This window comes from Acinetobacter sp. SW-226, from assembly GCF_055632855.1.
In genome coordinates, this window is the sequence record NZ_CM145752.1 from 3,163,381 (window position 1) to 3,221,051 (window position 57,671).

Consider the following 57,671-nt stretch of genomic DNA (forward strand, 5'->3'; position numbering starts at 1 on the left):
TGCATAGGTTTGCGCACCATTATCATCGTCTTCAAAAACGCTGACATTGCCATTACCATCTCGAATTTGCACTACAGGGCCTGACTTAATCACCTGTCCAAGCATACGAGCCACTTCTTCCAGTGACCCTCCAGGGTTATTACGCAAATCAATAATAATTCCCGATACATTTTTAGCTGCTAGGGATTTTAAAGCATTATTGGTATCTTCAGACACTGAACGATATTCTGTACCCGCACGGCGTGCACGATAGTTCAAGTAGAATGATGGAATTTCAATTACACCAAAGGTGTACTGCTGTCCATCACGAGTTATATTCACGGTACGTGAACGTACACCTGCATCTTCTTCTTGAATCACATCTCGAGTAATGGTCACACTACGTGCTTGGCTCATAGCAGCACCAGCACCCAATAAACGGATCGTGACTTTAGTACCACGTTTACCACGAATAAGCCCAACAATCTCATTACTTGGCCAGCCGATGACATCCACCATTTTTTCGCCGTCTTGCGCCACACCAATGATACGGTCACCAGACTTCACTTGTCCTGACTTACTTGCAGGACCACCTTCTACAATGGTTTCGATCTTGGTGTAGTCTTCATTGCCCCGTTCAGGTCGAATCGACACCCCAATCCCTTCAAGTTGTAACGTGGTTTGACGGTTTAACTCCATCGCATCGACAGGCGGGAAATAGTTACTGTGCGGGTCATAGGTTAAAGTCATTGCATTGAGTGTTTTATCTAACACATCATCACTTTTCACCCGCGAAATACGTTCTAACTGTCGGGTATAACGCTTAGTTAAGGTTTGTACTGGGGTTAAATCTTCAGGACTCGTTAGGTCTTGACCATTGGCCAATTCTGGATTGGCTTTCAGTGCTTTTTGCTTCGCTAACTCTTCTTCTTTACTAATCGTCAAGTTGATCAACTGTGAAACCAACATTTTGTTCCAATGCTGACGCTGCGCTGCTTCATTGGCAAAATACGGTGCTTTTTCACGATCCGTTTCAATATAAACATCAGCTTGTTTCAAGTTCTGCGGTTTTTTCAGCTCATCCAGCATATAGGTATAAAACTGGGTTAAACGTTCCCGGTATTGTGCATGAATCGCATAGGGGCCGCTTAAATCACCTGCCTTTAAAGCCACACCAAAGGTTGAGCCATATTGACGTTTATAATTTTCTATTTCAGGGGCAAGAAAGAGCGAATGATCTGGATCTAGACTGTCTAAGTAAAAATCAAGAATCCGTGCCGATGTCTTCGCATCTAAACGCTGATTAAGATAATGTTGACGGTCAACCAAGGTCGCCAGTTGACGAGACACCAAAGCCTGTTCCTGCGACGGAACAATAGCTTGTTTGGTTACAGCACTTGGTTCAGTCGCTGCAATGGCTTCATTAATGGCATGAGTGAAAAAGAATCCACCCGTTGCAATTGCAACCGCACAAGCAATGGTTTGAAGTTTCATAAATAATTCTTAGTTCCTTGGTTTTTGACCAAAATTACAATGTCATTTTTCGACATGAATTGAGAATATTCAAAATCTTAAACAACTTAATCTGTTTATGTCGTGTAGTTTTATCATAATCTGTGCTGACAAAATGTAGCAAATCATTGCAAAATTCGGGTATTGTTTTCGACGACCTGTTTCTCTCTCCTTTCAGAGCCAAAACAGTCACTGACCAAAAATCAAATACGGACACCCAATATGATTGGCGCATTGATGCTTGACATCGCAGGCACAGAACTTACTCAAGAAGATATTGCACTATTACAAGCACCGCAAGTCGGTGGCATGATTTTATTTGGACGAAATATTGAATCTCCTGCCCAAGTTCGCGCTCTGACCGACCATATGCGTCGAATCCGCCCTGATATTTTGATTGCAGTCGATCAAGAAGGTGGACGTGTGCAACGCTTAAAACAGGGTTTTAGCCTACTCCCTGCTATGGGCAAGTTTGGCGAGCTATTCTTAAGCGAACCTGAAAAAGCTTTAAACTTGGCAGAACAATCTGGCTGGCTGATGGCGACAGAAGTACTCGCAGTTGGCATCGACTTTAGCTTTGCCCCTGTGCTGGATTTAAATGACATCAGTGATGTGATTGGTGACCGTGGCTTTGCCAAAAATATTCAAGATATCGTGCCACTGGCCAGTGCTTTTCTCAAAGGGATGAAAGCCGCAGGCATGGCGTCGACAGGCAAACATTTCCCTGGTCATGGTTCAGTCAAAGCAGACTCGCATGTCGCAGCAGCCATCGACTCACGCACGTATGATGAAATTTATGCAAAAGATATGCAGACCTTTATCCAACTCATGCCACAGTTGGATGCACTCATGCCTGCACATGTAATTTATGACCAAGTTGATTCCAACCCTGCGGGTTTTTCACCGTATTGGATTCAAACTGTTTTACGTCAACAACTAGGCTTTGATGGTGTCTTATTCTCAGATGATTTAAGCATGCAGGCCGCATGTGTCGCAGGTGGAGCCGATGCACGCATTCAAGCCGCACTCCATGCAGGCTGTGACATGGGATTAGTGTGTAATGACCGAGCTGCAGCATGTGTGGCTTTGGAAGGGATCAGTCAACTTGCCCTACCAAACCAAGCTCGCTTAGAGCGCATGCGTGGTCAGATTCCAAACATCAACGTTCAATCGATGCTGCATCTAGGTGAGAGTTGGGCCAAAGTCCGTGACCAAGTCGAGCTGTTCCGCTTAGGTTAAACACTTATATCCTAGGCCATGTCTAACACGATATTTCGGACAAAGGGACATCACAAGATGTCCTTTTTTCATTATGATAAACACTAAATAAATAAAATGGCTTGTACTGCATTGCCCACACAACAGTACGAAAACAATAAAATCTCAGGTACGGATACCATGACAGACGCCCTATCGGTTCACCGCCACATCTCTTTTACTGCACATTATACGGGTTATATTTGGTATAGCATGGGCATCTCACATCCTGTATTTGCCACCAGCAAAGGGAAGTTTCTGGCCAAACTGGTACATCCACTTGAAAGTTGGGCGGAGAAACATGTCGGTGGCAGTATGCGCACCACCTTGAAACAGCGTCACCAAATGATAGATGAGCAACTTGGGGCACTGATAAAACAACACCCGAACTTACAAATTTTAGAAATTGCCAGTGGCCTATCGCCTCGGGGTTGGAGTTTCCGCCAACAGTATCCCGACATTGACTATCGAGAACTTGATTTACCCGATATGGCACAAATCAAAACCCAAGCCTTAAAACAGATTGATCAGACCAGTCCAGCCGTGCTTTCTGCCGACTTGTTTAGCGCGGATTTTGCTCGTGCTTTTGAAGTATTTGATCCAAACCGTCCATTGGTGGTGGTGAGCGAAGGTTTAATCAACTATTTTAATAAAGACATGCTGACTCAATTACTACAAGGCATCGTAGAATATGGGCAACAGTTCGATCAGTTATATTATCTAACTGACCTCTACCCAGAACCTGTAAAAAATAAGCTCGCTAACTTTATCTGGAGCAGTAGCAAACTGTTAAAATGGATGTCACGTAGCGCCTTTGGCTTTCACTTTGTCAGTCCACCTGAAGCTACTCAGTTTTTCAAACAAGCTGGCTTCCATACCGTTGCCGTTCACCAACCAACCTTAACACTTCATATCGCTCAGAAGACATATCAACATTTGGATGCACAAGAACACTTAGGCGATTTGGTCTGGATCATTCATAGCAAATGGCAAAAACCGAATTCAGTCTAAGACAGAGGCTAAAATCATCCATAAAAAAACAGCGCTCTAACGCTGTTTTTTTATTTTAAACAAGAACTAACTTACAGCTTCAAGCAATGCCAGTTCTTGTTTTTGGCGCGCAACGAAACGAAGTAAACGCTCAGCAAGTTCAAAACTACCATGTTTAAATAAGGCTCTGAGATACGGACCATCTTCAGCAAAAATTAAACATTCGATCTGAAACTCACCTTCTTCATCACTTAAGTGTAAAGCCAAATCACGTGGATATTCAGCCGCTACAGCAGCCAAATCTGACCCAAAGCGTAAAAGCACCCCAAAATAGTTTAAGTCCACCACTTCCGTTGAAATGACCAAATCTGAATGGCGATAGCTTAAAAAGGTTTCAGGTTGTTGAATCTGAATTCGCACTTCGCCCCGACGTTCCATCGTCAGCAGTTGTGCTCGACTAAATGGAATAATGCCCTCTAAATTTTGAATCGACTCATCCTTTAGGAAGGTCGCAAACAAGTGCATGGTTTCTTTACGCCGTTGCAACTGTGGCACATGGTCTGCATTGGCAATCTGTGCATATTCCATATTAGGGCATTGCAAAGCAAAATTGGCATTTTCATGCGGTAAGGTAAAGCTGTCATATTGACCGCAGGCCACCAATACTTTGCACTGCGGAATTGGCACATCCGTTAAACGGAGCAAACGATTACAGTTGATTTCATAGCGCTCTTGCTCAGTTCCAGTAAAGTCAGCCATCTGCCTAAAGAACAAACGTTTGGCGGTAGGTGACATTCGGGTTTTATCCATTTGAGCATGGTTGACCAAATACAAGATCACGGCTTGACCAAACTCATCCATGCGTTGTTCACGCATCAGGTGTAAGGATTCTTCTAGCAACATCCGCCAGCTTTTACGGGTCTTTTGCATCACACCCATCAAAATCATGCGATCTATCAACTCAGGGCGTTGATCCGCTAGGCAGGATGCCACCACCGACCCCAGCGACATGCCCATCACTGACACTTTATCTAAGCCCTCAATATCTAACCAAAGTCCGAGCATTTGTGCGAGATCACGCAGTTCTAAGGTACCCGCAGACAGACTGGTATCAATATTACGAATTTGTTGATTTGCCCCCATCGACGGCAAATCAATCAGAATAATTGGACCTGCATCTAAAAGCTGTTCCACACAATACTTATAAGAGTTAAAATTTTGAAATGCCCCACCAATGATTACAATAGGTGTGCGATGGAATGACTCTGGTCGAGCAATCGCCATATATTCAATTTTCCAGCCCTCAATCCATGTGGTTCGCGCAGGATCTTTAAAACTATTCCGATGGTAAATATCAAAAAAACCTAAACGTAAATTAGATTCATCTAGCTCGGCATCCATTTGAATAATAGAATTCATGTTCCTTCCCTCTTACTCTTGCCTATACTTTTTGTTTTGCAAGAAATTCACTGGCACCTTGACCATGATCAGTAAGGTTTCAATGTTGTAATAATTATACGAGGACTTCATGTCCTAAAATTCATTCTATACAGAGCACTCTTTTACGCGCAACAGGTTGTGCAACCGCTCATCATGTTTTAGATAAAAAACAATTTCAAAATATGTATAGGTTCCCTTATCTGCTGGATTTTTCATGTAGAGACTATGCGGTCGGGTATTAGACTGTTACTATCTTTAGTGAAATTTCTAAGTGATCAAACCGCTATGCAAGAGTCGATTGAACAATACATGCACACGGTAGGACAGCAAGCACGTCAAGCTTCTCGTATTTTGGCGCGCGCCTCTACCGAAACTAAAAACAATGCTTTGTCAGCTATTTATACTGCTTTAGTCAACAGTGAGCCCGCAATTTTAACGGCAAACCAAGCAGACATGAATAAAGCCCACAGCAACAACTTAGACAGTGCCTTACTTGATCGCTTAGAACTTACCCCCGCACGCTTCAAAGGCATGTTACAAGGTCTCAAAGATGTCATTAGCCTGAAAGACCCAGTCGGTGAAATCACTGATATGGCCTATCGCCCTTCTGGAATTCAGCTCGGTAAAATGCGCGTTCCTTTAGGCGTGGTCGGCATGATTTATGAATCTCGCCCTAACGTGACTCTAGAAGCAGCTTCATTGGCACTGAAGTCTGGCAATGCCATTATTTTACGTGGTGGCTCTGAAGCACTTGAGTCCAACAAAGCAATAGCTGAAGCTGTTCAACGCGGTTTAAAACTGGCAGGTTTACCTGAACATGCGGTTCAAGTCATTAACACCGCAGACCGCGCAGCTGTGGGTCAACTGATTACACTCACTGAATTTGTTGATGTGATTGTTCCACGTGGAGGCAAAAGCCTGATTGAACGTATCAGCAATGAAGCCCGTGTCCCTGTGATTAAGCACTTGGATGGGAACTGTCACGTTTATGTTGAAGCGCAAGCTGACCTACAAAAAGCCCTCCCGATTGCACTCAATGCAAAAACTCACCGTTACGGTGTATGTAATGCAATGGAAACTTTGTTGGTCGATGAAAAAGTCGCGGATGAGTTTTTACCCCGTGTCGCTGAGCTCTATACAGAAAAACAAGTGGAATTACGTGGCTGTGCTGAAACTCAACGAATTTTAGGTTCAGACGTCAAAACAGCGACAGAAGAAGATTGGTACACCGAATATCTTGGTCCAATCTTGGCCGTGAAAGTGGTATCGGGTATGGAAGAAGCGATTGAGCATATCAATAAATATGGCTCACATCATACCGATTCAATCATTACCGAAAACTACTCTCTAGCTCGTGAGTTCTTGGCCGCTGTTGATTCAAGCTCTGTCATGATCAATGCCTCGACCCGTTTTGCCGATGGTTTTGAATATGGCTTAGGTGCTGAAATTGGCATTTCAACTGATAAAATCCATGCACGTGGACCTGTTGGATTAGAAGGCCTGACTTCACAAAAATGGATTGTATTTGGTGATGGTCAAATTCGCCAATAGTCACTCCGACTGATATTTAGGCAAAAAGTTCAGCCCTCCTCGAAGGGCTGAACTTTTTTTATATCTGAATAATTCCCTAAAATATAGAACTCAAAAGCACCATCTATATCAGAAGTGCCTCTCGTTCTTTGTCGTTGACTAGAGCTTTGGAACTGAGGAGAACCATGGTTGAGATATGACATGGTCTAACTAAAGTGATGTCATGACTTTTTATGATTGCACTCATTGTATTGAAGTTGTGCTGATCTTCGATGCAATATCAAAAACAAACAGGAATGCCACAAACTATTTAACTGCTTTGGGTATACAGCATGCTATTTTTGAAAGGCTGAACGTGAATAATATTTCGGCATCATTTCATGAATAAATGAAAATTATGAACCGATAAATTTTAATTATTATTCATCAGACGGTCGATAGTGCTTAAGTCTAATCACCTAAAGTCTATCTAGGACTAAAAATATACACATGATACAACATAAAAAATGATCAAGATTGCATAAGAACGTACTGCATGAAGATCAGTTCTAGGACGGATAATTCAATTAGAATCGGGTATTAAAACGTGTCTACATCAGTATTAGTAATTAACTGCGGATCTTCATCAATCAAATATGCACTCGTTTCTGAACGTCGTGAAGATCGTATTTTTGGTTTAGCTGAGAACTTAGGTTCTGCTGAAGCTCGTATCAAAGGCATTACAGCGGGTGGTCAACCCCTTGAATTGTCGATTCCACACGCCGATCATGAAAAAGCATTGGAAACGATCTTAGAACGTCTTTCACACTATAACCCTCAAGCCATTGGTCACCGCGTCGTACATGGTGGTACATTGACCAAAGCTGAGCTTTTAACAGAAGAAATTGTAGAACGCATTCGTGCAGCGACACCACTTGCACCACTCCACAACCCAGCTCACTTGGTTGGGATTGACGCAACTATGCGTTTATTTCCAGAGCTACCTCAAGTGGCTGTGTTTGACACGGCTTTCCATCAAACCATGCCTGCTCATGCATACCGCTATGCTGTACCGAAGTTCTTATATACTGAGCACAATGTACGTCGCTATGGTTTCCACGGTACGAGCCATGCTTATGTGTCTGAACGCGGTTCAGAACTGGCAGGTAGCTTTAAACAAGGGGGCTGGTTAACAGCACACTTGGGTAATGGTAGTTCTACTTGTGCAATTTGGAATGGGCAAAGTGTTGATACCTCAATGGGCTTAACGCCACTTGAAGGTGTCGTGATGGGCACCCGCAGCGGTGATGTCGATCCAAGCTTACATAGTTTCCTTGCCAACAACTTAGGTTGGGATATTTATAAAATTGATAAAATGCTGAATAGCCAATCAGGCTTACTCGGTTTGTCTGATCTTTCAAATGACATGCGTACGTTGATTGAAGCCTCTGAACAAGGTGATGAAGATGCAACTTTAGCCATTGAAGTGTTCTGCTATCGCCTTGCAAAATCTTTAGCTGCACTGAGCTGTGGCCTACCACGACTGGATGGCCTATTCTTCACTGGCGGTATTGGTGAAAACTCTGCATATATTCGCGAAAAAACGATTGCTTACCTCCCACACTTTGGTTTCAACTTTAGCAAAGAAGCCAATGACAATCTAAAGCGTGGTACTGAAGGTCGTATTGATGCAGGCACAGGTCCACAGATCTGGGTTGTACCAACCGATGAAGAAGGACGTATTGCGAAAGAGACTGAGCATGTTGTAGCCAATGAGGTGATTCAAACTGCTGCAAAAAAGTCTGAAGACAATGTAGCGATCGCTTAAGCGGTCGTTACATTCGTTCAAGTCTGTTTTAATTTCTTGTATGACGAATAAATATATGAAAACAATTTTACTTGTGCCGACTGGGGAAGGTGTAGGCTTAACATCAGCCTGCCTAGGTTTGGTTTATGCACTAGAATGCCAAGGTGTTAAAGCTGGCTTTTTAAAACCATTTTCTCAAGAACTGACCACAGGTGCAGACCGTACAACGGCGCTCTACCACCATGTGTCTAAAAACGAAACTGTTGAACCCATTAATTATCACACTATTTTGCAGCAACTTAGCGCAGGTGAAAATGATGAGTTACTTGAAGATGCAGTTCGCCTACACCGCACCATTGCACGTAAGCATGACCTGATTATCGTTGAAGGTTTAGTCCCAAACAACCGTGATTCTTTTGCGTCTGAACTAAACGCGCAACTTGCCCAAGCGCTCGATGCTAAAGTGATCATCGTCAGCAATGCAGACATTAATAAACCAAGTGCGACGGCTGAGAAAGTTGATAGTCAACTCCGTTATTTTGGTGGTGCAAGTTCAGAGCGAACCGCAGGTGTGTTATTAATGCGTACCAAGGGTTTACCTGATGACTCGGCACATATTCCTGTGACGATTGACCCAAGTCTCCGTTTAGTTAGCGATACCAATAAGTTCATTATTGAACTCCAAAAGACCCATCCAAAACTCGGTTCAGACAAACTGCCAGTAATTGGTCTAGTTCCGTTTAGTAATACGCTTAGCGTACCGCGTATGTCGGACTTAGCTACGCATATTCAGGCAGAATGGATCAATCAAGGCGATGCAACACAACGTCGTGTATTACATAGCAGTTTAATTGCATCGAATATTGAGCACGAACTTCATAAGTTTGTCGCAGGTGAGCTCATCATTAGTGCATCAGATCGTATTGATGTGCTATTAGCTTCAAGCTTAGCCAGCAGTAACGGTATACCATTGGCAGGGCTCGTACTGACCGAGCACCATACGCCAAACGAGCAAGTGCTCGCGTTCTGCCAAACAGCGATTAAACAAGGCTTGCCGATTTTACATACATCACTCAGCACGTTTGACACCGCGCAAAGTTTAGCCAATCTCAGCAACGAAATTCCGGTCGATGATACTGAGCGTGCAGAACAAGTTACCCGTTTTGTATCAAGCCATATCAATGAGGCATGGCTCACTGAGATGTTGAACGGATCGTACCAACCACGCCTTTCCCCTTCAGCTTTCCGCCATGAATTGGTTCAAAAATCAATTGCCGCGAAGAAACGTATTGTTCTACCCGAAGGTGATGAACCACGTACAGTTCAAGCTGCTGCCATTTGCCAATCTCGTGGTATTGCCCACTGTATCTTATTGGCGAAACCTGAAGCCGTGGTTGAAGTGGCGAAAGCACGTGGTATTGAACTTCCACATGACTTAGAAATTATTGACCCAGATTTGATTCGTGAAAACTATGTTGAAAAAATGGTGGACCTACGAAACGGCAAACTGAATGAGCTGCAAGCACGCGAACAACTGCAAGACACGGTCGTTCTCGGCACCATGATGCTAGCACTCAATCAAGTTGACGGCTTAGTTTCAGGTGCAATACACACCACTGCAAATACCGTACGTCCAGCATTTCAGCTCATTAAAACCGCGCCTGAGTATTCATTGGTCTCTTCCGTGTTCTTTATGCTGTTACCTGATGAAGTCTATGTCTATGGTGACTGTGCCATTAACCCAGATCCAAACGCAGAACAACTCGCTGAAATTGCGATTCAATCGGCTGACTCAGCAAAAGCTTTCGGTTTAGACCCACGTATTGCAATGATCTCATACTCAACGGGTACCTCTGGTGCTGGTGCTGAAGTAGAGAAAGTCGCTGAGGCAACACGTATAGCGAAAGAACGTCGTCCTGATCTGTTGATTGATGGGCCGCTTCAGTACGATGCAGCATCGGTTGAAAGTGTCGGACGCTCGAAAGCACCTGATTCTAAAGTTGCAGGTCGTGCAAATGTATTTATTTTCCCTGACTTAAACACAGGAAATACAACCTATAAAGCTGTACAACGCTCTGCAAATGTTGTGAGTGTGGGCCCAATGTTGCAAGGTTTGAATAAACCAGTAAATGATTTGTCTCGTGGCGCTTTGGTGGATGACATCGTGTTTACGATTGCACTCACTGCAATTCAAGCGGAACAGCAAGCAACCGCTTAAATCGAGTTGATGTGATCCAAACCATCCAGCTAAACAGTTGGGTGGTTTTTTTATTTTATAGCGCATAACAATATGAAGCCAAAGCTTAACTGCTTTATATTTATGGGCATAATCAAAACACAGAAAAATAGTAAGGCTTTACTTTTCAGATACTTAAACAATATACTCAAGCCATATAATTAAATTCTAAATCATTGGTCTCATAATGAATAAAAAATGGCTTCCAATTCTACTGACAGCAACACTTTCTCTGACAGCATGCAGTGAGTCTAATCAACAGCAACAAATATCATCAGACTCAACACCAACACATAAAAACTTAAGTACAGCCAATCCAACGGATATTAAAACTGATCTTGATGCCTTGGATCAGATTGCGAATAAAAACTCTCAAGCTATTTTGAGTGCACAAGACGCACTTAAAGCAGCTCGTCAAAATAAACAAGTCGATGCCCTGCCTGCTCTACTTGAGCAACTGAAAACCCATTCTCTTGCATTTAATACGGCACTAGATGCAACACACTTCAAAAGCCATGAGGTTGCTGCGCTCAGTGAAAAATTTAAGCAAGTCCATCTTCTGGGAGTTGAGCTCGCACAAGAAAATACTAAAAATCCACCACAGATGGATCGCATCACTGGATTAGAAGCGCAAATCAGCGTGATACAACAAAGTTCTGTCAGTGAAATGAGAGCCTTACAACACATGATTTACCCTCAACTGAATTCAGGGGCATTAAACAACACGCGACAACAGGTAAAATCAGACCCTGAGTTCAATGTTACGGCTCATACTCCCCCACATAGCACCTCACATCTGAGTCAAGATAATGCCGCAGACATCAAACATGACCTCATTGCACTTAGAGCCGTATCTCATACAGCCAAACAAAAGGCGCAAGATTCTTTTACGGACATGAAACATGCGATAGACAGCGGTAATAGGAATACGCTTATGAAGGCTGTTAAACAAACCACTACACGAATTCATGAACTGAATCAAAAATACGATACTGTGACACTCAAAAGCGCTGAAGTCACAGCCGCTCGTGAAAAGTTGAAAGAAGAAAATAATCTTCAAATTGAAATGGGTAATATCATCCTATCGGACTCACCAGATCGACAGAGGTTTGCTGAGTTGAGTAATAAACATGACAATTCTCAAAAAATGGTTGAGATTGAGATGGAAGCACTTCGGCTTAAAGCCAATACAGCGTCATGATGCATTCATGTATATTTGGTGAATGCTATTTTTAGTCGAAAAACGCCCTAATGGCTTTTGATAACTAGATGCTCCAATATAGCCCGCGACCATATCCATGACCCTATCTACCTTTTAAGTAGTGTACCGACTTGCATCTTGGATAAAATTCAAAAATGATATTAATCGAAAAAGTCGTCCCAGTTATATTTCGAAATATCAATCAAAAAACAGAAATATTAGTGTTTAAACATCCAATTGCGGGTATTCAAATCGTAAAAGGTACAGTTGAGGTGAATGAAGAGTTGGAAACAGCGGCTCTGCGGGAGCTTTATGAAGAGTCTGGTATTTTATCTGCACATATTCACTCATATTTAGGTTTACATCATCCATCTGAGCAAGGTCCGAACTGGCATGTATTTATCTGCCATAGCACAGAAGCTTTAAAAGAGCATTGGACACATTTTTGCAATGATGACGGTGGATTAGAATTTAATTTCTTTTGGCACCCTCTGTTTGAGTCACCAAGCGCTGAATGGCATCCATTATTCCAAGAATTACTAACGTTTATTAAATCAAAAATTGAACCCTAATTTGGAAAAGATTTTATATTCGTTAGAACTAAAATAATGTTTATTAACAAAGACTTTATGTCTATTTTTTAACGGTGATAACTATTCTGTTTAATTTACTGACGGTCTTCGATCAACATATACACCATATCAATCTCTGGACATAGATAGCCCATTGAAGTTAAAGCTGCTGTGACTTGCCCCCGATGATGCGTTGCATGGTTAAACACATGCAATAATGTAGCAGCATAGGGTAGGCTCATTTCTAGTCCAGCCGATGTTTTGTAGTGTAAATCATGTCCAAATTTTTCCACATCAACATGTTTTAAAAAGTCTATCCAATGGTGAGCTCTGCTTTCTAACTCAAACATGAGTTTATCTTTATCCCTCTCTACGATGGTATTTAACTTCAGTAGAGGCGATGGTTTCGATGAAAACCGAGGAAACCATAGATAATGCTCCCCCACAAGCAAATGATTCAACGTTCCAGAAATAGTTTTGAAGAACAGTCCGCATTCAGCATTAAAATCTTCATCAGAGACATTTTTTAAAGCTTGGTTTAATTTTTGAGTAGACCATACGTTGTAACGAGCGAATAATTCAAACGTTTTTAAATCCATTTATAAAGCCATACATGAAGTTCTCTAAAATGAGCATAATACACAGGATGAAAAACACCTAAGCCTTTCATTTATAGTGCAGAATATCTTTTAATTTTCTCATACACTCTCAGCTTCACTTCAACATTTGACTCAGCCTCAACTTAGGTGCCTTGATAAAGAAAATTGCATTACCACATAAAATCAAAATCACCCCAATCACCGCATTCATATGCCATTGATACCCTTCCCAAAGAGTCGAAATCACCAAAGCCACCAACGGAAATAACAAGGTACTATAAGCTGCCTTGCCTGCCCCAATCCTTCCGACCAAATAGAAATAAGCAGTAAAGCCAATCACTGAACCAAAAACAGCCAAATACAATAAAGCACTCACTGCACTAAATTCCATAGCGGGGAAAAACTCGTCGTGTTTAAATCCAGCAATCAACGCCATCAGAAGTGAACCATATAGCATGCCATAAGCATTGGTGGTGAAAATATCCAGACCGTATTTTTGATGACGCGCACTGATCATATTGCCCAGTGAAAAACCATAAGTGCCCAACACACAAAGACCAATCCCTATCAGCGTATGGTTGTTTAAGGTACTTCCCACCACATCATGCCAAAATAAGGCAATAATGCCCAACCCTCCCAACAAAGCCGCAGGGTAAAAACGTGTAGAAACCTGTTGTCCAAAGAATAGTTTGGCATTGAGGGTATTAAAAATGACCGCCATCGAAAAAATAACGGCCTCCAAACCGCTACTAATATATTGCACCGCATAGTAAAAACAGACAAAGTTAAAACCAAAAATACAGCACGCTTGTAACATACAAAACAGATGATCTTTTACAGCCAATTTTTGCAGTTTTCGGCACAACACAACAAAAGCAAAGAGCACCAGAGCTGAAATAAAGAAACGCCAAAACACTGCCACATTGGTCGATATTCCACTTTGTTGTTGCAGACTTATCGCAATCCATGTCGTTCCCCAAATCACGACCACCAAAGCATATAACAGCGCATTCATACTCTTTCAATCCAACTCAAACCACTCACGCTATTGTGCTTGGTTTAGCTGTCCCATTGCTTGCACCTTCTTGTGGTCACTATCATGAACTTGTGGTTTTTTTTACTGGTTTTCGGATATAGATGACAAAATGAAATCAAAGTCCTACACTCATTCTTCCATTCGGCACTCCGTATAGATGATGAAATATCAGATTCTAGATCAATTACAACAGCATAAAGCCCAACTCCTCGACTCGGTCGAGTTAGGTTCGGGCATGCAGTTGGCCATGTGGCAAAACAACCAAGACCGCGTCAGTGTTTGCAGTAACCACCATACCCTTAGCATGTACATTCAAGGGGGATATCACAGTTATCAAAAAACAGCACAAGGTTGGCATAATGGCGGTGGGCCAGATCATATGTGCCTGATGCCACAAGATTTTGAGTCAACTTGGGATTTGCGTGACCCCCTGACTTTTGTGCATCTGTACTATACTGAGCAACATCTACAACGCGTCGCCGAACAGGTGTGGGATCGTGAGCCGAGCCAAATTATTTTAAATCCACAAAGTTTCGTGGCCGACCCACAGATTTCGATGATCTACCGACACTTTTTACTCAATGGGGCTTGGCAGAACCGTGAAAATCATTTGCAGATGAGTACTGCCACGACACTTCTGCTCAATCATTTGATTAAAAATTATAGCCATACCGAGTGGCAAGCCCCTGAAGTCAAAGGCGGGCTGTCTCCATATAGCCTGAAACAGTTATTAGAATGGATTGATCAACATATTCAGCAAAGCTTGACCTTGTCAGATTTGGCCGAGCAAACGCAGCTCAGTGAATACCATTTTGCCCATATGTTTAAGCAATCCATGCACATGCCACCACACCAATATGTAATGCAACGTCGACTTGAACTGGCACAGCAAGCGCTACAGCAGACGACTGCCAATATGACGGAGATTTCGGAACAGTATGGATTTAGCTCCAGTAGCCATTTTAGTCATCGCTTTAAAAAGCACTTTGGCTATTCTCCATCCCAAATGCGGAAAAGTGAGAAAAATTAGATCGGATAAACTCACATTCAGCTTATTTATCTAACATCAAAATAAAGCTCATCATTAGACTCGACATTAAAAAACCGAAAAATGCACTCATCAGATAAGCTTTCCGACGCTCTTGAGCAGATTAGCTCAGGACTTGATGGCGCATTTCCATATGTTGCTTTTCTTCAAAAATCGTCATCTCGACATCGTTTTTAGGCGGAGCTTTTTTCAAAAGCAAAGGCAACATTGCAAGCATCATGCAGTAAAAATTAAATTTAAATATATCTTCGACAATGACATTGCCTGCATGCCTTTGAGCCATTAAATAAAACAGGAAAATAGACCACAAGAAAAAGCATCCGATAAATAGCAAGGCTGAAGTCGAGAAATAATATTTCATTGTATTTGTTTTAAGATTTGAAACTGGAATCTTAAGGCGTTAAACAATTTTTAGCTAGTTGAAGATTTAAAGATTTGAAGATTTGAAGATTTGAAGATTTGAAGATTTGAAGATTTGAAGATTTGAAGATTTGAAGATTTGAAGATTTGAAGATTTGAAGATTTGAAGATTTGAAGATTTGAAGATTTGAAGATTTGAAGATTTGAAGATTTGAAGATTTGAAGATTTGAAGATTTGAAGATTTGAAGATTTGAAGATTTGAAGATTTGAAGATTTGAAGATTTGAAGAGAGCTTAAAACAAAAAAAGAAGATAAAGCTTAAGCCTGATCTTCTTTTTGACCGTATATCCAAGTCGCTGCGATATATACACAAAAGCCCGCAGCCATCACTAAACCTGTCAACATGTTCGATGTCCTATAGTTTGATAAGTGCATTATGCGAAAGTTTTATGACAAATTTATGACAATATTGTCATATTTTAAATGTTAGTATTTTTTCAATATATTCAAAATCTTAATATAAAAATTATACCTATTGATTCACTTTTAGCATGCAATATTTCATTCAACTTAGGCAATTTTGTCATATTTACAACCTTATATGACCTCACTTTCTCGTCAATTTTGTTCAACTATTAAACTTTCGCCCAAAGGCTGCGTAAAACATCCACAACCTCGACATTTTGTCTTATAATTTAGCCCGCTAGCTATCAGCCCGCTCAAGAGATATTTGTATGACCACTATTATCAAGCAAGATGATTTGATCACATCGGTCAAAGACGCGCTTCAGTTCATTTCTTACTATCACCCACAAGACTTTATCCAAGCGATGAGCCGTGCGTATGATCGTGAAGAGAACAAAGCTGCGAAGGATGCGATCGCGCAAATCTTAATTAACTCGCGTATGTGCGCAGAGGGCCACCGCCCAATCTGTCAAGATACAGGTATCGTCAACGTATTCGTTGAAGTGGGTATGGATGTTAAATTTGATTTAACCATGAGCTTAGACGATGCAATCAACGAAGGCGTACGTCAAGGTTACTTAGAAAACTCAAATGTACTGCGTGCTTCTGTATTGGCTGACCCAGCTTTTGGTCGTAAAAATACCAAAGACAACACCCCTGCTGTGATCTATCACAAACTTGTTCCAGGCAACAAAGTGGATATTACTGTTGCAGCAAAAGGTGGTGGTTCAGAAAACAAATCTAAACTGGCTATGCTCAACCCATCAGACTCAATCGTGGATTGGGTACTAAAAACTGTTCCAACCATGGGTGCAGGTTGGTGTCCACCAGGAATGTTGGGTATTGGTATTGGTGGTACTGCTGAAAAAGCCATGATGCTTGCAAAAGAATCGCTCATGGAAGAAATCAACATGGACGAATTACTTCGTCGCGGCCCTGAAAATAAAATCGAAGAACTTCGTATGGAAATCTTCGAAAAAGTAAACGCACTCGGCATTGGCGCGCAAGGTCTAGGTGGCTTAACCACAGTTCTAGACATTAAAATTAAAGATTACCCATGTCACGCTGCAGGCAAACCAGTCGGGATGATTCCAAACTGTGCAGCGACTCGTCACGCACACTTCCAACTTGATGGTACAGGTGTTGCACACATTCAAGCACCAAAACTGGAAGACTACCCATCTGTCACTTGGGATTCATCAACTTCTAAACGTGTTGACCTCGACAACATCACCCAAGAAGAAATGAACGCTTGGCAACCAGGCGACACCTTACTTCTGAACGGTACCATTTATACGGGTCGTGATGCTGCACACAAACGCATGGTCGACATGCTGAACAATGGTGAAGAACTTCCTGTCGACTTAAAAGGTAAATTCATTTACTACGTTGGCCCTGTAGATCCAGTAGGTGATGAAGTGGTTGGTCCTGCTGGCCCAACAACAGCAACACGTATGGACAAGTTCACACGTCAAGTACTTGAAGCAACCGGTATGTTCGGCATGATCGGTAAAGCAGACCGTGGTCCTGCTGCTGTTGAAGCAATCAAAGACAACAAAGCGACTTACTTGATGGCTGTGGGTGGCGCAGCTTACCTTGTGTCTAAAGCGATTCGTGAAGCTGAAGTGGTTGCTTTTGCTGACTTAGGTATGGAAGCGATTTACAAATTTGTAGTGAAAGACATGCCTGTATCAGTAGCAGTTGATGTGAATGGTACCTCTATTCACGCAACAGCACCAAAAATTTGGCAAGCCAAAATTGGTAAAATTCCAGTAGTCGATGCTGCAGCAGGCTAAAACTTAAGTTTTACTTTTTTGGATACCCTTAACATGCTAAGGTCATGTTAAGGGTATTTTTTTACCTATTTTTATAGACTTAATCAAAAGATATAGACCAACAATGAAAAAATTAAATCACATGCTTTACGGTATTACCTTATGTGTCCTCAGCACAGCTTCTTTTGCAAAACCCGCGACCGAAGCATCGGTAGAAAAGGCACTCAAACTCGGCGATATTAAAGGCACTTTAGCGCAGTCTCAGCAAGAGATGCGCCCTGTCTATGACCAACAAGCCGAAGAAATTATTAAGAATATTTTTAAAACATCTACACTTAATCCTGAACAACAAAAAGCTGCCAAGCAAATCGCTGAAATCACCGCATCGTTTAGCAGCAAATTGATTTCAGATCCAAAATTTATGCAAATGCTAAAAGATGTCTACATGCAGACCTTTACCGAAGAGGAAGTGTTGGCCAACATTCAGTTTCTCGAAACACCTCTAGGTCAGTCTATCAATAAAAAAAGCAGTAAAATGATGAGCGAAATCATGCGCAATAGCATCGCCATGTCTGCGGAAATGATGCAAGATCCTGCTATTCAGCAGGAAATGAATCGTCAAATTGAAAAGACCCTTACACCATTATTTTATCAAGCCAAAAAAGCAAAATAGTTTACTTACCAGGTTAAAGGATTCCACAGCTTAAACGGCTTCATCAGTTGAACATCTTCATTTGGGTCATATTTTGCAGGTTTAAGTTTTTGTGCTTTCTTTCGTAACTCACCCGTGTGTTGATCTTCAGCTACAAAGTTATAACTGTTGGACTTTAACTGGGTAAATGCAATTTCCTGAATCGCAATTTTTTCAGGGATAACCGCCAAAGGCCCTGCAACCTCTCGTCGGGTAGCCAAGTTCTCTTCATCATACTTGATGAAATAAGACTGCCCCGCTTCTACACTAAAATCGAGATATTTTGGCTTTTGGAAATGATTAATGCCCAAAGGTCTACTGCTCGATAAACGATAAGTTCCCGCGGGCAATTCGACCCAATAGTAATGATTGTTAAGCAGGCTTGGAATACGTTCTTTATTGATAAATAAGCTCGAAGCCACAATTTCTTGACGATTCCATTTTGAATCTGGACGGTATAGATAGACGATCGCTGCTTGTTCATGTTGAGGTTGAACACGCTGAAAACGCTGTCCTAATTTTTGATTGACCCAACCACCTACGCTAAACACCCCAATACGATACTGCTCAATCATGCTAGGGTCGTGATCAAAATCGACCTCATGACTGAGGGTTGATGTTAATTCAGGTTGCTCCACTGCAACTTTCCCATGACAACCCAATAAAATTAAACTGCTTAAAAGCGTAATCGTCATTGCACGCATGACTATTCCTCACGGCATATTTTTTATTTTGATACTGAATTTTTAGTTTTAATCTAGGCATCCCAGCCTATGATGCAGAGTAACATTCCCTCTTTTTTTGAATACAAAAAAACGTGTGAAAATACTCGATTTTCACACGTTTCAGATGAATAACAACTTAAGCGGACTTTGAGTTAATCACTTTTAAATCAACTTTAGCTGTATCTTTCTGTTCGATTCTTGGTAAACGCTCTGGCTTAAATAATGGCGCAGCTGTACCGTTAATCACGTCTTCATTCACCACAACCGTGCCAACATCGGTACGACTTGGTAAATCATACATGGTTTCAAGCAGCGTATTTTCCAAAATAGAACGTAAGCCACGTGCACCCGTATTGCGGTCTAAGGCTTTTTTCGCCACAGCGCGTAGTGCTGAGTCTTCAAAAACCAGATCAACATTTTCCATATCAAACAAATGTTGATATTGACGTGTCAGTGCATTCTTCGGTTCAGTCAGAATTTGCATCAAAGCTTCTTCGTCTAACTCTTCCAAAGTCGCAATTACAGGTAAACGACCAATAAACTCTGGAATCAGACCAAATTTCACCAAATCGGTTGCTTCAACTTGACGGAACAAATCAGACAATTTCTTGCCTTCATCTTTCTTCTTCACTTCAGCAGTGAAGCCGATGCCGCCTTTTTCTTGACGCTGTTGTACGATTTTCTCAAGACCTGAGAATGCTCCACCACAGATGAACAAGATATTTGAAGTATCAATTTGAATAAATTCTTGCTGCGGATGCTTACGACCACCTTGAGGTGGAATAGAGGCAACCGTACCTTCGATCATTTTCAGTAAAGCTTGTTGTACGCCTTCACCCGACACATCACGCGTGATCGACGGATTTTCAGACTTACGGGTGATCTTGTCGATTTCGTCGATGTAGATAATACCTTTTTGCGCTTTTTCTACATCGTAGTCTGCTTTTTGTAGAAGCTTTTGAACGATATTTTCAACATCTTCACCGACATAGCCTGCTTCGGTAAGTGTCGTTGCATCAGCCATAGCAAAAGGAACATCGAGCAGACGTGCCATCGTTTGCGCAAGTAAAGTTTTACCCGAACCTGTTGGCCCTACCAATAAGATATTACTTTTCGCAATTTCAACAGCCTCATCGTGCTTATGCCCACCATGTGTCGCTTTAAGGCGTTTATAGTGGTTATAGACAGCAACAGACAAGGTTTTCTTTGCCACATCTTGACCAATGACATATTGATCTAATGCCGCACGAATTTCGTGAGGTTTAGGCAATGGTTTTGCAGCCCAGTCACCCGACTCAACTTGTTGACTGGTTTGCACCAAGTCTAAGCATACGTCCACACATTCATTACAGATGTACGCGTCCTCGCCTGCAATCAGTTTCCCGACCTCAGACTGCGTTTTACCGCAAAATGAACAATGCTTTTGTCCTTGAGGATGTTCGGACATATTCACTCCAATTCTAAACTTTTAAAACTTATGGACGTTTAGATAACACTTCGTCCACGAGACCATATTCTTTTGCAGCTTGTGCTGTCATAAAGTTGTCACGGTCAGTATCACGTGCCACAGTCTCAAAGTCTTGACCACTGTGCTCTGCCATTAAACGGTTTAAACGCTCTTTAATAAACAGAATTTCACGTGCATGAATTTCAATATCAGATGCCTGACCACGGAAACCGCCTAACGGTTGGTGGATCATAACACGTGCATTTTCAAGGCAATAACGTTTACCTTTCGCACCAGCATTCAACAAGAATGCACCCATTGATGCTGCCTGCCCCATACAATAAGTCACAACGTCTGGCTTAATGAATTGCATGGTATCGTAAATCGCCATACCTGCAGTCACTGAACCACCTGGTGAGTTGATGTAAAGGTGAATGTCTTTATCTGGGTTTTCCGCTTCTAAAAACAACATTTGCGCGACAATCAAATTTGCCATGTTATCTTCAACTTCACCAGTCAAGAAGATGACACGCTCACGTAACAAACGTGAATAGATGTCAAATGAACGCTCACCACGAGATGACTGTTCTACAACCATTGGAACTAAAGCATTTTCGATAGTTGGAATATACATACGTTTATTTATTCCTAAATTTTTTGTTACTCAACTCATAGTCACAATATGAGGGATAATTGCTGAAAATGCAAAATATTCCCAAGTAAATAACAGATATTTTTTGCATAAGCTTTGTGAACACAAGAGCTTTTACAAACCTAAATCACAATAAAAAAGGCGCTCAAAGCCATTGCTGTCCCACAATTTTTCACAAGAGGAAGCTCATTTGAGCTTCCTCTTGTTTTATGGGTATTTTATCGGGTGAAAATAAAGCTTTTAAAGTTCTTCTTTCAAACAAATTCACTTGAATTATTCTGAGTAAACGTTGAACTGTCCAACCTGTTTTCCCTAAATGTTGAGCGAAACTCACCAATAAATAGGCGATCATCGCAATCCAGATTTGTGTCTGAATTGCGTTCCTGCTGCGGCCTAGAAACGCTTTTAATTTGAGATTCTGCTTAATCGCCTTAAAGAACAGCTCAACTTTCCAACGATCTTTATAAATCGCCGCAATGGTGGAGGCGGCTAAATGAAAGTTATTGCTGAGAAAGCTAAAGTGCTTGCCACTTTGCTGATCTCTATATTCAATTCTTCTTAACACTGGGGCTTTTCTTTTTAGGGCATGTGCGCTATTCAGCTGAATGGTTTCATCTTTTAGAATACCTTTGGATTCAAGCACTGGATGTTGCTGGATCACCTGATACACAGATTTAGGCCTAAAACGTGTGACAAATCCAATGTTTTGAGCAGTCAGATTTGCATACCATTGGTAATCGACATAGCCTTTATCAAAAACTACAATGCTGCCAGCAGGAAACTGGAATTTGCGACCTTGTACCATGTCATTTTCTTTGCCATTTTCAACTGCAACAAACTCAGGAATATCATTGCTGTGATTCAATCCTATGCTGAGTTTCATGCTGGCTTTTGAGTCATGAACTTTGGCCCATTCACATAAGGAAAGCGACAGGTCAATATGACTGGCATCCAAGGAATACAAGGGATTTTTAAAGCGAAATTTATGAGCTACTTTTGAGTGTTCATAGTATTTAAGCAACTTGTAAAATAGCTGTTGATACAAGGCAGCAGGCTGCTGCTCATTGATTCGTGCCAGCGTGCTTCGGGGAATAGATTTTGCTCCGAGATGACTTAGCTTTTCCTGTTGGCACTCCAAATTGGATTGAATATCTCTCAGACTTTGCCTACAAGAGAATTGAGACATCAATATGGCAATAAACTGATCCCAACGGGAAGTCGCTCTAAATTTCTGTCCAACATGGTGTACTTTAGCAAGTTGTTCAAAATCCTGTCGCACAACAGGTTTAATTAGCTCATAAAATACGGTATTCTGATGTGACAAAACCTGAATCCTGGTCGTTAAAGTGTTTGTTTACACTCATATTTTAACTGTTAGGACTCAGGTTTTTTTATTTAAAGCAAACTATGGGACAGCAGTGCGCTCAAAGCGCCTTTTTTACTTTAGCTAAACTTAGCCTTGTTGACGAGCTTGTTGCTCTTTCAATAAGTCTTCGTAGCTTACAGCTGTATCCGTTACTTTAGCAGATGCCAAAATGTGATCAACCACTTGGTCTTCCAACACAACAGCTTCGATTTGCGAACGTTGTTGTTTGTCATTTTTGAAGTATTCGATCACTTCAGCTGGATCTTCGTAAGAAGAAGCCATGTCTTCGATGTAAGCATCAACACGTGCTTGATCTACTTCGATTTTAGCATCAGCTAAAACCTTGCTTACCAGTACGCCTAATTTTACAGATTTTTCAGCTTGTTCTTTGAACAATTCATCTGGAAGCATGCTTGAGTCAAATGCTTTCGCACCTTGAGCACCAAACTGCTGTGTGAACTGTTGAATCATTTGTTGACGTTGACGGTCAACTTCTTGAGCAACCATAGATGCTGGAAGTTCAACTTCGTTTGCAGCAACAAGCGCATCAAAAGTAGCACCCTTCACTTGGTTACGTAGACCATTTTTCACTTCACGTTCCATGTTTTTACGAACGTCAGCTTTTAATTTTTCAACGCCTTCTTCTTCAGTTAGACCAAAAATTTGAAGGAATTCAGCATCAACTTCAGGAAGTTTTTGCTTTTCAACAAGCTTCACAGTGATTTTGAATTGTGCAGCTTTGCCTGCAAGGTTTTCAGCTTGGTAGTCTTCAGGGAAAGTAACATCAATCACTTTCTCTTCGCCTTTCTTCATACCAACGATGCCGTCTTCGAAGCCAGGAATCATACGACCTGAACCTAAAACAAGTTTAAAGTCTTCAGCAGAACCGCCTTCAAACTTCTCACCATCTACAGAACCTTCAAAGTCAAAAGTGACTTGCATGTCTTTTTTAGCCATGCCTTTTGTTTCAGTCCAAGAAGCACGTTGCTTTTGAAGGTTTTCAATCATCTGGTCAACGTCTTTGTCGTTCACTTCAGATGCTTTACGTTCAACTTCTAAACCAGCAAATTTAACTTCAACTTCTGGATAAACTTCAACAGTCGCTTCATATACAAGCGCGTCGTCTTTTAATTCAGATTTTTCAATGTTTGGCATACCAACAGCATTGATTTTTTCTTGTTGGATTGCTTCGAATACCGTGTCACGAATGATGTCGCTTACGACTTCTTGGTAGATACCCGCGCCATATTCACGACGAACAACATTTACTGGCACTTTACCTGGACGGAAGCCGTTGATCTTCACAGTTTTAGCAGTGCGTTTTAAGCGAGCTTCGAACTGCTCGTTAACACGGCTCGTCGGTACAGATACATTTAAACGACGGGTAACACCCGAAACCGCTTCAGAAGTTACTTGCATGGCTTCCTCAATATTTTGGTAATAACAATTTTAAAAAGTGCCACATTATATGACAACATTGAACGATATACAAAACACCTGATTGAAACCATATATTTTTTAATTCTTTTAGCAGTTTTTTATTTTCCCCTCATCTCCACATTCCCACCAAATTAAATACAAAGTATTATATTTTTTATAGTTTTTGTTGCAAATGATAAATACTACCATTAAGATTTGCACCATAATTGAACATTTTTCTTTTTTTCTCGTCCGTCATTGGAACTCTAGTTATGAGTAAGTTTAATCTACACCCTCTTTCACTGGCATTGCTCGGGGCAATAGCCACTCCTGTTTTTGCAGAAACAACAACTGAAGATTCATCCACCCACCAGCTTTCCACCATTGTGGTTTCAGCTGCTGGCTTTGAACAAGATATTAAAAATGCACCTGCTTCTATTAGTGTCGTGACTAAAGAAGATATAGAAAAGAAAAATGCGACCAGCATTGCCGACCTATTGGCTGATGTGCCGGGTATTGACGTTCGTTCTGGTGTGGGAAAAACATCAGGATTGAATATCAAAATGCGTGGCCTAGGCAATGACTATAGCCTGATTTTAATTGATGGTCGCCGCCAAACCACCTCATCAGATGTTACTCCAAACGGCTTTGGCGAAACATCAAATGGTTTTTTACCACCTTTAGCCTCTATTGAACGTATTGAAGTCATCCGCGGACCAATGGCAACACGCTATGGTTCCGAAGCGATGGGTGGTGTGATTAACATCATTACCAAAAAAATAAGTAATGAATGGAATGGTAACGTCACTGTCAGTGGCAATGTCATGGAAAGTAATGCTGAAGCTGACTCATGGAAAACCAGTTTTGTCTTGAATGGCCCAATCATGCATGATCGTTTAGGCTTACAACTCCGCGGGAGTTATTTAGATCGTCAACGTTCAGAACGCATTGTGGCGGGTTCAACCTCTCGCGACCCACGTCCAAGCAAAGCTGAAAACTATGATATCGGTGGAAAGTTACAATTTACATTAGATGATAAAAACTCTTTCTGGGTTGATGGTTTTACTTCAAACCAAACCTATGACAACTCTGACCAGCGATTAGGTAACTTTTTTAGCCGTGGTGGCATTGCAGGCTATGAAGATGAGTTAGAGTTCAATCGTGTGCAAATCTCAGCAGGACACGATGGTAACTACGATTTTGGTCAATGGAAAACGTACATTAGTCAAAATAAAACTGAGACCAAAGGTCGTACTATTCCAACTGATGCCTTCCCTACTTTAGCAGGCCTACCACGCACCTTAGAAAATATAGATTTAGTTTTTGATTCACATTTGGTTGCTCCAATTGCGAACCATAAACTCACTGTGGGTACAGAATATAAAGATGTCACTATTGCTGACGATATTGCAGGTATGGGCAAAGAGTTTACTCAAGATACATGGTCAGTCTATGCAGAAGATGAATGGAGTTTATTAGATAACTTACATTTCACTTTCGGTGGTCGTTATGAAGATCATTCAGGATTTGGTGGTCACTTTAGTCCACGTGCATACCTAGTATGGAATACAACGGATGCTTTAACGCTTAAAGGTGGTGTAAGTACAGGTTATAAAACACCATCAGCCAAGGACTTATACAACGGTATTATTGGCTATAGCGGTCAAGGTACAACACCAAGCCTTGGTAATCCGGACTTAAAACCAGAGACATCTGTTAACTACGAACTCGGTTTAAACTATCAACCTACAGATACTTTAGACTTTAATGCTACTGCATTTTTTAATGTCGTCGAAGACAAGATTGTGTCTAGGAATTTTTCATGTGCAACCAATGATTGCTCAAACTTCAATAGCAATGTGACTTCTTATAGCAAAAGTTTCAATGCCGATGAAGCAGAAATTTATGGCTTAGAAACATCGCTTAAATATCAAATCATTCCCGAATGGGATGTCAAAGCGGCCTATACTTTTACCGAATCTGAAATCACTAAAGGTGCAAATAAAGGTTATACGCTTGAGTCAACGGCTAAACACTTATTTAACCTAACATCGACTTGGCATATTAATGATCGCCTTGATGTCTGGTTACAACACGAATATCAGTCAGGACGTCCTCGCTATCTAGCAACACCAACTGGTGGAGAAATTAATATTGAACGACATACAGACAATAAATTTTCTGCTTACAACCTATTCAATTTAGGGACAAGCTATCAATTAAATCATCATGTCCGCATCAATGCCGCTGTAAATAATCTATTAGATAAAGACTTTACCGAGTATATGGATTATGTCGATACCAACGGCAATGTTCAGCAAGCCTATAAATATTTATCTATTGGCAGAAGCTCTGAAGGAACCTATTTACCTGGTCGTAACTACTGGCTATCCATTTCTTATGATTTCTAATGATACTTAGCATCATGTAAAAAACCTGCTTCGGCAGGTTTTTTGAGAAGCTACATGGAGCATATAGATCCAACACAATTCCTTCATATTCATCAGACATTTTCAAAAATATGACTGATAAAAATATAGATTCTAAATTTCAATAATATTACAAAAATACAATCTACTTTTCCAATAGATATAAAAATCAATTAAATATGTTGATTTTATTATATTATTACATTTATTTTTCCAGTTTAATTCATTCTTAACATCTAAAATTTCAATGTAACAATTAGGAAACAAAAAATAAGAATCATTATTATTCGCATACTAATTTACAACGCTAGAACTAGACTCGTTATGGCCTTCATCAAAACACGTAAAAAGCTGGTTTCTTCAGCAATCGCTTCAACACTTTCAGTGATTGCAGTCAATGCTGTTGCACAAGATCAAGTTACGCAACTAGAAACAATTCACACGGAAGCGGCAGCAGAACAAAGTTTGAAAGTCGATAAATCTGCAAACAGCAAATTTGTTGCTCCTCTACTGGATACTCCAAAGTCTGTTGCTGTTATTTCTAAACAGTTGATTGAAGACACTCAAGTTACAACGTTAAGCGATGCTTTACGTACCGTACCAGGTATTACCCTCGGTGCTGGTGAAGGCGGAAACCCAAATGGAGATCGTCCATTTATCCGTGGTTATAGCTCTGAAAGCTCAATTTATGTGGATGGTATTCGTAATTCAACTTCTCAAAACCGTGAAATGTTTGCAGTAGAGCAAGTTGAAGTAACGAAAGGTTCTGCATCTACTATGGGTGGTGCAGGTTCAGTTGGCGGAAGTGTCAACATGATTTCTAAAGTGGCTAAAAAAGGCGACTCTCTAGAAGGTTCTGTTGGTGCGGGAACGGATAACTACCAGCGTATCACGCTAGATGGTAACAAAGACTTCGGCAATGGTATTGCAGCTCGTGTTGCAGTGATGGGACACCATAACGAGAAAGCAGGCCAAAAAGATGGAGCTGAATATGCTCGTGTTGGTATTGCACCAAGTATTACATTTGGTTTAGATAGCGATACACGTGCAACCTTAAGTTATTATTATTTAAAATCTGATGATACCCCTGATTCAGGTGTACCTTATTGGAATTCGTCAAATAATACAGCAACAGGTAAACCTTTAAATGTTAAACAAGGTATTTACTATGGCTGGAAAGATCGTGATTTTCAAAAACAAGAGAATCAAATTGGCACAATTAAGTTAGAACATGATCTGACTGAAAACCTTACGATTAGCAATACAGCAATGTATACCAAGTCCAAAAATAACTATATTTGGACTCAACCAGATGATTCTAAAAAAAATATAGCAAATGGTAGTATTGCTCGTCGTGCAAATGGACGTATTACAGATACCAATGGTTTCACAGATCAATTAAGCCTAAATGGTAAATTCAATACTGGAACAATCAAACACAGTTTCAACACAGGGGTGGAATACAGCGAGCTTAAATCTGACAAAGGTAATTACCAAATTAAAGATTTAGGAACAACCACAACTACTCTGCCTGGTGCAGCAGCAACACATAATTTAAATGCGAGCGGTGGTTGTAATGGGCTGATTGGTGCAGCATCAAACTATTGGTGTACAGATGCATACAATCCTAATTCAAGTGATCCTTGGTTAGGTAGCTATTCTGCTAATAAAGCAGTAACGACTTCAACAGCAAAATCAACTGGTATTTATTTACTTGATAACATTGAATTTACGCCTAAATGGTTACTAGATATTGGGCTTCGTTGGGACAAATTTGATACCGAATTAAAAACAAATGCAACAGGCGTAAGCATTGAAAATAATACTGACTTCTTTAGTTATCAAGCAGGTCTAACATACAAGCCAACTGAAAACAGCAGTATCTATGCAAGTTTTGCAACTTCCGCAAATCCTGTTGGTATTGATGCAGGGGATGGCTCTGAGACATCTCTTAGTGCAACAACGAAAGACCTAGAGCCTGAAGAAGCTCGAACGTACGAAATTGGTACAAAATGGGATGTACTCAACAATCGCTTAAATTTAAGTGCTGCAATATTCCGTACTGAAAAGCAAAATACGCGTATTTTATTAGATGCGACTACTTATACCAATGCAGGATCAAGCAAAGTTGATGGTATTGAGTTAGGTGCTAATGGTAAAATTACTGACAAATGGGCTGTTAGTGCAGGCTACACCTATTTAGATAGTGAGTTAACAAAGGCTGCGTATAATGCAACGGCGAACGAAGGGAAACAACTTCAAAACGTTCCTGAAAATAGTGCTACTCTTTGGACCACCTATCAAGTTATGCCTCAGTTAACTTTAGGTGCTGGCGCAATCGCTATGGACAAAGTCTTTGGTGATGCTGCAAATACCAAATGGGTTCCAGGCTATGTACGCTACGATGCTATGGCACGTTATAATGTAAATAAAAATGTTAATTTACAATTAAACGTAAATAACCTTTCAGATAAACGTTATTTCACTAAAGCGTATGCTTCTCACTATGCAACTGAAGCTGAAGGTCGCAATGCAGTATTGTCTGTGAACTTCAAATACTAAGTGAACCGACTGAATCTCATGCATTCATGATCGAATTATATAAAAATAGCCTCTCTTTGAGGCTATTTTTATATATGCTTAAATATTAAAGATGTTTTTCCTTTTCAGCAGGCCGTATTGTGATCCACCATATTCCCCATGTGTTAAGCAAAGAACAAGTTCAATACTTTCGCAGTGAAATGTCGAAAGTAAAATGGATTGATGGAAAAAAAACCACAGGATCACTCTCAAAAAATGTAAAACAAAACCAACAACTCCCTGAAGATCACCCTCTCACTCAACACTTAGGCAATATCATTCTAGAAGCACTCGGAAAGCATCCATTATTTCTATCCGCCGCCCTACCCTTAGATATTTTGCCACCTTATTTTAATCGCTATGAACAGGGGGAAACCTTTGGCTTCCATGTCGATAATGCCATTCGTTGGATTGCTGGAAGCAAAGATCGGATTCGTACCGATTTATCCTGTACTGTTTTTTTGAGTGAGCCTGACGAATATGAAGGCGGAGATTTGGTCGTAGAAGATACTTATGGTTATCATGAAGTAAAACTACCTGCTGGAGATATGATTCTATATCCATCGACTAGCGTACACGAAGTCACCCCTGTAACTCAGGGTTGCCGCGTGGCTTCATTCTTTTGGGTTCAAAGTATGATTCGTGATGATGCTGATCGTCATATCTTGTTTAATCTTGACCAAACTATCCAAAACCTACGTGTGCAACTGAGCGACCAACATGAAGAGGTGGTAAAGCTCACTAGCCTGTATCATAATCTGATGCGAAAATGGGCTGAGCTTTAAGTAAAACTAATAGAATTAGTCCATTTTGAAGCATGGATTGACTATGCTTCAATGGAAGCTATACACTTTTCATATAATTATAAGATATTGGTTTAACTATATTTTTACCATTTGTTTTAATTCACCATTATATTTAGTTTACTTTTCACCAATCATTATTGTTTTCCTTAATTAATAAAGATTTATTAAACATTATTTCCATACATACAAGTGAATTTTTCAGCCTAAAAACCATTGTTAACGATAATTATTATCAATAGAATTCGCAACCACAGTTACATAGCTTAACAATACCTCCATGATTACTGCACTTTATGGTTCGACCCGAACTGAGCAGTGATGGAACTCTGTCGTATATTATTTGGGACACCGACAATGGCAAAAATCAAAAGCCGTAAACATAACCGTACTGCACAATTTGTTGCATTAGCAGCTTCTCTCCCACTGATGGCACATGCAGCAACGCCAACAAAAGATGATTCAACTGTGCTACCTACCATTACAGTGAAGTCGGAAGTCGAAAGTAAATACAAAACAGACAAAGTTAGTTCTGCAAAATACACCCAACCTTTAGTTGATACACCACAAACGATTTCTGTAATTAAAAAAGAATTACTCAAAGAACAAGGTGCAACATCTCTAACTGAAGCATTACGTAATACACCAGGAATTACGTTACAACTTGGGGAAAATGGTAATACCAGTGCAGGCGATTCTTTTCAAATGCGTGGATTCGACACCAAAAACTCAATTTATGTCGATGGCATTCGTGATATTGGCGCCGTGAGCCGTGATATCTATAATCTTGAGCAAATTGAAGTCGTTAAAGGACCATCTGGGGCAGAAGCTGGTCGTGGTGGTGCGGGTGGATATATTAATCTCGTCAGCAAATTACCGCATTTAGAAAACAGCCAAGAAGTTTCTGCAACTTACAATACCGCAGAACATGCACGTCTTACTGCAGACATCAACCAAGCCCTTTCTGAAGGGTCTGCACTTCGTCTAAATGTAATGGGTCAGCAAGGCGGGGTAGATGGTCGTGACTATGTAGAAAATAATGGTTATGCCATCGCTCCATCTATTGCTTTTGGCTTAGATAGCGATACACGTTTTTATTTATATTCACAGCATATAGTACAAAACAATATCCCAGATGGTGGTATTCCAACCATTGGCATGGACGGCTTTTACTACAACAACACGGATACAAAACTAACCCAAGCTCAAAGAGACATCATCAATACTGCTGTGAATGCAGCAGAACCTGTTGATCGTGAGAACTTCTACGGTAGCGTTAATGATTATGAAGACGTTGAAGCCCACATGTTTACAGCCAAAGTTGAAAGTGATCTAAGCAAAGGTGTGAAACTCACCAATATTTCAAGATTTGGTAAAACTGAAATGAATCGCGTCTTAACGGGAGTGAATGCTTTAGTCATTAGCAATCTTGCAACACCTAAAGATCCAGACTCATGGTCTGTAGCTCGAACTCGCCAAGGGGTCGATCAAGAAAATAAGATTTTGACCAACCAAACTACACTCAACATCAACACTCAAACGGGTGCGATTGAACATGACATCGTTGCTGGTTTAGAGCTCTTACGCGAAGAACAATACAATAAAACATTAAGCACACAAACCCCAGGGAAAGCTGCTCCAAGCATTACATCTGCAAGTTTATACACACCTAACCCTTATCAAAATTTACCAGACCTCGTCTACACGGGGGCATATGCCAATGGCCAAACAGATACTGTCGCGGCCTATTTATTTGATACTTTAAAATTTGGCGAACGTTTCCAGCTTAATGGTGGGGTCCGTGTCGATTATTACGACACCCAATCCGATGCTTTAACCGTCACGACGAATTCTTCTACTTTAGCCGTGACCCGCACACCAAGCCAGTTGAGTACGCATGGTACACTGGTCAGTTGGAAACTCGGTTCTGTGTTTAAACCAACCCCTGCAAGTAGTGTGTATGCTTCTTATGCGAAATCATTGACACCACCAGGTACGGCATTCGTTCTCAACAATAGTGCCAGCTCAGCCGCAAATGCTGCGAATGATCCAACTGTTAAGCCACAGGAAACCCATCATTATGAAATTGGGACAAAATGGACATTCAATGAAGACAAACTCATTTTAACTGCTGCGGCTTACCATACAGAAAATGAAAACCAAATTACTCAAGATCCGATTAGCTTACTGTACATTCCTGAAGGAAAAACAACAGTTAAAGGTTTAGAGTTAGGTGCTGTTGGTCAATTGACACGTGCGTGGAATGTCTCAGCAGGTGTTGCCTTTATGGACACAGAACAAGAGAACCAGCAAACCTATAATGCAACGACTAAAGTGTGGACTGAAAATGATTCAGTTCGCTGGTCGCCTGACTGGACTGCAACGTTGTGGACGACTTATAGCGTAGCTGGTTTTAGAGCGGGTCTTGGAGCGCGTTATGTAGATGAACAAAAGCGTGCAATTAGCACAGGTTCAACCGCAACAACAACCATGCCTGTTATTCCAAGTTATGTCGTATTTGATGCCTTACTGGGTTATACCTTTAATGAACATGCCTCATTAAACCTGAACATCTACAATCTTGCAGATAAAGATTACATTAGTACGCTTAATAATAGCGGTGCACGATTAGTAATGGGACAACCACGCTCTGCGGCACTGACCTTTAACTATAAGTTCTAAGAACCAAGCTAAAACGCGTTTAGACCTCAAACAAATGTAGTGTATTATCCCAATACACTACATTTTTACATTCAAATCTATCTTAGCCAATGGCCAGCTTGTCCCAAGGGGAGCCTAAAACGATATGATGCTACATATTCCAGCTGTGTTAACCAAACAACAAGTAGCGCAAATTCGACACCAACTGGATCATAGCCATGCATGGGTTTCAGGACAGGATAGCGCAGGTGCACAAGCACAAAAAATTAAAAGTAACTTACAAATTGATGTACATAGTGCAATTTATCAAACACTTCACCCTATACTTTCACAAGCCATCCAACAAAACACTTTAATTCGATCTGCAACTTTGGCAAAACATGTATTAACCCCGATGTTTAATTGCTATCAATCCCTTGGCGCATACGGCAACCACGTGGATAGTGCAATACAGTTTAGCTCGGATGCAGGACAAGCAATTCGTACCGATGTTTCCATCACCGTTTTTCTGTCAGAACCGCATGAATATGAAGGCGGTGAATTAATCATTGAAGATCATTATGGTAGCCATGAAGTCAAACTCGACGCAGGCGATGCGATTATTTACCCTGCAACCAGTCTACATCGTGTTGAACCCGTGACCCAAGGGAAACGAATTGCTTCATTTACGTGGATGCAAAGTATGGTCAAAGATGATTGGCAACGCAGTATGCTATTTAACTTGGACATGACCATCTTAAAACTACGCCAACAGCTCGGGGACAGTGAAGAAGTGCTGAATCTCACTCACCATTATCATAATTTATTACGTCAATGGGCTGACTTATGAACCCTGCACCAATCTTAGCACCACTCACCCAAATTCCTGCCTCCCTGCAAACCATTGCAGACTATGAACGCCAAGCAGAAAAACATCTGCCAGAAATGGTTTGGCACTATTTGCAAGGTGGTTCAATGGATGAGCTCAGTGTTCAGAATAACCTCGCTCAATTCCAAAACCTGCACCTAATACCACGCATGTTAAGAGATCTCACTCAAGGCAATACGAGCTGTGAAATCTTAGGACAAAGCTTTCCACATCCTATTTTTGTTGCACCGATTGGTCATCAACAGCAGTTTCATCCTGACGCAGAAGCTGCAACCGCGTTGGCGGCTGAAGTACTCGGCAGTAATATGATTTTGAGTACTTTTACCAATACCGATATGCGCACATTTAAATCAGAGAATCCCTACAAATGGTTTCAACTGTACTGGCAAGGTGACCGCGATAAATCTTTGGCTTTGCTTAAACTCGCTGAGGGACAAAATTTCACCGCCATTGTCATCACTGTAGACTCACCACATACAGGGATTCGTGACCGTGAACGTCGTGCATTTTTTCACTTACCTGAAGGCATGCAACACCCACATACCCCTGCTCATATTCCGCTACCTGAACTGCAAGAAGGTGATCATCCCGTGTTTAATGGCCTAATGAAAATTGCCCCTACATGGGAAGATATCGCGTGGATAGTTCAACAGACTGATTTACCCATTCTGTTAAAAGGCATCGTCAGTCCACTCGATGCGCAACTGGCTATTCAACACGGCGTACAAGGCCTGATTGTCTCCAACCACGGTGGTCGCGTTTTAGATACCTGCATTCCCCCATTAAAAGCCTTGCAGCTCATCAAAAAGACCGTACCTAGTGACTTCCCGCTTTTATACGATGGCGGTATTCGTCGCGGTTCAGATGTATTTAAGGCGATTGCCTTAGGTGCTTCCGCAGTTTTAGTTGGGCGACCGTGTATTTATGGTCTGGCCACCGCAGGTGCTTTAGGCGTTGCCCACGTGCTTAAAATCTTAAAAGAAGAGTTTGAAATCACCATGGCTTTGATGGGCACTGCAACTCTTGCAGATATACAGACAGATATGGTTATAGAGTTTTCATAACCCTCTATAAATAGCGAATGAAATGAATCAAATTCGTTATTTATAGAAAAATATCAAACACATTGAAAACATATGCGGAAATATTTCCCCTATAGCGCCCAATAGCGGGAAATATTTTTTCAGATACGACTAAAAGCCATAAAAAAAGAAAAATCTTTTCGACTTAACTGCATTAAACTCTTCAATATAAGCTTACAAGGTTACTCACGGTAAATCTAAGTCGTATCAAACATTTATGTTTACGCACTCCCTGAAGACTCCCTTGTAAATAGAGCACATAGACACAATCTATATAAATAGTAGGTTGCTTTTTCTTACCCACTCAAATGCAACCCATACTATGTAAGGAGTTACCTCATGATGTTAGCTGATCCAAGTAAAAAATATCGTCGCATGTACCAACGTGTTGACTTGCCAGACCGTCAATGGCCAAACAACGAAATTACAAAAGCGCCTATTTGGATGAGTACTGACCTACGTGATGGTAACCAAGCAATTTTTGAACCGATGGATATGGAACAAAAATTTAAAATGTTCCAAATGTTGGTCAAAATTGGTTTCAAACACATTGAGATCGGTTTCCCTTCTGCATCTCAAATTGACTTTGACTTTACCCGCAAATTGATCGAAGAAAATCACATTCCAGACGATGTCTATATCGAAGTTTTGGTTCAAGCACGTGATCATTTGATCCAACGTACTTTTGAATCTTTAGTCGGTGCAAAACGTGCGATTGTGCATATTTATAATTCAAATGCCCCAACCTTCCGTCAAAAAGTCTTAAATGTCGATGTTGCGGGTGCGAAAAAATTAGCAGTTAATGCAGCGACCAAAGTTAAAGAATATGCAGCACAATATCCTGAAACGGAGTGGATATTCCAATACAGTCCAGAGTGTTTCTCTGCAACCGAATTAGACGTTGCAAAAAACGTGTGTGATGCAGTCACGGAAATTTGGGAAGCATCTCCAAGCAATAAAGTAATCTTAAACTTACCTGCAACAGTTGAAGTTTCAACACCGAATGTTTATGCAGACCAAGTCGAATGGATGCACCGTAACATTGAACGTCGTGATGGTGTCATCATTTCGGTACACTGTCACAACGACCGCGGCTGTGGGATTGCGGCATCAGAATTGGCGATTATGGCCGGTGCAGACCGTGTCGAAGGTTGTGTGTTTGGTAATGGCGAACGCACAGGTAACGTCGATGTTGCTGCAATTGCCTTGAACATGTATACCCAAGGCGTTGCACCAAACTTAGATTTCTCAAATATTAATGAAATTATTGCAACGGTAGAAGAATGTACAGGCTTGCCTGTTCACCCTCGCCACCCTTATGCAGGTGACTTGGTCTTCACAGCGTTCTCTGGTTCACACCAAGATGCCATCAAAAAAGGCTTCGAGTTCCAAAAGAACGAAGAAATTTGGGATATGCCGTACTTACCTATCGACCCGAAAGACTTGGGTCGCGACTATGATGCTGTAATCCGCGTCAACTCACAGTCAGGTAAAGGTGGTATTGCTTACTTGTTAGAAGCAAATTACAACGTGGTCTTGCCACGTCGTATCCAAATTGAATTCTCTCAAACCGTACAAAAACGTACCGATGAGGAAGGCACTGAAATTACCGCACAAGAAATTTGGAAATTGTTCAAAGAAACCTATGTGAATACCAAAGATACACATTATTCAACCAAAAACTACCGTTTATATGACAACAACGGTAAGCAAGTGGTTGAGCTTGAAGTTGAAGTAAATGGTGAAACGCAGCAATTACGTGGTGAAGGCAACGGCCCGATCTCTGCAATGTTAGATGCTTTACAGTTACCAATTGATGTCTTGAGCTATGAAGAGCGTGGTATTAGTTCGGGTGCCAATGCAAAAGCACTGGCTTTGGTTGAATTACAAGTCAAAGGCACAGGCAAATCAGCATTCGGTGCGGGTATTCACGACAACATTGTGACCTCATCAATTGAAGCGATTATTGCGTGTACCAACCGCTTAATTGATCAAGGTGTGTTAAGCACAGATCAAGTCATTGCTGCTGCGGTATAAGTATTAGCAATAATAATTAGCACTAAAATGACTTTAGAAGGATACCCTCAAGTGGTATCCTTTTGTTTATTAATCCCAAAGATTTAAGGCGTATTATTCCTGTGTCTTTTCCTGCTGACTCCGTGGGTATCGTTACTCCACAAAAGTTTACTTTTGAAGAGCCGTTAGAGCTCGAATGCGGTCGTATTCTTCCTCGTTATGAATTGATGGTTGAAACCTATGGGGAACTCAATGCAGATAAATCCAATGCGATTTTAATTTGCCATGCGCTATCAGGACATCATCACGCCGCGGGTTATCATCATGCCGATGATAAAAAACCGGGTTGGTGGGATGCTTGTATTGGCCCAGGTAAAGCGATTGATACCTCGAAATTTTTCGTGCTTGCACTGAACAATATTGGCGGTTGTAATGGTTCTACGGGTCCAACTTCGCCAAACCCTGAAAATGACAACCGCCCTTATGGCCCAGACTTTCCTTTAGTCACCGTCCGTGACTGGGTTAAAACCCAAGCCATTTTATCTGATCATCTGGGCATTCATGTCTGGAGCGCGGTGATTGGCGGTTCATTGGGTGGTATGCAAGCCTTGCAATGGTCGGTTGATTATCCTGATCGCTTGCAAAAATGCGTGATTATTGCCAGTGCGCCGAAATTATCGGCTCAGAATATTGCCTTTAACGAAGTCGCACGCCAGTCAATTTTGTCTGATCCAGACTTCCATGATGGTCGCTATCTTGAAAATGACAGCTATCCAAAACGTGGCCTAATTTTGGCACGTATGGTCGGCCATATTACCTACTTATCTGAAGAAGCCATGAAGCAGAAATTTGGTCGTGACCTAAAGTCAGGCAAATTTATGTATGGTTTCGATGTCGAGTTCCAAGTCGAAAGCTATTTGCGTTATCAAGGTGAGCAATTTAGCCGTAACTTTGATGCCAACACTTACCTGATTATGACCAAAGCTTTGGATTATTTTGATCCTGCGCGTGAGTATGAGCAGTCTTTAGTTAAAGCCATGTCACAGACCAAATGTCAGTTCCTCGTGGTGTCCTTTACCACCGACTGGCGTTTTACCCCGCAACGCTCACAAGAAATTGTGGATGCGCTGATCACCAACCACAAACCAGTGAGCTATTTAGATATCGACGCTGAACAAGGCCATGACTCATTCCTGTTCCCGATTCCTTTGTATGTAAAAGCATTACGTGCATTTCTGGGCGGTTCTGAACACCTTCAAGCAACATCTCAGGGGGCTGTGTAATGCGTATTGATCATCAACTGGCAGAAAAATGGATCAAACCTGATTCCAGCGTACTCGATTTGGGCTGTGGTGACGGTGAATTACTGGCCCATATGAGCAAAAAGCACAATATTCGCGCATATGGACTGGAAATTGATCAAGAAAAGATTGCAATTGCGGTCGGTCGCGGGTTAAATATTATCCAACAAGACTTAAACTTGGGTTTAAGCCGTTTTGCAGACCAGTCTTTTGACTATGTCGTTATGGCACAAGCCTTGCAAGCGGTAGATGCACCAGATGTTTTATTACGTGATATGGTGCGCGTAGGGAAACAGGCAATCATTACATTTCCTAACTTTGCCCACTGGAAGACCCGTTCTTTCTTGGCACTGAAAGGAATGATGCCCGTTTCTGAAGCTTTGCCGTACATGTGGTATAACACACCCAATATCCACTTATGTACTTTCCGTGATTTTGAAGCACTTTGTGCGGAAAATAACATCAGAATTATTAATCGACTCGCTGTAAATGGGGATCAACAAGATAGTTTACTCAGTAAACGTCTCCCGAATTTGTTTGGTGAAGTCGCAATTTATCGAGTGAGCGCTCTATGAAAAAACTATTCTTAAGCACGACGCTACTGGTTGGACTTTTGAGCATTCAAGCTCATGCAGATTATGTTTCCCCAACCACGTCTGTTGCGAGTCAAGCTGCACAATATTCTGTTATGGATATCAATAGCTTAATTAAAGCAGCAAAAGCAGGCCAGCCTGCTGCACAGTTCTATCTTGCAACCAAGTACCAACAAGGCAAAGACATTGCTGCAGATGAACGACAGGCTTTTGCTTGGTATAAAGCTGCTGCTGATCAAGGTCTTTCGGCGGCTCAGCTGAATGTGGGACGTATGCTTGCAGATGGTCTAGGCACCAAAAAAGATGAATCTTTAGCACGTCAATACTTTGAAAAAGCAGCCAGCCGTGGTGATAACCGCGCAAGCTTTAACTTAGCCATGATGGAAGAGCAAAAGAAAAATTACATGGGTGCTTACCAATGGTATGAACTTTCAACCCGTGATGGCATGCTCGACAATAAAGTAATCACGCTTTCTGAAGGCAAGAAAACAGCCTTGGCAGCAAACTTAACCCAAGATCAAATTCGTCAAGCACGTGACCGTGCAGACAAATGGATTCAAGCCCAATAAGCTTTTATTTCCATACTCAGCACCTTCGGGTGCTTTTTTATTGCCTATCCATGAGTAGGACTTGTTAAAATAACCGCATAATTTTTAAAGCACGGATCTTTCACATGGCATCAACTGATTGGTTATCTCAAGGCACGTTAGTCCTCGCAAGCAATAACAAAGGCAAAATTGCTGAATTTGAAAAATTATTTGCAGAACTCAACTTACCTGTCGAAGTGATTGCTCAAGGTAAATTGAATATTGATGATGCCATTGAAGATGGTTTGAGCTTTATTGAAAATGCCATCATTAAAGCACGCCATGCCTCTAAAATTTCAGGAAAACCTGCCATTGCAGATGACTCAGGGATTTGTGTTCCAGTTTTAGGTGGTGCACCTGGGATTTACTCTGCGCGTTATGCAGGTGAACACGGCGATGATGCTGCCAATAACCAAAAACTATTGGCTGAACTCAAGCCATTGCGTAAAGACGATCAAGTGATTGAAGGCATGTTTGTATGCGTTTTAGCCTTAGTACAACATGCCGATGATCCCCTTCCTCAAATTTTCCAAGGCATTTGGAAAGGTGAAGTACTCGAAGCTGCTCGCGGTGAAAATGGGTTTGGTTATGACCCACTGTTTTGGTTACCGAACTTAGGGCTCTCAAGTGCAGAAATGAGCAAAGAAGAAAAAAATAAAATCAGCCATCGTGGTCAGGCGATGCAACTGTTTAAAGCCAGTTTGAAACACTAAAATCTAGCTTTACAATAGATCCCTCTCCTCCTTTTCAAAGATCAGGATGAGGGATTCTTTATAAACTCGGAATCAAAGCATGGATCAGTAAACCATAAGCACCAATCAATATCGCACTGGCAATCGTACCTGATGCAATGTATTTCGCAGAATGTCCTGTACCTTGATAATATGTTTCTAAAGCCACAATATTTGCCGCTGGTGGCAATAAAAAGAACATCAACATAATGGCATAAGTCAAAACCACATGCGGAATGGGTAACCAAAAATACGCCACAGTACACAATAAAACGGCAATTAACATCCGACTAAAAATCAAAACGAGGCTCTGTTTTAAGTCGATCCAATGAATCCTGACTTTACTGAGCCACATGCCCAAAACACACATCCCTGAAAACGTCACCAAAACTTTATTTAACTGATACAGAAACTGAATCACTGGATGATGTTCCCACAGACTTAAATCCCAAACTGACAGTAGAGCGGCGACACAAAGCGCAACTACAGGCGGAGAAAGCAGGACATTTTTTAAAATAAACTTTGGATCTTGCTTGGTTTCACTCACTGCAATTACGGCGCAAATATTACCAAAAAGTGACCCTCCAATATACAAAGCGACAATCGTGCTACTGGCTTCAGGGCCAAATATCGCCAAGGCAAATGGAAAACCCAACCATGCGCCATTTAAGTAACTCAAACACAGTACACGTAATTTATCTTTAAGCATGGCATAAAAGATAACAAAGAAAAAAATAGAGCTAAAAAAGCTAAATGCAATCAGCCACAGACTTCCCTCTTTGTAAAACACCATGTTGTAGATAATGACAACAGGAATCAGCAAACGTGCCAATAATGAAGCTAAAAGTGCACGAAACGATTTTAGCTTTTCGGCTCCCCAGTACCCGATCAGAAATGAAATGAGAGGAAGAATGAGCGCCATTGAGTTATTTTTTCATATAGAGAAAGGCTAAATCCTAGCACAGTCATAACGATCCAATAGGTGAAAGTTCACTTTTCTAAATGTCTTTTTTATCGCATGTTGTCTTGAAACTGAAATATGACCGTCACCTCCATGTCATACAAGCCTGTTGATATAGGGAAAACGAAAAATGATGAGGAACGACCCATGGCGGGATTATCAATTTGGCATGTACTAATTTTTGCAATTGTTGTGATTCTTCTTTTTGGTACAGCCAAACTCAAAAACTTAGGTAAAGACGTTGGTGGTGCTGTAAAAGACTTTAAAAAGTCGATTCGAGATGATGAAACAGAACAGGCACAGTTAAATGAGCCAAAAACAATTGATGCTCATGTCAAAAGTACAGAAAGTACGATCAAAAGCTAAGCGAGCATTGCCATGCTAAATATCGGTATGACAGAACTATTATGCTTCGCTGTTGTTGCATTATTAGTTTTAGGTCCTGAAAAGCTACCTGAAGCGGCACGCTTTGCAGCCAAATGGTATGGCAAAGCCAAACGCTTTATCAATAGTGTTCAAACAGAAGTCGATCGTGAGCTGAAGCTTTCTGAATTTCGTCAAGAAATCCAAAAAGAAATTGAACGCATGACTGAGTTGGAACAGCGTCTACAAAAGCAGCTTGATCATCTCAGTCAATCTGCTCCAACGGTCAAAGTTGAAAATGCAATAACCTATAAATATCAGTGGCTAGCCCCTTCTCCTTTAGCCCCATTTTCAATCAACCATCTTAAACAACATGCTACACCTATGCCCAACGCAGCGAATGTACCTATCCAACCTGAATTGAAGATCGCAGTATGAATCAAGTGTCAACAAGGCCCGGCTCAAGCACAGGCCAAGATGAACAATTAGAACAAATGCCTGTCATGCAGCACTTAATTGTACTGCGTAAGTACCTATTTAAAATTGTTGGTATTACCCTGTTGTTGTTTTTTTGCCTACTGCCATTTCGTAATACAACCTATCAATTGCTATCAGAGCCATTACGCCAACAACTCCCCGTCAACTCCACCATGATTGCGACAGATGTCACAGCAACATTTATGGCGCCATTTAAATTAAATTTATTTGTTGCGCTGATGTTGGCTATGCCAGTTATCATCTACTTACTTTGGTCATTTGTTCGACCCGCACTCTATGAGAAAGAGCGTTTTTTGGCCATTCCTTTGCTCGTTGGGAGTATTGCACTGTTTTATATTGGCGTAGCCTTCGCCTATTTCATTACCCTTCCAGCCATATTACATTTTTTTATCAGTGTCTCACCTGAAAGTGTTGCACCGATGACAGATATCAATAGTTATCTCAGTTTTTGCCTGAAACTTTTTTTAGTGTTTGGACTCACTTTTGAAATTCCAATTATTACCCTCATCCTGATTTTAATTGGTGTGGTTAGCACTCAAAGTTTGGCTGAAAAGCGTCGCTTTATCGTAGTCGGATGCTTTTTCATTGCCATGTTTGTCACACCTCCTGATGCACTTTCGATGATTATGCTTGCAGTACCAATGTGGTTATTATTTGAAGTTGGTTTATTTTTCGGAAAACTATTAGAAAAAAGAAAAACTATAAGCCACTAAAGCTTAAAAAGAATCAATTTCTCTTCCCTTTCCTCCAACACTGTATGGAGGATTTTTCATTTGTAATTTAAAGCATCATCCTATCAACTTCTGTCTTTAAATTGACCCAAAACTGTAAATAAAACGTCATTTGCGCTTCCTACAATCTAGCTCAACTTACTTACAATTATTGATATGGACTTACTATGACAGCCACAACAAATCAGCCAAGTCGTCGTGATCTTTTAAAATGGTTTGCGGGAATTCCTTTTTTACCGCTTGGGGCAATGACAACCGCAGCAGCATTAAGCGGTTGTAATGACAGCGACAACGAAACCAATGTAACACCACCAGTGACAAAACCTGCAAACTTAAAAACAGCAACATTTACAGCAATGGCAGCACCGATTGTAATTGCTGACCGTGCTAAAACTTCGGTCAGCTCAAAACTCAAAATCGACTGGGATGACTCGACCAGTTCAGAGTACCAACTCGGCTATCAAAGCTTTTTTGAAACGGGTAATACAGTGCCTAAATGGGGCGGTGGTGAAATCATTGCTGGGGGCTATTTTAATGCCAAAGGTGAAGCCATTATGGATACATCTGTTCCAAGCTCACCACGCCAATTCTTTTCAGACTGCCCAGATGGCTCATCACTGATCCATTTAGAAGGTGCTCAGGTTGAAGGTGTAAGCAATCCAGTGTTCCATGTGGTGCAATTTGAATATGCATCCCTAAACTTAGCTGGCGTGAGCGAGTATGGCAACTTACCCTCCCCAATCGCGATTTTAACGCTAGACCAAAACCAAACGACAGGCCATTTAGAGCTTAAAAAATACTTTAATGTTGATACATCGGCAGTTCATGGACTATGGATCACGTGTGGTGCAAGTCTGTCGCCGTGGAACACACATTTATCGAGCGAAGAATATGAACCTGATGCATTTGAACAAGGTATTGGCGGGCCAAGTCCAAAAGGGATCAGCAAAAACTTCTTTGGGGATGAAACAGTCGCTAAACCATATAACTATGGTCATTTACCTGAGGTGATTGTCAACAAAGACGGTAGCGGTAGCATTGTAAAACACTTCTGCATGGGGCGTATCTCGCATGAGCTTGTACATGTTATGCCGGATAACCGTACCGTGATTATGGGCGATGACTACACCAATGGCGGTTTCTTTATGTTCATTGCCGATGTCGCAAAAGATTTGTCGGCTGGTAAGCTTTATGTCGCTCAATATGTATCTGAACTGACAGAGAGTAGCACAGGTCAAATCAAATGGATTGAACTTGGTCATGCAACCAGTCAAGAAATTGAAAACATGGTGAATGTTAACAATATTCAACCTAGCGATATTATGGAAAGTTTAACCACCAATCCAAATGACACGTCATACACCGAAATTATTTTAGCCAAGAAGAAACTTTGGGTAAAAGTAAAACCGGGTATGGAAAAAGCAGCAGCCTTCCTTGAAACCCACCGTTATGCAGCACTCAAAGGTGGCAGTATGGCCTTCACCAAAATGGAAGGCACCACCATCAACATTAAGGATAAAGTGGCATATTCTGCTTTAGCCAACATTCAAGATTCAATGATCAAAGACAATGCGGCATGGGTTGCTGCGCACAATGTTTCATTTACGAAAAAAATCACCGCAGGTGGCGTGCTGGCACATGATTTAACAGCAGGACAGAACACAACCGATGGTCAACCAATCGACAGTGAGTGGGTTCCACATCAATCTAAAATGTTATTGATGGGTGAAGACATCACAGTAGATAGTTTAGGCAACACTGCAAATCCAGATAAAATCGCAAGCCCTGACAACTTAAAGTTCTCTGAAACGCTACGTACGTTGTTCATTGGTGAAGACAGTGGGAACCACCCAAATAACTTCCTATGGGCATATAACGTTGATACCAAAGCAGATCCTGTACGTTTACTCTCGACCCCTGCTGGTGCAGAGTCAACTGGTTTACATGCGGTAGACTCTGTGAATGGTTGGACTTATATCATGAGCAATTTCCAGCATGCGGGTGATATGAAGAGCTTATCAGCAGATTTGAAAGCCGCAACCTTAGCCAATTACAATAATGGCTATAGTGCAAGTGTGGGTTATTTAACAGCAGACTTGATGCCATCTATTGAAAAGAAAAAGACTGAAACCAAAGCCTCTTAAAACCGACCTTAAAAAAATGCCGACAACGAGTCGGCATTTTTTAAGTCTTAACGACTACCCTCTGCTCAGTAATAAACCCTTTCAACTCGCCCTGTTGCTGCTTTTCTAGCCAAGAGCAATGTTCATGAGTCATGCGCAGGAAGTTAGAGCAACGTGTGCCATAAATTGGGCTTTGAATAAAAGTCGAAGACAATAACTCCTCCATGTCCTGACTAATCCCCGTTTGTGGTAACAAGTCGGGGATAAGCTTACGCTCATCTTCCAAAATATCCCATGCAGCCATCTCCACATCACTTTGTAAAATATGACTTTGTTGCAACATTGGTAAAAACTCTTGAGTAAAGCGTTTGCGTAAATGTTTGGTCTTCTCCCAATGTTCGGTCATTAAACCATTTGACACTACATATACGCCTTTAGGCAAAATCTGTGGTGCCTCACCACGATTACTCATATAAACAGCTTGATGACGATCCCCCATAAACAAGTTAAAGCCCGCATAGTCACATTGTTGTTTCTCTAAGTCTTGTGCAAAACGAATTGGCGTTTGTTCCGACTCTAAAAAAGATTGAATCAAATGCCCACGAGATGTGGGATAACTGGTTTGATCACGACCATCACGAAAGTTAGTCAAAACCGCCCAGCGCCCTGTGGGTGTAATACCCATCCACGTACCACCAGACTGCAAATCTTGCCCTGCAATAATCGGACTATTTTCCCACTGTTTTAAAGGACTCGAAGGACGCTGATAGAACTCATCTCGATTTGAAATCAAACACAATGGCAGATCATCCAAGACCTGCCATGCAATTGCCACAATGCACATAAACGATACTCATCATCTTTACACATTGAATGTACAACATTTTTCATCTCTTTCAGCTAAAATCTGTTCAAAACATAATGACTAGGAATATGCATGCTGACCTATCCAAATATTGACCCCGTCGCAATAGCACTTGGCCCTTTACAAGTCCATTGGTACGGACTGATGTATTTATTGGCCTTTTTGTTTGCTTGGGGACTGGCAAGCTATCGCGCTAAAGAGCGTGGCTGGACACCCGATATGGTCTCTGATCTGATTTTTTACGGTGCTCTCGGTGTAGTGATTGGTGGTCGTGTCGGTTACGTCCTCTTTTATGGTTTTGAGCAGTTCCTTGCCAATCCGATTTGGCTATTCCAAGTCTGGACAGGCGGCATGAGTTTCCATGGCGGCTTCTTAGGTGTAATGCTTGCCATGCTGTTCTGGTGTAAGAAGTACGCCATGACATGGTTCCAAACCCTCGACTTCATTGCTCCCTGTGTACCTACAGGTCTTATGTTTGGACGCTTTGGTAACTTTATTGGTGGGGAACTCTATGGACGCCCTGTAAGCGACCCGAACTTTGCGCTCGGCATGATCTTTCCAACCGACCCATTACAACTGGTTCGTCACCCCTCTCAACTCTATCAAGCCTTTTTTGAAGGCTTACTGCTGTTCATCGTCTTGTGGTGGTTCAGCTCAAAACCACGTCCACGTATGGCTGTGTCTGCCCTCTTCCTGATTGGTTATGGTATAGCGCGTTTCATCGTCGAATTCTTCCGGGAACCAGACAATGGCCAACTGTTCATCGCATGGATGAGTAAAGGTCAGTTCCTTAGCCTACCAATGATCTTGGTCGGAATCTGGATGATGTGGTATGCCTACCAAAAGAAAATCTATGATTGGGGTCCACAAAAAAACAATGGTTAATTAACCGCTATGATTCAATATTGGGGGCATCATCGCCCCCTTTTTTATGGCTAAATTATGCTAAAGTGGTGCTTATCTCAGTTTAAAATACATCATCCCCATGCTTGAATTTTGGTTTAATCCCTCGATTTCTGTTCTAAAAAAATTATTTATTTTTGTCGCGATTGCGATCGTAACAGGCCTATTGTATTGGATGGAACCATTGCGTCTTGATGCAGTCTTGATGTTCTTGGGCACAGGGATTATTTTTCTGATTTGTCGTTATTGTAAAATTCATTTTGCAGGGAAAAATCCTACAGGTTTTTTATATCGCTTACTCACATGGATTCCGATTGCTCTACTCTTAGCATTGATTTTTATGAATATTAAAGATGGCGAGCTCCTTATTCCTGGTGCACAAGGTGTGGGCTTTATGGCATTAGGTATTTGCTTATTCTCACCCTTATCTCTTTTGCATAACAACACTGCATCTGAGTCCAAATAAACCATGTTGAATTTTTGGTATTCTGAACGCTGTACCCGTCAAATTAAACTGATCGTGTCTATTGCAACTTGTGTGATGATTTTTATGGCAGCACAAGTTCAGCAGCTTGGCACGATTTTTATTGGTTTGAGTCTAGTGATTGGTATTACAACGCATCTGTTACGCCTTATCCCATTGAGAATGGTACCAGATCACCCTTATCGTGAAGGTTTTTCACGCTTAGTGACATTCTTTCCCGTCATTGCACTGATTTGCTTAATCGGCTATTTACCTCATCAGCATAAAATCGTGCTTGCGCTTCCAGTGTATCGGCTTTAGCGGAATTGGTTTATTTTTAGTGTCAATCTATGCACAACGCGAAAGAAGATTTTAAGCAGAATATTGGAGGGATATTTATATCCTTTAATCCATTCGATAGTAGCTATAGTTCACATTCTGATTACGGTAAACTGCATAACCACTTTGTTTAAAGTCTGAAACCCAGCCATTACCTGAATAAGCGGCAATATGTCCATAACGATTTTTTGCAGTCCGGTCAATAATATAGATATCGCCTTTTTTAGGCTGATCAAAAGACAGGTTGATTTTGCGGTAGCCAATACTGGTTAAGGTTCTCCCCCAATCCGCCGCAGCAACAGGATGATTTTTAAACTGAGCACCCGCAGACTCTAGACCTAAGCGAATGCTTTTCGCACATTTCTGAGTACTGGTTTGACGAGTAATATTTTTTAGAAACCCCGTAAATTTTTCAATATCTACGCGTTGATTACTATTGATTGCTCTTTCTCTTGCCTTCTTCGAGGTCAGGATTTCAGAAGCTGTAACGTTTCTCTCTGACTGGGAACGTATTATGATATTGGTTTGCGCAGGCGCATAGACTTCGTTCATATTCACGTTTTGATCATAAGGCATACTAAAACCAACACTCCTCCCAATCATCAGGGTCTTACATCTTTTCGAGTTGGAAATACTAACCGCTCAGCATTGAACTTTCATGTTCTAAATGTAATATTTTTTTTCAAAGAACCAAGCCACTTTTCTAAAGTTCTATTTTCACTGTATTTTTTGAAATAAAGATTCATTTAAAAAATTAATTATCAAACAATCTATCAGTTAAAAGTCTCCTGTGGGCTATCATTTTTCGCTCAAATTTCCTGCATATTGAACTCTATATAGATCCAAATGAGTACGTCTTGCGGCACAAAAATAGCTATATTCTTTGGTTTCAACCCTGAAGAAAACCTCACATTGAAGCATCAGAATCCTTTTTAATGGCAAAAAGTGAAGCATGCCAAAACAGCAAATAATCGCACTAAGCTCAAATCCCGCGAAGTTCCATCCTCAGTAAAAAACAGCTAGAATGCGCATAAGTGATTACCCAAAAATATGAGAGAAATATGCGTCAATATTTGGACCTTTTACAACACATCCTCGACAACGGTGGCGACAAAGGCGACCGTACTGGTACGGGAACGCGGTCTGTCTTTGGTCATCAAATGCGCTTTGATCTTTCTAAAGGCTTTCCTTTATTAACCACTAAAAAAGTGCACTTTCGTTCGATCGTAATTGAACTGTTGTGGTTTTTAAAAGGGGATACCAATGTTCAGTATTTAAAAGACCATAAAGTTTCTATTTGGGATGAATGGTCTACCGCAGAACAAACTGCACGTTTCGGTCGCCCAGAAGGCGAATTAGGGCCTGTCTATGGTCATCAATGGCGTAACTTCGGCGCAACGAAAAAAGCCGATGGTCTATATGAACAAGATGGTTTTGACCAAATTACTTGGTTAGTGAATGAAATTAAGACCAATCCCAATTCACGCCGTTTGATTGTATCGGGTTGGAATCCACAAGAAGCAGGGCAAGTTGCTCTTCCTCCGTGCCATACCCTCTTCCAGTTTTTTGTCCATAACGGCAAACTGTCTTGTCAGCTCTATCAGCGCAGTGCAGATGTATTTTTAGGTGTGCCTTTTAATATTGCCAGTTATGCGCTCCTTACCCACATGATCGCGCAAGTCTGTGGTTTAGAGGTTGGTGACTTTGTCTGGACGGGTGGTGATACGCATTTGTATACCAACCATTTTGAGCAAGCGAAGCTTCAGTTAAGCCGTGACCCTTTAGGACTGTGCCAACTGCAACTCAATCCAGAAGTTAAAGATATTTTCGACTTCAAGTTTGAAGATATTGAAATCGTTGGTTATGAGTCGCACCCAGGGATTAAAGCTCCTGTTGCTGTTTAAACAGACTCATTGAATCTCGCTCAATCAGCGAGATTCGCATTTATAAAGAGATATTCTTCCTCTGCTTGAGGAAAAATAAATAATAAAACTTCACATTCGAGCACCTTATGGCCTTTCAAAACTTAGAAGTTGTACATGTCGTTGCCATGGATCAACAGCGTTGCATTGGTAAAGGCAATGACCTGCCTTGGCACATTTCCGCTGACCTCAAACACTTCAAAGAAATTACGCAAGGTGGTGTCGTCATCATGGGACGTAAAACACTGGAGTCTATGGGGCGTGTTTTACCTAAACGTGTCAATTGGGTGATTACTCGCGACAGCACTTGGTCATTTGAAGGAACCAAAGTGGCATATAGTATCGAAGAGGCTTTAACACAAGCTGTTGCGGATGTTCAAGCATCAGAAAAGCCGAATAGCCTTTACATCATTGGAGGTGGTGAAATTTTTAAACAAACCATCGACATTGCTGATCGTTTAGAACTCACGCATGTTGAGCTCAATGTGCAAGGTGATGCGTACTATCCTACCATTCCGTCAACATTTAAAAAAGTCGCGTCAGAACAACATATTGATGACAAAACAGGGATTGCATTTGAGTTCGCAACCTATCAAAAATAAAGCATATTCTTCTTGCTAAAACATGATGCAGAACATGACAAATAAAGAATTTTGGCGAACGCTAGGTTTTGGATTAATTCACACCCTGTTTAGTATTTTTGTTTTGCTCAGTTCTATTTGGCTATGTTTTGCACTTTGGATTCAAGAGCCTTTCGGCTGGCTCATTAGTCGTATTTTGATTGGAACATGGATTGCTTTTGCACTCAGCGTATTAGGCATCTACATTAGTCACAACTTTTTTGGCCGCCGCCGCGATATTGTTATTTATATTCTTAGTTTTTTACTGAGCTTATCTTGGTATTTTGGTTTAGAGGCCCGCCAAGATCGTGACTGGAACCCAGAAGTCGCTAAAATTTTGTCCTATGAAAAACAAGGCGACCTTGTCACCTTACACAATGTTCGTAATTTCACTTGGCATTCAGATGGCTCATATACTGAACAGTGGGATACACGTAGTTTTGATTTGAATCAAATTACAGGTGTCAACATCATCACCTCCTACTGGATGGGACCGCAAATCGCGCATACTCTCGTCAGTTTTGACTTTGCCAATACTGCACCACTCACATTTTCTATTGAAATTCGTAAAGAAAAAAATGAAGAATTTTCAGCCATCGGTGGTTTTTTTAGAAAATATGAGTTGAGTTTAATCGCCTCAGACGAACATGATATTGTGTATACCCGCAGTAATATTCGTCATGAACAGGTTTATTTCTTTCCCATTCGCCTTGGACAGTCTGAAAGCAAAGCACTGTTCGCCGAGTATTTACGTAAGGCGGATGAGTTAGCCGAACATCCTAAATGGTATAACACCCTCACCAGTAATTGCACAACCTTGGTGTTTGATATGGTTCAAGCCATTTCCCAAGAGCAATGGCCAACAGACTATCGTATTTTAGCCTCGGGCTATTTACCGAATTATCTATATGATTTAGGGGCGATCAGCCCACAATGGGATATGAAAACGTGGTATCAAAAAGCCCATATTAATCCACGTGTAAACAGTCATACACCTTTAACCAGTTCACAGTACTCTCAACTGATCCGCCAAGGTTTACCTGTAGACCAAACAGGTAAATAGATACAACCAAAAGTCATCAAGTTAAAACTAGCAATTCAAAACAAAATTTGCTTTGATAGTTCTCAGCATACATCACAATAAGAGTCTGACCCATGTTAAAAAAACTGATTGCAAGCAGTCTTTTAGCGAGTAGCTTAATTATGTCTGGCTGCCAAACTACACCTGCCCCATCCGATACCATTGAAATAGCCAATATTCAACAACTCCAGCAAAGGGCTTGGATTTTGACACAGATTGGCAATACTGAAATTAAAACAGCGCCAAATGAACGTAACATCCCAAGCCTTCAATTTTCAGCAGATAACCGCATCAGCGGAGCAGATGGCTGTAATCGTATTATGGGTAGCTATACCGTAGGACGCGATACGCTCACCTTGAGCCAACTCGCAACTACACGTATGGCTTGTTTAAACAACAGTACAGTTCCACAACAATTTCAGGAGGCACTTGCAAAAGTGACTCATTACCAAGTGTTTGGCAAGACGCTGAAACTACTCGATCGACATGGCAACTTGTTGCTACAGTTTGGTTCAGCGATTCAACCACGTTAAATCGTTGCTAAGAAAAGCCTGTAAACACAGGCTTTTTTAATCCGTAACGAACAACATTGTAGTGAACCAATCTGCCCTGATATCAACAGATATAAACACAATTAGGATTTTAAAATGCAACAGGCACTTTTTGGCGGTGGATGTTTTTGGTGTGTAGAAGCTGTGTATTTAGAGCTTCAAGGCATACATAAAGTGACCAGTGGTTATGCAGGTGGACATACCAATAACCCAACCTATGAAGACATTTGTCGTGGCGATACCAATCATGCAGAAGTCATTTTGATTGACTTTGATGAAATGCAAATCAGCTATGCGCAATTGCTCGATGTGTTTTTTGCCACCCATGACCCAACAACACTTAACCGTCAAGGTAACGATATTGGAACACAATACCGTTCTGTCATTTATTATTTTGACGATGTTCAACGTGCTGTAGCGGAACAGGCGATTGCTGACTTAAAAGCTGAAGGTCTCGATATTGTAACGGAACTCAGCCCAGTACCAACCTTCTATGCCGCAGAGGATTATCATCAGAATTTTTATGCGCGGAATCCATCCCAAGGTTATTGCAACTTTGCTATCCCCCCAAAACTCATGAAACTCCGTTCTAAGTTTCAGGCTTTATTGAAAGACAGCAAATAACTCAATAACTGACCATAAAAAAAGCGACCTCAAGAGTCGCTTTTTTTATCATCTACATTTTTAGTTATCGCTAACAAAAGCAATATCTGCCAGTCCAGCCTCACTTGCACGAGACATCACTTGCGCGACCATATCGTAACGAGATTCTTTATCTGCACGAAGTTGAACTGTTGGCTTGGTTTCTAACGCACCCGCTTCATTAAAGCGAGTTTGCAGCTCTTCCAAGCTAATCACTTGATTATCCCAAGCCACTTCGCCCTTCGCATTAATACTAACAGTAATCGCTTTAGGCGGCGGGTCGATAATATCCGCTGTCGTTTTTGGTAAAGTTAATGGAATTGATGGGTTGGCAACGGTCGCTGTCACCAAAAAGATGATCATCAATACCAACATAATGTCGATCAGCGGAATGAGGTTCATCTCATTCATGCCAGCATCGTTATCGTCACCCAATTGAAAAGCCATTAAGCTTGACCTCCAACTAAACCTGATTGAGTTGTTTTCGCCTCAGCACTTGCTGGTGCTGAATCTTGCTGCAACATAGTGTCAATCAACAAACCATGAGCTTGATCTTGAAGTTCATGTGCTAAGGTACGGTTCACACGTGCGCAGATGTTGTACGCTAATACAGCAGGAATCGCAACAGCCAAACCTAAGCCCGTCATAATCAGTGCTTCGCCCACAGGTGTTGCCACTTGTGCTAAGCCTGCTTGACCGCTTTTACCGACTGCAACAAGGGCATGGAAAATCCCCCATACGGTCCCGAACAAACCAACGAAAGGCGCAAGTGATGCGATAGTTCCTAAAATAGAAACCCCTTTCTCAGCATTTGCTTTTTCTGCAGAAATCTGACGAAGCAAAGCTTGTTCAGCAACAGCTTTGCGTTGATCAAAGTTTAGTGTAGCAATCTTTGATTTTAACTTAGCTAAAGCCTGTGAAAGTTGAGCATAAGCTTGTTGTTTCAATTGACGTGTACCCATAATACGTAAAACAAAAATGGTCCACGTTGCAATCGACATTGCCAACAAGATGAAATACAGTGTTTTACTGACTGCATCAGCATGTTGCCAATAAACTGAAAAGTTCATACTCGAACTCCTGATAAAGTTAGCGTTTTGTATTCAATTCTAAATCAAATGGTTGTACGGCCCGAATTGGGTAAGCCACACCATTCTCTTTATAAGGTTTAAACTTAGCGCCTTTGACAGCTCTTAAAATCTTTTCATCTAAAGCAGGAACGCCACTTGAACGCGTAATGCGGGCACTTACAATGACCCCTTTCTCATTTGCTTCAATCTGTACGACTACTTGACGGTTTTCACCTTGTAAATCTTGATTACTATAAACTGGTTTTGGAGAGCGGCTCCATTGCACACCTGAACCACCAATCGACACCGACTTAGGTGAAGTATCAGCAGGTTCAGCTTGCGTGACAGGTTTCGCTTGTTCTGGTTGTACGACAGGTTTTTCGACTTTTTTCTCTGAAATGGTCGTGGTAACTGTCGGCTTAATAGGAGTCTCTGTTGGTTTAACAACAGGCTTGACTACTTCCGCCTTTTTAACTTGTTGAACCTTTTCTACCTTTTTCGGTGGAGTCGGTTGTGGTTTTTCCACAATCTTCACTTCCTTCGGCTTAGTCGGTTCCTTTTTAGGTTCTTCCTTCGGCTTAGGCGGTAGCGGTTTTGGTGGTTCTTGAATTTTAACGAAACGAACCTTCATGGGTTCTTTTTCGATGGGTCTGAGTTCAGGAGCTTTCATGTGGCTCACCGCCCACAATACACCCATATGCCCCACCACAACCGCAACCAAAGCAGCAACAACTTTCTTTTTCATGGGGTTAGGTGTTTGCATAGGAGAAGTAACTGTTGAACTCATTAAAATCTGTTACCTAATTTAAGCTTAGCAGAGACATTGTCGGTTTCCACTATCATGCTTATCGGTTAGTACAATAAAGTAGCGCAATGATAAATGAGAAGTGTTTTCATTTGCAACTATTAATTTATCACTTTTTATGGTTTTTTCGAATAAAACAAAAGCAAAAAAGGCATACTTAATGTATGCCTTTTCTAATCATGTCCGCAATCTATTTTTATTGGAAAACGACTGTTTTGTTACCATCCACAATAATACGGTCTTCTAAGTGCCATTTCACTGCGCGTGCCAAGACATTACGTTCAACATCCTGACCTAATTCACGTAATTGATCTACCGTAAAGTCATGATTTACACGTTCTACGTCTTGTTCGATAATTGGGCCTTGATCCAAATCCGCAGTGACATAGTGCGCAGTTGCACCAATCAGTTTGACACCTTTTTCATGTGCTTGCTTATATGGATTTGCCCCCACAAAAGCAGGAAGGAAGGAATGGTGAATATTGATTACTTTCATTTCCCACTTTGCCACAAACTCTTCATCTAGAATTTGCATATAACGCGCAAGTACCAATAAATCGTTACCCTGCATTAATTGATCTATTTCTGCATAAGCTTCGCGTTTATTGTCTTTGGTCACAGGCACCACTTCAAATGGAATACCAAAGTTTTCAACGGCTTCACGTAAAGTCTCGTGGTTAGAAACCACTTTGGTAATTTCACAAGGTAAACCACCGCGTGAATGTCGCCATAAGAGCTCCAATAAAGCATGGTCGACTTTAGAGACCAAAATCCCAACTTTCTTGACATCACTCACTAGCGCCAAACGCCATTGCATTTCATAACGCTCTGCAACATTTGCAGCAAAGGTTTGGGTGATACTTTCTTTACGCGACTGCAAATTGTCTAGTTCAAACTCAACACGCATGAAGTAACGTCCGCCCTGAGCTTCGGTCGCGTATTGATCAAGCGCAGTAATATTCGCGCCTTGATGATACAAAAAGCTCGATACAGCTTGCACGATCCCTGGCTTATCTTCACAAGTAATCAGTAACCGTGCTGTGTTAGCAGTTGTCATATTCATGTCAGTTTAAATCAGTAAAATGAAAATCAAGCCGAGTATTCTAGCGCTTTTTACTCGGCTGTCAAAACACCTTATGGCTTATCATCTGATTTAAATGCGGCCAAACTCGAAAACAGCTCCGAAGGTCCCATGGTATCTAATAAACGCTCATAGGTTTCACGACTCTCACCACGTAAATATGCCCCTTCTAAGAACACCATTTGACGTAGCGCCTGCCAGACCCACTTTTCTTCTAAATGGTTTGAGTCAGTAATATGCCCTGACATATAAAGGAAGTTAGTCCAGTTGGTCAGTACAATCCATAAATTGATAATCAAGGCTTCAATTTCAGAGGCGGTCATTTGCATCAGACCTGCATCCACAAAGGCTTGATAAATCTTTTGCCCTTGCTGCATTACTTGCCCTGCAAAACGCGGGTACATCTTACGAAAATCTTCATTATTTTCAACCAAATGATAGACATCTCGATGTAAAAAGCGATATGCCCACAATTGGCTACTTAACACCTGAAAATAACGAATTTTATCATTCGCATCCAATGCTCGGTCATCAGGAAGTGCAAGCATTTGCAAGGTCTCACCCTGATATTGCTCCATTAACTCTTTGATAATTTCACTTTTATTACGAAAGTGATAATACAAATTGCCTGGACTCATATTCAATTCAGCAGCAATATGGTTAGTCGTAACAGAACGTTCTCCACGCTCGTTAAAAAGCTGCAAGCTGAGCTGCAAAATACGTTCTTTGGTTTTCAACGTTTTAGTTTGGGACATCCTAAAATAACCATTCATTCAGTGCATTAGAAGACTAACACATAAAGTAACTTGACTAATTAGAGTAATTGCTCTAAAAATTAAACATAAATTGAAATGTGAAATGGTAGTGCGGTATGAACAGTCAAACAAAAACAACTTCATTGACACCACATTCTTATGATATTCAGCATCTGCATGATGTGCTTGAACAGCAAAAGTACGCTTATTTACGCTACCCACTGCCAACTGCAAAAGAGCGTATTGACCGTCTAGCACGACTTAAGCGTATCTTAGTTAAGTATCAAGATCAATTTGCAGAGGCAATTAATCAAGACTACGGCAACCGTTCAACCAGCGAGACTAAAATTGGCGAATTACTGACGTGCCTTGAGCATATTAAATATTATAGCAAGCATTTGAGCTCATGGATGAAACCATCGAAACGTCATGTTTCAATCATTCACCAACCAGCAAAAGCGTGGGTGCAGTATCAACCTTTAGGGGTGATCGGCATTATTACCCCATGGAACTATCCTTTATTACTCTCGATTGGACCCCTGATTTGTGCTTTGGCTGCAGGCAACCATGCCATGATCAAAATTTCTAGCTCATCGGCTAATTTTGGTCGTATTCTTGAAAAAGCACTCTCTGAAGCTTTCCCTCAAGAATTGGTTTCAGTGACCAATGGCGGGGGCGCAGTCTCCGATGCATTTTGTCGTTTAGCTTTTGACAAACTGATTTTCACAGGTTCAACCAATGTCGGTAAAACGGTCATGGCTGCTGCGGCTGAAAATCTGGTACCGCTAATCTTAGAGCTTGGCGGTAAGTCACCCGTATTAGTGCATCCTTCTATTCATTTAAAAGATGTTGCGCAACGTATTGCTGCAGGCAAACTCTGGAATGCAGGTCAAACTTGCGTGGCACCTGACTATATGTTCTTGCCTAAAGGTAAAACCGCAGAGTTCATTGATTACTTCCAAGCATGCGTAGAAGAAATGTACCCAGACATTCTGCATAATCCTGACTATACCTCGATTATTAATGCACGGCAGTACAATCGCTTACAAGGCTATCTTGAAAATGCCCGTGAACAAGGTGCACAAGTGATTGAAATCAATCCAGCCAATGAAATATTCACAGAGACACGTAAAGTTCCCCCTACCTTGCTAACAGGGGTCACGCCTGAAATGCGCATTATGCAAGAAGAGATCTTTGGCCCGCTGCTTCCCATCATGGAATATGATCAAATAGACGATGTTATCGAGTTTATTAATAGCCGTCCGCGTCCACTTGCTTTATACTACTTCGACTTTGATCAGGCGCGTGCAGATTATGTTGCACAGCGTACTCATTCAGGGCATTTCGGACAAAACACGGTTTTAACCCATGTCGCACAGGACGATTTACCATTTGGTGGTGTCGGTGCATCAGGTATGGGGAAATATCATGGTCCAGAAGGTTTCTTCAGTTTGTCGCATGAACGGTCAGTGATGTCGAATCCCAAGTTATATAGCTTGAAGTTCATTCTTCCGCCGTTTAACAAGCCAATTCACAAGTTGATTTCAAAGACCCTTCTTCGTTAAATGATCAAGGCATGATCTATCACACTCGATCATGCCTAGTTTTAATGAAAATCGCTTGTCTTTTAAGCGCATTTTTGGTATAAAACGCCCCTTGAATGATTTCATCCGTTTACTTTTAATGACTAGCCGCACAATCGGTGCTGTCTAGCAATGGAGTTCACCATGTCTAAGGTTTGCCAAGTTACCGGCAAGCGTCCAGTCGTTGGCAACAACGTCTCGCACGCCAATAACAAAACCAAACGCCGGTTCGAGCCGAACCTGCATCACCACCGTTTCTGGTTAGAAAGCGAAAAACGTTTTGTACGTCTTCGCCTAACTACAAAAGGTATGCGTATTATCGACAAATTGGGTATCGAAAAGGTTGTTGCTGACCTACGTGCTCAAGGTCAAAAGATCTAAGGAGTCTGAACCATGCGTGATAAAATTCGCCTAGTTTCTACTGCTGGTACAGGTTATTTCTATACCACAACTAAGAACAAACGAACTATGCCGGAAAAAATGGAAATCAAAAAATTTGATCCAAAAATCCGTCAACACGTAATCTTCAAAGAAGCTAAAATTAAATAATTTTAGTTTTTTGGAAAAAACGACCTGT

General features: G+C 41.2%; 53 protein-coding genes and 1 pseudogene (1 of these 54 running past the window's edge). 36 read left to right on the plus strand and 18 right to left on the minus strand.

Annotation, left to right across the window (positions count from 1 at the left end; all coding sequences use genetic code 11):
• Positions 1-1,473 carry the 5' portion of a carboxy terminal-processing peptidase gene (locus ACZ8ZH_RS15000; RefSeq protein WP_086209923.1) on the minus strand. It extends 723 nt beyond the left edge of the window, so the window shows 1,473 of its 2,196 coding nt (coding positions 1-1,473); its start codon is at positions 1,471-1,473; its stop codon lies beyond the left edge, outside the window.
• A gap of 240 nt (positions 1,474-1,713) precedes the next feature.
• Between ACZ8ZH_RS15000 and nagZ the strand changes: the two genes are divergently transcribed.
• Together nagZ and ACZ8ZH_RS15010 are read left to right on the plus strand one after the other, a co-directional pair.
• Positions 1,714-2,730, plus strand: coding sequence for a beta-N-acetylhexosaminidase (gene nagZ, locus ACZ8ZH_RS15005; protein WP_119064571.1), 1,017 nt, complete (start codon positions 1,714-1,716; stop codon positions 2,728-2,730).
• Between the two features lie 159 nt (positions 2,731-2,889).
• A complete protein-coding gene (locus ACZ8ZH_RS15010; protein ID WP_086210019.1) occupies positions 2,890-3,759 on the plus strand; it encodes a class I SAM-dependent methyltransferase in 870 nt (289 codons plus the stop codon).
• A 66-nt stretch (positions 3,760-3,825) separates the two neighbouring features.
• Here the strand turns inward: ACZ8ZH_RS15010 and ACZ8ZH_RS15015 are convergent, their stop codons facing one another.
• Positions 3,826-5,157, minus strand: a complete 1,332-nt coding sequence (locus ACZ8ZH_RS15015) for an alpha/beta fold hydrolase (protein WP_086209925.1) — start codon at positions 5,155-5,157, stop codon at positions 3,826-3,828.
• Positions 5,158-5,463: 306 nt separating this feature from the next.
• Between ACZ8ZH_RS15015 and ACZ8ZH_RS15020 the strand changes: the two genes are divergently transcribed.
• The 5 genes from ACZ8ZH_RS15020 to ACZ8ZH_RS15040 all read left to right on the plus strand — a co-directional run bounded on the left by ACZ8ZH_RS15020 (position 5,464) and on the right by ACZ8ZH_RS15040 (position 12,503).
• Positions 5,464-6,729 carry a glutamate-5-semialdehyde dehydrogenase gene (locus ACZ8ZH_RS15020; protein WP_086209926.1) on the plus strand — a complete coding sequence of 422 codons (1,266 nt, stop codon included), beginning with the start codon at positions 5,464-5,466 and terminating at the stop codon, positions 6,727-6,729.
• Positions 6,730-7,294: 565 nt separating this feature from the next.
• Positions 7,295-8,515: an acetate/propionate family kinase gene (locus tag ACZ8ZH_RS15025; RefSeq protein ID WP_086209927.1), complete on the plus strand. Its 1,221-nt coding sequence runs from the start codon at positions 7,295-7,297 to the stop codon at positions 8,513-8,515.
• A gap of 55 nt (positions 8,516-8,570) precedes the next feature.
• Complete coding sequence (gene pta / locus ACZ8ZH_RS15030; protein ID WP_119064573.1) at positions 8,571-10,712, plus strand: phosphate acetyltransferase; 2,142 nt, start codon at positions 8,571-8,573, stop codon at positions 10,710-10,712.
• Positions 10,713-10,917: 205 nt separating this feature from the next.
• A complete protein-coding gene (locus ACZ8ZH_RS15035) occupies positions 10,918-11,931 on the plus strand; it encodes a hypothetical protein (protein ID WP_119064575.1) in 1,014 nt (337 codons plus the stop codon).
• Positions 11,932-12,086: 155 nt separating this feature from the next.
• Positions 12,087-12,503 (plus strand): NUDIX hydrolase, encoded by a 417-nt coding sequence (locus tag ACZ8ZH_RS15040; RefSeq protein ID WP_119064577.1) that lies wholly within the window; start codon positions 12,087-12,089, stop codon positions 12,501-12,503.
• A 95-nt stretch (positions 12,504-12,598) separates the two neighbouring features.
• Here ACZ8ZH_RS15040 and ACZ8ZH_RS15045 read toward each other — a convergent pair whose 3' ends face one another.
• Both ACZ8ZH_RS15045 and ACZ8ZH_RS15050 read right to left on the minus strand, forming a co-directional pair.
• Positions 12,599-13,102: a DinB family protein gene (locus tag ACZ8ZH_RS15045; protein WP_119064579.1), complete on the minus strand. Its 504-nt coding sequence runs from the start codon at positions 13,100-13,102 to the stop codon at positions 12,599-12,601.
• A gap of 115 nt (positions 13,103-13,217) precedes the next feature.
• Entirely contained in the window at positions 13,218-14,117 is a 900-nt protein-coding gene (locus ACZ8ZH_RS15050) for a DMT family transporter (RefSeq protein WP_119064581.1), read from the minus strand.
• A 181-nt stretch (positions 14,118-14,298) separates the two neighbouring features.
• Between ACZ8ZH_RS15050 and ACZ8ZH_RS15055 the strand changes: the two genes are divergently transcribed.
• Positions 14,299-15,168: an AraC family transcriptional regulator gene (locus tag ACZ8ZH_RS15055; protein WP_119064583.1), complete on the plus strand. Its 870-nt coding sequence runs from the start codon at positions 14,299-14,301 to the stop codon at positions 15,166-15,168.
• A gap of 121 nt (positions 15,169-15,289) precedes the next feature.
• Here the strand turns inward: ACZ8ZH_RS15055 and ACZ8ZH_RS15060 are convergent, their stop codons facing one another.
• Positions 15,290-15,469, minus strand: coding sequence for a hypothetical protein (locus ACZ8ZH_RS15060; RefSeq protein ID WP_228199452.1), 180 nt, complete (start codon positions 15,467-15,469; stop codon positions 15,290-15,292).
• A gap of 812 nt (positions 15,470-16,281) precedes the next feature.
• Between ACZ8ZH_RS15060 and ACZ8ZH_RS15065 the strand changes: the two genes are divergently transcribed.
• Together ACZ8ZH_RS15065 and ACZ8ZH_RS15070 are read left to right on the plus strand one after the other, a co-directional pair.
• Complete coding sequence (locus ACZ8ZH_RS15065) at positions 16,282-17,808, plus strand: fumarate hydratase (RefSeq protein ID WP_119064585.1); 1,527 nt, start codon at positions 16,282-16,284, stop codon at positions 17,806-17,808.
• Positions 17,809-17,911: 103 nt separating this feature from the next.
• Entirely contained in the window at positions 17,912-18,460 is a 549-nt protein-coding gene (locus ACZ8ZH_RS15070; RefSeq protein WP_119064587.1) for a DUF2059 domain-containing protein, read from the plus strand.
• A gap of 5 nt (positions 18,461-18,465) precedes the next feature.
• Here ACZ8ZH_RS15070 and ACZ8ZH_RS15075 read toward each other — a convergent pair whose 3' ends face one another.
• From ACZ8ZH_RS15075 to tig, 5 genes are all read right to left on the minus strand, one after another.
• Positions 18,466-19,182 (minus strand): DUF2846 domain-containing protein, encoded by a 717-nt coding sequence (locus ACZ8ZH_RS15075; RefSeq protein ID WP_086209935.1) that lies wholly within the window; start codon positions 19,180-19,182, stop codon positions 18,466-18,468.
• A gap of 157 nt (positions 19,183-19,339) precedes the next feature.
• Positions 19,340-20,650, minus strand: coding sequence for an ATP-dependent protease ATP-binding subunit ClpX (gene clpX / locus ACZ8ZH_RS15080; RefSeq protein ID WP_110975545.1), 1,311 nt, complete (start codon positions 20,648-20,650; stop codon positions 19,340-19,342).
• 28 nt (positions 20,651-20,678) lie between these two features.
• Entirely contained in the window at positions 20,679-21,284 is a 606-nt protein-coding gene (gene clpP, locus ACZ8ZH_RS15085; RefSeq protein ID WP_086209937.1) for an ATP-dependent Clp endopeptidase proteolytic subunit ClpP, read from the minus strand.
• Positions 21,285-21,474: 190 nt separating this feature from the next.
• The gene (locus ACZ8ZH_RS15090) at positions 21,475-22,626 is read right to left on the minus strand and encodes an IS4-like element ISAbe18 family transposase (protein ID WP_058971770.1); all 1,152 of its coding nucleotides are present in this window, start codon (positions 22,624-22,626) and stop codon (positions 21,475-21,477) included.
• Between the two features lie 129 nt (positions 22,627-22,755).
• Positions 22,756-24,087: a trigger factor gene (gene tig / locus ACZ8ZH_RS15095; RefSeq protein WP_086209938.1), complete on the minus strand. Its 1,332-nt coding sequence runs from the start codon at positions 24,085-24,087 to the stop codon at positions 22,756-22,758.
• A gap of 272 nt (positions 24,088-24,359) precedes the next feature.
• Here tig and ACZ8ZH_RS15100 point away from each other — a divergent pair, with 272 nt between their 5' ends.
• The 11 genes from ACZ8ZH_RS15100 to rdgB all read left to right on the plus strand — a co-directional run bounded on the left by ACZ8ZH_RS15100 (position 24,360) and on the right by rdgB (position 39,720).
• A complete protein-coding gene (locus ACZ8ZH_RS15100; RefSeq protein WP_119064590.1) occupies positions 24,360-26,498 on the plus strand; it encodes a TonB-dependent receptor domain-containing protein in 2,139 nt (712 codons plus the stop codon).
• Between the two features lie 342 nt (positions 26,499-26,840).
• Positions 26,841-29,078, plus strand: a complete 2,238-nt coding sequence (locus ACZ8ZH_RS15105) for a TonB-dependent receptor (RefSeq protein WP_086209940.1) — start codon at positions 26,841-26,843, stop codon at positions 29,076-29,078.
• Between the two features lie 119 nt (positions 29,079-29,197).
• The gene (locus ACZ8ZH_RS15110) at positions 29,198-29,881 is read left to right on the plus strand and encodes a Fe2+-dependent dioxygenase (RefSeq protein WP_119064592.1); all 684 of its coding nucleotides are present in this window, start codon (positions 29,198-29,200) and stop codon (positions 29,879-29,881) included.
• 375 nt (positions 29,882-30,256) lie between these two features.
• The gene (locus tag ACZ8ZH_RS15115) at positions 30,257-32,581 is read left to right on the plus strand and encodes a catecholate siderophore receptor Fiu (protein ID WP_119064594.1); all 2,325 of its coding nucleotides are present in this window, start codon (positions 30,257-30,259) and stop codon (positions 32,579-32,581) included.
• A gap of 124 nt (positions 32,582-32,705) precedes the next feature.
• Positions 32,706-33,389, plus strand: coding sequence for a Fe2+-dependent dioxygenase (locus ACZ8ZH_RS15120; protein ID WP_086209943.1), 684 nt, complete (start codon positions 32,706-32,708; stop codon positions 33,387-33,389).
• Positions 33,386-34,492, plus strand: coding sequence for an alpha-hydroxy acid oxidase (locus ACZ8ZH_RS15125; protein WP_119064595.1), 1,107 nt, complete (start codon positions 33,386-33,388; stop codon positions 34,490-34,492). Before ACZ8ZH_RS15120 ends, ACZ8ZH_RS15125 begins: the two co-directional genes overlap by 4 nt.
• Positions 34,493-34,849: 357 nt before the next feature.
• Entirely contained in the window at positions 34,850-36,547 is a 1,698-nt protein-coding gene (gene leuA / locus ACZ8ZH_RS15130) for a 2-isopropylmalate synthase (protein WP_119064597.1), read from the plus strand.
• Positions 36,548-36,648: 101 nt separating this feature from the next.
• Positions 36,649-37,809: a homoserine O-succinyltransferase MetX gene (gene metX, locus ACZ8ZH_RS15135; RefSeq protein WP_086210021.1), complete on the plus strand. Its 1,161-nt coding sequence runs from the start codon at positions 36,649-36,651 to the stop codon at positions 37,807-37,809.
• On the plus strand, positions 37,809-38,402 hold the full coding sequence (gene metW, locus ACZ8ZH_RS15140; protein ID WP_004979039.1) for a methionine biosynthesis protein MetW: 594 nt from the start codon (positions 37,809-37,811) through the stop codon (positions 38,400-38,402). Before metX ends, metW begins: the two co-directional genes overlap by 1 nt.
• Positions 38,399-38,989 carry a tetratricopeptide repeat protein gene (locus tag ACZ8ZH_RS15145; protein ID WP_086209946.1) on the plus strand — a complete coding sequence of 197 codons (591 nt, stop codon included), beginning with the start codon at positions 38,399-38,401 and terminating at the stop codon, positions 38,987-38,989. Before metW ends, ACZ8ZH_RS15145 begins: the two co-directional genes overlap by 4 nt.
• A gap of 104 nt (positions 38,990-39,093) precedes the next feature.
• Positions 39,094-39,720, plus strand: coding sequence for an RdgB/HAM1 family non-canonical purine NTP pyrophosphatase (rdgB, locus tag ACZ8ZH_RS15150; RefSeq protein WP_119064599.1), 627 nt, complete (start codon positions 39,094-39,096; stop codon positions 39,718-39,720).
• Positions 39,721-39,778: 58 nt separating this feature from the next.
• Here the strand turns inward: rdgB and ACZ8ZH_RS15155 are convergent, their stop codons facing one another.
• Complete coding sequence (locus ACZ8ZH_RS15155) at positions 39,779-40,660, minus strand: AEC family transporter (RefSeq protein ID WP_086209948.1); 882 nt, start codon at positions 40,658-40,660, stop codon at positions 39,779-39,781.
• A gap of 186 nt (positions 40,661-40,846) precedes the next feature.
• On the opposite strand from ACZ8ZH_RS15155, the gene tatA reads away from it, so the two are divergent.
• From tatA to ACZ8ZH_RS15175, 4 genes are all read left to right on the plus strand, one after another.
• Complete coding sequence (gene tatA, locus ACZ8ZH_RS15160; protein WP_086210022.1) at positions 40,847-41,065, plus strand: Sec-independent protein translocase subunit TatA; 219 nt, start codon at positions 40,847-40,849, stop codon at positions 41,063-41,065.
• A gap of 12 nt (positions 41,066-41,077) precedes the next feature.
• A complete protein-coding gene (tatB, locus tag ACZ8ZH_RS15165) occupies positions 41,078-41,500 on the plus strand; it encodes a Sec-independent protein translocase protein TatB (RefSeq protein WP_119064601.1) in 423 nt (140 codons plus the stop codon).
• Positions 41,497-42,273 carry a twin-arginine translocase subunit TatC gene (gene tatC, locus ACZ8ZH_RS15170; protein ID WP_119064603.1) on the plus strand — a complete coding sequence of 259 codons (777 nt, stop codon included), beginning with the start codon at positions 41,497-41,499 and terminating at the stop codon, positions 42,271-42,273. Before tatB ends, tatC begins: the two co-directional genes overlap by 4 nt.
• A 185-nt stretch (positions 42,274-42,458) precedes the next feature.
• Complete coding sequence (locus ACZ8ZH_RS15175; RefSeq protein ID WP_119064605.1) at positions 42,459-44,435, plus strand: PhoX family protein; 1,977 nt, start codon at positions 42,459-42,461, stop codon at positions 44,433-44,435.
• A gap of 40 nt (positions 44,436-44,475) precedes the next feature.
• Here the strand turns inward: ACZ8ZH_RS15175 and ACZ8ZH_RS15180 are convergent, their stop codons facing one another.
• On the minus strand, positions 44,476-45,258 hold the full coding sequence (locus ACZ8ZH_RS15180) for an NRDE family protein (RefSeq protein ID WP_119064607.1): 783 nt from the start codon (positions 45,256-45,258) through the stop codon (positions 44,476-44,478).
• Positions 45,259-45,351: 93 nt separating this feature from the next.
• On the opposite strand from ACZ8ZH_RS15180, the gene lgt reads away from it, so the two are divergent.
• The 3 genes and pseudogenes from lgt to ACZ8ZH_RS15195 all read left to right on the plus strand — a co-directional run bounded on the left by lgt (position 45,352) and on the right by ACZ8ZH_RS15195 (position 47,021).
• Complete coding sequence (gene lgt / locus ACZ8ZH_RS15185; protein WP_110974991.1) at positions 45,352-46,164, plus strand: prolipoprotein diacylglyceryl transferase; 813 nt, start codon at positions 45,352-45,354, stop codon at positions 46,162-46,164.
• A gap of 100 nt (positions 46,165-46,264) precedes the next feature.
• On the plus strand, positions 46,265-46,648 hold the full coding sequence (locus tag ACZ8ZH_RS15190; RefSeq protein WP_086209954.1) for a hypothetical protein: 384 nt from the start codon (positions 46,265-46,267) through the stop codon (positions 46,646-46,648).
• A 3-nt stretch (positions 46,649-46,651) separates the two neighbouring features.
• Positions 46,652-47,021: pseudogene (locus ACZ8ZH_RS15195) on the plus strand (hypothetical protein).
• Positions 47,022-47,050: 29 nt separating this feature from the next.
• Here ACZ8ZH_RS15195 and ACZ8ZH_RS15200 read toward each other — a convergent pair.
• Positions 47,051-47,560 carry a CHAP domain-containing protein gene (locus ACZ8ZH_RS15200; RefSeq protein WP_086209956.1) on the minus strand — a complete coding sequence of 170 codons (510 nt, stop codon included), beginning with the start codon at positions 47,558-47,560 and terminating at the stop codon, positions 47,051-47,053.
• 485 nt (positions 47,561-48,045) lie between these two features.
• Between ACZ8ZH_RS15200 and thyA the strand changes: the two genes are divergently transcribed.
• From thyA to msrA, 5 genes are all read left to right on the plus strand, one after another.
• Positions 48,046-48,888, plus strand: a complete 843-nt coding sequence (thyA, locus tag ACZ8ZH_RS15205; RefSeq protein WP_086209957.1) for a thymidylate synthase — start codon at positions 48,046-48,048, stop codon at positions 48,886-48,888.
• A 107-nt stretch (positions 48,889-48,995) separates the two neighbouring features.
• Positions 48,996-49,508 carry a dihydrofolate reductase gene (locus tag ACZ8ZH_RS15210; protein ID WP_086209958.1) on the plus strand — a complete coding sequence of 171 codons (513 nt, stop codon included), beginning with the start codon at positions 48,996-48,998 and terminating at the stop codon, positions 49,506-49,508.
• A gap of 25 nt (positions 49,509-49,533) precedes the next feature.
• Positions 49,534-50,589, plus strand: coding sequence for an Lnb N-terminal periplasmic domain-containing protein (locus tag ACZ8ZH_RS15215; protein WP_395579373.1), 1,056 nt, complete (start codon positions 49,534-49,536; stop codon positions 50,587-50,589).
• 92 nt (positions 50,590-50,681) lie between these two features.
• Positions 50,682-51,140 carry an META domain-containing protein gene (locus tag ACZ8ZH_RS15220; RefSeq protein ID WP_086209960.1) on the plus strand — a complete coding sequence of 153 codons (459 nt, stop codon included), beginning with the start codon at positions 50,682-50,684 and terminating at the stop codon, positions 51,138-51,140.
• Positions 51,141-51,254: 114 nt separating this feature from the next.
• Positions 51,255-51,782 carry a peptide-methionine (S)-S-oxide reductase MsrA gene (gene msrA, locus ACZ8ZH_RS15225; protein ID WP_086209961.1) on the plus strand — a complete coding sequence of 176 codons (528 nt, stop codon included), beginning with the start codon at positions 51,255-51,257 and terminating at the stop codon, positions 51,780-51,782.
• A gap of 60 nt (positions 51,783-51,842) precedes the next feature.
• On the opposite strand, the gene ACZ8ZH_RS15230 is transcribed toward msrA, so the two are convergent.
• From ACZ8ZH_RS15230 to ACZ8ZH_RS15250, 5 genes are all read right to left on the minus strand, one after another.
• Entirely contained in the window at positions 51,843-52,247 is a 405-nt protein-coding gene (locus ACZ8ZH_RS15230; protein ID WP_086209962.1) for an ExbD/TolR family protein, read from the minus strand.
• Positions 52,247-52,870, minus strand: coding sequence for a MotA/TolQ/ExbB proton channel family protein (locus tag ACZ8ZH_RS15235; protein ID WP_086209963.1), 624 nt, complete (start codon positions 52,868-52,870; stop codon positions 52,247-52,249). Before ACZ8ZH_RS15235 ends, ACZ8ZH_RS15230 begins: the two co-directional genes overlap by 1 nt.
• A gap of 19 nt (positions 52,871-52,889) precedes the next feature.
• Positions 52,890-53,657: an energy transducer TonB family protein gene (locus ACZ8ZH_RS15240; RefSeq protein ID WP_086209964.1), complete on the minus strand. Its 768-nt coding sequence runs from the start codon at positions 53,655-53,657 to the stop codon at positions 52,890-52,892.
• Between the two features lie 214 nt (positions 53,658-53,871).
• Positions 53,872-54,738, minus strand: coding sequence for a formyltetrahydrofolate deformylase (purU, locus tag ACZ8ZH_RS15245; RefSeq protein WP_086209965.1), 867 nt, complete (start codon positions 54,736-54,738; stop codon positions 53,872-53,874).
• A 71-nt stretch (positions 54,739-54,809) separates the two neighbouring features.
• Positions 54,810-55,511, minus strand: a complete 702-nt coding sequence (locus ACZ8ZH_RS15250) for a TetR/AcrR family transcriptional regulator (protein WP_086209966.1) — start codon at positions 55,509-55,511, stop codon at positions 54,810-54,812.
• Positions 55,512-55,627: 116 nt separating this feature from the next.
• Here ACZ8ZH_RS15250 and ACZ8ZH_RS15255 point away from each other — a divergent pair, with 116 nt between their 5' ends.
• The 3 genes from ACZ8ZH_RS15255 to rpmG all read left to right on the plus strand — a co-directional run bounded on the left by ACZ8ZH_RS15255 (position 55,628) and on the right by rpmG (position 57,643).
• Positions 55,628-57,076 carry a coniferyl aldehyde dehydrogenase gene (locus ACZ8ZH_RS15255; RefSeq protein WP_086209967.1) on the plus strand — a complete coding sequence of 483 codons (1,449 nt, stop codon included), beginning with the start codon at positions 55,628-55,630 and terminating at the stop codon, positions 57,074-57,076.
• Positions 57,077-57,238: 162 nt separating this feature from the next.
• Entirely contained in the window at positions 57,239-57,475 is a 237-nt protein-coding gene (gene rpmB / locus ACZ8ZH_RS15260) for a 50S ribosomal protein L28 (protein WP_000048256.1), read from the plus strand.
• 12 nt (positions 57,476-57,487) lie between these two features.
• The gene (gene rpmG / locus ACZ8ZH_RS15265; protein WP_003654787.1) at positions 57,488-57,643 is read left to right on the plus strand and encodes a 50S ribosomal protein L33; all 156 of its coding nucleotides are present in this window, start codon (positions 57,488-57,490) and stop codon (positions 57,641-57,643) included.
• Positions 57,644-57,671 lie beyond the last annotated feature (28 nt).

Excerpts from the sequence above, each read along its gene's own strand:
- nagZ (WP_119064571.1), top strand. The coding sequence starts at position 1,714 with ATGATTGGCGCATTGATGCTTGACATCGCAGGCACAGAACTTACTCAA.
- ACZ8ZH_RS15010 (WP_086210019.1), top strand. The coding sequence starts at position 2,890 with ATGACAGACGCCCTATCGGTTCACCGCCACATCTCTTTTACTGCACAT.
- ACZ8ZH_RS15015 (WP_086209925.1), bottom strand. The coding sequence starts at position 5,157 with ATGAATTCTATTATTCAAATGGATGCCGAGCTAGATGAATCTAATTTA.
- ACZ8ZH_RS15020 (WP_086209926.1), top strand. The coding sequence starts at position 5,464 with ATGCAAGAGTCGATTGAACAATACATGCACACGGTAGGACAGCAAGCA.
- pta (WP_119064573.1), top strand. The coding sequence starts at position 8,571 with ATGAAAACAATTTTACTTGTGCCGACTGGGGAAGGTGTAGGCTTAACA.
- ACZ8ZH_RS15035 (WP_119064575.1), top strand. The coding sequence starts at position 10,918 with ATGAATAAAAAATGGCTTCCAATTCTACTGACAGCAACACTTTCTCTG.
- ACZ8ZH_RS15040 (WP_119064577.1), top strand. The coding sequence starts at position 12,087 with ATGATATTAATCGAAAAAGTCGTCCCAGTTATATTTCGAAATATCAAT.
- ACZ8ZH_RS15045 (WP_119064579.1), bottom strand. The coding sequence starts at position 13,102 with ATGGATTTAAAAACGTTTGAATTATTCGCTCGTTACAACGTATGGTCT.
- ACZ8ZH_RS15050 (WP_119064581.1), bottom strand. The coding sequence starts at position 14,117 with ATGAATGCGCTGTTATATGCTTTGGTGGTCGTGATTTGGGGAACGACA.
- ACZ8ZH_RS15055 (WP_119064583.1), top strand. The coding sequence starts at position 14,299 with ATGAAATATCAGATTCTAGATCAATTACAACAGCATAAAGCCCAACTC.
- ACZ8ZH_RS15060 (WP_228199452.1), bottom strand. The coding sequence starts at position 15,469 with ATGGCTCAAAGGCATGCAGGCAATGTCATTGTCGAAGATATATTTAAA.
- ACZ8ZH_RS15065 (WP_119064585.1), top strand. The coding sequence starts at position 16,282 with ATGACCACTATTATCAAGCAAGATGATTTGATCACATCGGTCAAAGAC.
- ACZ8ZH_RS15070 (WP_119064587.1), top strand. The coding sequence starts at position 17,912 with ATGAAAAAATTAAATCACATGCTTTACGGTATTACCTTATGTGTCCTC.
- ACZ8ZH_RS15075 (WP_086209935.1), bottom strand. The coding sequence starts at position 19,182 with ATGCGTGCAATGACGATTACGCTTTTAAGCAGTTTAATTTTATTGGGT.
- clpX (WP_110975545.1), bottom strand. The coding sequence starts at position 20,650 with ATGTCCGAACATCCTCAAGGACAAAAGCATTGTTCATTTTGCGGTAAA.
- clpP (WP_086209937.1), bottom strand. The coding sequence starts at position 21,284 with ATGTATATTCCAACTATCGAAAATGCTTTAGTTCCAATGGTTGTAGAA.
- tig (WP_086209938.1), bottom strand. The coding sequence starts at position 24,087 with ATGCAAGTAACTTCTGAAGCGGTTTCGGGTGTTACCCGTCGTTTAAAT.
- ACZ8ZH_RS15100 (WP_119064590.1), top strand. The coding sequence starts at position 24,360 with ATGAGTAAGTTTAATCTACACCCTCTTTCACTGGCATTGCTCGGGGCA.
- ACZ8ZH_RS15105 (WP_086209940.1), top strand. The coding sequence starts at position 26,841 with ATGGCCTTCATCAAAACACGTAAAAAGCTGGTTTCTTCAGCAATCGCT.
- ACZ8ZH_RS15115 (WP_119064594.1), top strand. The coding sequence starts at position 30,257 with ATGGCAAAAATCAAAAGCCGTAAACATAACCGTACTGCACAATTTGTT.
- ACZ8ZH_RS15120 (WP_086209943.1), top strand. The coding sequence starts at position 32,706 with ATGATGCTACATATTCCAGCTGTGTTAACCAAACAACAAGTAGCGCAA.
- ACZ8ZH_RS15125 (WP_119064595.1), top strand. The coding sequence starts at position 33,386 with ATGAACCCTGCACCAATCTTAGCACCACTCACCCAAATTCCTGCCTCC.
- leuA (WP_119064597.1), top strand. The coding sequence starts at position 34,850 with ATGATGTTAGCTGATCCAAGTAAAAAATATCGTCGCATGTACCAACGT.
- metW (WP_004979039.1), top strand. The coding sequence starts at position 37,809 with ATGCGTATTGATCATCAACTGGCAGAAAAATGGATCAAACCTGATTCC.
- ACZ8ZH_RS15145 (WP_086209946.1), top strand. The coding sequence starts at position 38,399 with ATGAAAAAACTATTCTTAAGCACGACGCTACTGGTTGGACTTTTGAGC.
- rdgB (WP_119064599.1), top strand. The coding sequence starts at position 39,094 with ATGGCATCAACTGATTGGTTATCTCAAGGCACGTTAGTCCTCGCAAGC.
- ACZ8ZH_RS15155 (WP_086209948.1), bottom strand. The coding sequence starts at position 40,660 with ATGGCGCTCATTCTTCCTCTCATTTCATTTCTGATCGGGTACTGGGGA.
- tatA (WP_086210022.1), top strand. The coding sequence starts at position 40,847 with ATGGCGGGATTATCAATTTGGCATGTACTAATTTTTGCAATTGTTGTG.
- tatB (WP_119064601.1), top strand. The coding sequence starts at position 41,078 with ATGCTAAATATCGGTATGACAGAACTATTATGCTTCGCTGTTGTTGCA.
- tatC (WP_119064603.1), top strand. The coding sequence starts at position 41,497 with ATGAATCAAGTGTCAACAAGGCCCGGCTCAAGCACAGGCCAAGATGAA.
- ACZ8ZH_RS15175 (WP_119064605.1), top strand. The coding sequence starts at position 42,459 with ATGACAGCCACAACAAATCAGCCAAGTCGTCGTGATCTTTTAAAATGG.
- ACZ8ZH_RS15180 (WP_119064607.1), bottom strand. The coding sequence starts at position 45,258 with ATGTGCATTGTGGCAATTGCATGGCAGGTCTTGGATGATCTGCCATTG.
- lgt (WP_110974991.1), top strand. The coding sequence starts at position 45,352 with ATGCTGACCTATCCAAATATTGACCCCGTCGCAATAGCACTTGGCCCT.
- ACZ8ZH_RS15190 (WP_086209954.1), top strand. The coding sequence starts at position 46,265 with ATGCTTGAATTTTGGTTTAATCCCTCGATTTCTGTTCTAAAAAAATTA.
- ACZ8ZH_RS15200 (WP_086209956.1), bottom strand. The coding sequence starts at position 47,560 with ATGCCTTATGATCAAAACGTGAATATGAACGAAGTCTATGCGCCTGCG.
- thyA (WP_086209957.1), top strand. The coding sequence starts at position 48,046 with ATGCGTCAATATTTGGACCTTTTACAACACATCCTCGACAACGGTGGC.
- ACZ8ZH_RS15210 (WP_086209958.1), top strand. The coding sequence starts at position 48,996 with ATGGCCTTTCAAAACTTAGAAGTTGTACATGTCGTTGCCATGGATCAA.
- ACZ8ZH_RS15215 (WP_395579373.1), top strand. The coding sequence starts at position 49,534 with ATGCAGAACATGACAAATAAAGAATTTTGGCGAACGCTAGGTTTTGGA.
- ACZ8ZH_RS15220 (WP_086209960.1), top strand. The coding sequence starts at position 50,682 with ATGTTAAAAAAACTGATTGCAAGCAGTCTTTTAGCGAGTAGCTTAATT.
- msrA (WP_086209961.1), top strand. The coding sequence starts at position 51,255 with ATGCAACAGGCACTTTTTGGCGGTGGATGTTTTTGGTGTGTAGAAGCT.
- ACZ8ZH_RS15230 (WP_086209962.1), bottom strand. The coding sequence starts at position 52,247 with ATGGCTTTTCAATTGGGTGACGATAACGATGCTGGCATGAATGAGATG.
- ACZ8ZH_RS15235 (WP_086209963.1), bottom strand. The coding sequence starts at position 52,870 with ATGAACTTTTCAGTTTATTGGCAACATGCTGATGCAGTCAGTAAAACA.
- ACZ8ZH_RS15240 (WP_086209964.1), bottom strand. The coding sequence starts at position 53,657 with ATGAGTTCAACAGTTACTTCTCCTATGCAAACACCTAACCCCATGAAA.
- purU (WP_086209965.1), bottom strand. The coding sequence starts at position 54,738 with ATGAATATGACAACTGCTAACACAGCACGGTTACTGATTACTTGTGAA.
- ACZ8ZH_RS15250 (WP_086209966.1), bottom strand. The coding sequence starts at position 55,511 with ATGTCCCAAACTAAAACGTTGAAAACCAAAGAACGTATTTTGCAGCTC.
- ACZ8ZH_RS15255 (WP_086209967.1), top strand. The coding sequence starts at position 55,628 with ATGAACAGTCAAACAAAAACAACTTCATTGACACCACATTCTTATGAT.
- rpmB (WP_000048256.1), top strand. The coding sequence starts at position 57,239 with ATGTCTAAGGTTTGCCAAGTTACCGGCAAGCGTCCAGTCGTTGGCAAC.
- rpmG (WP_003654787.1), top strand. The coding sequence starts at position 57,488 with ATGCGTGATAAAATTCGCCTAGTTTCTACTGCTGGTACAGGTTATTTC.